Origin of the sequence: Streptomyces sp. NPDC048248 (genome assembly GCF_043201875.1) — a bacterium.
GTDB lineage: Bacteria > Actinomycetota > Actinomycetes > Streptomycetales > Streptomycetaceae > Streptomyces.
The window spans coordinates 1-57,671 of sequence record NZ_JBICZL010000012.1; the positions used below are offsets into that span (position 1 = coordinate 1).

General features: G+C 70.9%; 42 protein-coding genes (1 of these 42 running past the window's edge). 8 read left to right on the top strand and 34 right to left on the bottom strand.

What is annotated here, in order from left to right:
• Positions 1-284: 284 nt before the first annotated feature.
• The 8 genes from ACGFZW_RS25680 to eccB form a co-directional block, all read right to left on the bottom strand.
• The gene (locus tag ACGFZW_RS25680; RefSeq protein ID WP_393895574.1) at positions 285-1,619 is read right to left on the bottom strand and encodes a S8 family serine peptidase; all 1,335 of its coding nucleotides are present in this window, start codon (positions 1,617-1,619) and stop codon (positions 285-287) included.
• A 95-nt stretch (positions 1,620-1,714) separates the two neighbouring features.
• A complete protein-coding gene (locus ACGFZW_RS25685; protein WP_393895575.1) occupies positions 1,715-3,049 on the bottom strand; it encodes a S8 family serine peptidase in 1,335 nt (444 codons plus the stop codon).
• Positions 3,050-3,145: 96 nt separating this feature from the next.
• Positions 3,146-4,762, bottom strand: a complete 1,617-nt coding sequence (locus ACGFZW_RS25690; RefSeq protein WP_393895576.1) for a hypothetical protein — start codon at positions 4,760-4,762, stop codon at positions 3,146-3,148.
• Between the two features lie 63 nt (positions 4,763-4,825).
• On the bottom strand, positions 4,826-5,140 hold the full coding sequence (locus tag ACGFZW_RS25695) for a hypothetical protein (protein ID WP_393895577.1): 315 nt from the start codon (positions 5,138-5,140) through the stop codon (positions 4,826-4,828).
• 2 nt (positions 5,141-5,142) lie between these two features.
• Positions 5,143-6,318 (bottom strand): type VII secretion-associated serine protease mycosin, encoded by a 1,176-nt coding sequence (gene mycP / locus ACGFZW_RS25700; RefSeq protein WP_393895578.1) that lies wholly within the window; start codon positions 6,316-6,318, stop codon positions 5,143-5,145.
• Positions 6,319-6,623: 305 nt separating this feature from the next.
• The gene (locus ACGFZW_RS25705) at positions 6,624-6,917 is read right to left on the bottom strand and encodes a WXG100 family type VII secretion target (protein ID WP_393895579.1); all 294 of its coding nucleotides are present in this window, start codon (positions 6,915-6,917) and stop codon (positions 6,624-6,626) included.
• Positions 6,918-7,036: 119 nt separating this feature from the next.
• Complete coding sequence (locus ACGFZW_RS25710; protein WP_393895580.1) at positions 7,037-7,360, bottom strand: WXG100 family type VII secretion target; 324 nt, start codon at positions 7,358-7,360, stop codon at positions 7,037-7,039.
• A gap of 375 nt (positions 7,361-7,735) precedes the next feature.
• The gene (gene eccB, locus ACGFZW_RS25715; RefSeq protein WP_393895581.1) at positions 7,736-9,412 is read right to left on the bottom strand and encodes a type VII secretion protein EccB; all 1,677 of its coding nucleotides are present in this window, start codon (positions 9,410-9,412) and stop codon (positions 7,736-7,738) included.
• A gap of 310 nt (positions 9,413-9,722) precedes the next feature.
• Here eccB and eccE point away from each other — a divergent pair, with 310 nt between their 5' ends.
• The 3 genes from eccE to ACGFZW_RS25730 all read left to right on the top strand — a co-directional run bounded on the left by eccE (position 9,723) and on the right by ACGFZW_RS25730 (position 14,799).
• The gene (gene eccE, locus ACGFZW_RS25720) at positions 9,723-10,946 is read left to right on the top strand and encodes a type VII secretion protein EccE (RefSeq protein ID WP_393895582.1); all 1,224 of its coding nucleotides are present in this window, start codon (positions 9,723-9,725) and stop codon (positions 10,944-10,946) included.
• Entirely contained in the window at positions 10,946-11,788 is an 843-nt protein-coding gene (locus tag ACGFZW_RS25725; RefSeq protein WP_393895583.1) for a hypothetical protein, read from the top strand. The genes eccE and ACGFZW_RS25725 overlap by 1 nt, the downstream gene beginning before the upstream one ends.
• Positions 11,789-12,117: 329 nt before the next feature.
• Complete coding sequence (locus tag ACGFZW_RS25730) at positions 12,118-14,799, top strand: SCO5717 family growth-regulating ATPase (protein WP_393895584.1); 2,682 nt, start codon at positions 12,118-12,120, stop codon at positions 14,797-14,799.
• A 157-nt stretch (positions 14,800-14,956) separates the two neighbouring features.
• On the opposite strand, the gene ACGFZW_RS25735 is transcribed toward ACGFZW_RS25730, so the two are convergent.
• The 9 genes from ACGFZW_RS25735 to rimP form a co-directional block, all read right to left on the bottom strand.
• Entirely contained in the window at positions 14,957-15,904 is a 948-nt protein-coding gene (locus ACGFZW_RS25735) for a bifunctional riboflavin kinase/FAD synthetase (RefSeq protein WP_393895585.1), read from the bottom strand.
• 267 nt (positions 15,905-16,171) lie between these two features.
• Positions 16,172-21,649 (bottom strand): hypothetical protein, encoded by a 5,478-nt coding sequence (locus ACGFZW_RS25740; RefSeq protein ID WP_393895586.1) that lies wholly within the window; start codon positions 21,647-21,649, stop codon positions 16,172-16,174.
• A gap of 373 nt (positions 21,650-22,022) precedes the next feature.
• Positions 22,023-23,003 carry a tRNA pseudouridine(55) synthase TruB gene (gene truB / locus ACGFZW_RS25745; RefSeq protein WP_393895587.1) on the bottom strand — a complete coding sequence of 327 codons (981 nt, stop codon included), beginning with the start codon at positions 23,001-23,003 and terminating at the stop codon, positions 22,023-22,025.
• On the bottom strand, positions 23,000-23,458 hold the full coding sequence (gene rbfA, locus ACGFZW_RS25750) for a 30S ribosome-binding factor RbfA (protein ID WP_393895588.1): 459 nt from the start codon (positions 23,456-23,458) through the stop codon (positions 23,000-23,002). Before rbfA ends, truB begins: the two co-directional genes overlap by 4 nt.
• Positions 23,459-23,524: 66 nt before the next feature.
• Positions 23,525-23,818: a DUF503 domain-containing protein gene (locus tag ACGFZW_RS25755; protein ID WP_393895589.1), complete on the bottom strand. Its 294-nt coding sequence runs from the start codon at positions 23,816-23,818 to the stop codon at positions 23,525-23,527.
• Positions 23,819-23,991: 173 nt separating this feature from the next.
• Positions 23,992-27,102, bottom strand: a complete 3,111-nt coding sequence (gene infB, locus ACGFZW_RS25760; RefSeq protein WP_393895590.1) for a translation initiation factor IF-2 — start codon at positions 27,100-27,102, stop codon at positions 23,992-23,994.
• 160 nt (positions 27,103-27,262) lie between these two features.
• Positions 27,263-27,553, bottom strand: coding sequence for a YlxR family protein (locus tag ACGFZW_RS25765; protein ID WP_393895591.1), 291 nt, complete (start codon positions 27,551-27,553; stop codon positions 27,263-27,265).
• Between the two features lie 123 nt (positions 27,554-27,676).
• Positions 27,677-28,669: a transcription termination factor NusA gene (nusA, locus tag ACGFZW_RS25770; RefSeq protein ID WP_393895592.1), complete on the bottom strand. Its 993-nt coding sequence runs from the start codon at positions 28,667-28,669 to the stop codon at positions 27,677-27,679.
• A gap of 2 nt (positions 28,670-28,671) precedes the next feature.
• The gene (gene rimP, locus ACGFZW_RS25775) at positions 28,672-29,214 is read right to left on the bottom strand and encodes a ribosome maturation factor RimP (RefSeq protein ID WP_393895593.1); all 543 of its coding nucleotides are present in this window, start codon (positions 29,212-29,214) and stop codon (positions 28,672-28,674) included.
• Between the two features lie 159 nt (positions 29,215-29,373).
• Between rimP and ACGFZW_RS25780 the strand changes: the two genes are divergently transcribed.
• From ACGFZW_RS25780 to ACGFZW_RS25790, 3 genes are all read left to right on the top strand, one after another.
• Positions 29,374-29,919, top strand: a complete 546-nt coding sequence (locus ACGFZW_RS25780) for a hypothetical protein (protein WP_393895594.1) — start codon at positions 29,374-29,376, stop codon at positions 29,917-29,919.
• A gap of 121 nt (positions 29,920-30,040) precedes the next feature.
• Positions 30,041-30,550 carry a ferritin-like domain-containing protein gene (locus ACGFZW_RS25785; RefSeq protein ID WP_393895595.1) on the top strand — a complete coding sequence of 170 codons (510 nt, stop codon included), beginning with the start codon at positions 30,041-30,043 and terminating at the stop codon, positions 30,548-30,550.
• Between the two features lie 44 nt (positions 30,551-30,594).
• On the top strand, positions 30,595-31,506 hold the full coding sequence (locus tag ACGFZW_RS25790) for an aminoglycoside phosphotransferase family protein (RefSeq protein WP_393895596.1): 912 nt from the start codon (positions 30,595-30,597) through the stop codon (positions 31,504-31,506).
• A 71-nt stretch (positions 31,507-31,577) separates the two neighbouring features.
• Here ACGFZW_RS25790 and ACGFZW_RS25795 read toward each other — a convergent pair whose 3' ends face one another.
• The 10 genes from ACGFZW_RS25795 to ACGFZW_RS25840 form a co-directional block, all read right to left on the bottom strand.
• Positions 31,578-33,287, bottom strand: coding sequence for a proline--tRNA ligase (locus ACGFZW_RS25795; RefSeq protein ID WP_393895597.1), 1,710 nt, complete (start codon positions 33,285-33,287; stop codon positions 31,578-31,580).
• Between the two features lie 88 nt (positions 33,288-33,375).
• On the bottom strand, positions 33,376-33,912 hold the full coding sequence (locus tag ACGFZW_RS25800; protein ID WP_393895598.1) for a GNAT family N-acetyltransferase: 537 nt from the start codon (positions 33,910-33,912) through the stop codon (positions 33,376-33,378).
• 25 nt (positions 33,913-33,937) lie between these two features.
• Positions 33,938-34,783 carry a GNAT family N-acetyltransferase gene (locus ACGFZW_RS25805; RefSeq protein ID WP_393895599.1) on the bottom strand — a complete coding sequence of 282 codons (846 nt, stop codon included), beginning with the start codon at positions 34,781-34,783 and terminating at the stop codon, positions 33,938-33,940.
• A gap of 184 nt (positions 34,784-34,967) precedes the next feature.
• Complete coding sequence (gene ispG / locus ACGFZW_RS25810; RefSeq protein ID WP_393895600.1) at positions 34,968-36,146, bottom strand: flavodoxin-dependent (E)-4-hydroxy-3-methylbut-2-enyl-diphosphate synthase; 1,179 nt, start codon at positions 36,144-36,146, stop codon at positions 34,968-34,970.
• 244 nt (positions 36,147-36,390) lie between these two features.
• Positions 36,391-37,692 (bottom strand): M50 family metallopeptidase, encoded by a 1,302-nt coding sequence (locus ACGFZW_RS25815; RefSeq protein WP_393895601.1) that lies wholly within the window; start codon positions 37,690-37,692, stop codon positions 36,391-36,393.
• The gene (gene dxr, locus ACGFZW_RS25820; RefSeq protein ID WP_393895602.1) at positions 37,689-38,963 is read right to left on the bottom strand and encodes a 1-deoxy-D-xylulose-5-phosphate reductoisomerase; all 1,275 of its coding nucleotides are present in this window, start codon (positions 38,961-38,963) and stop codon (positions 37,689-37,691) included. The genes ACGFZW_RS25815 and dxr overlap by 4 nt, the downstream gene beginning before the upstream one ends.
• A 176-nt stretch (positions 38,964-39,139) precedes the next feature.
• The gene (locus tag ACGFZW_RS25825; protein WP_393895603.1) at positions 39,140-41,059 is read right to left on the bottom strand and encodes an acyl-CoA dehydrogenase family protein; all 1,920 of its coding nucleotides are present in this window, start codon (positions 41,057-41,059) and stop codon (positions 39,140-39,142) included.
• Positions 41,060-41,455: 396 nt separating this feature from the next.
• Positions 41,456-42,916, bottom strand: coding sequence for an aldehyde dehydrogenase family protein (locus ACGFZW_RS25830; protein WP_393895604.1), 1,461 nt, complete (start codon positions 42,914-42,916; stop codon positions 41,456-41,458).
• A gap of 261 nt (positions 42,917-43,177) precedes the next feature.
• A complete protein-coding gene (locus ACGFZW_RS25835) occupies positions 43,178-44,827 on the bottom strand; it encodes a PucR family transcriptional regulator (protein ID WP_393895605.1) in 1,650 nt (549 codons plus the stop codon).
• 235 nt (positions 44,828-45,062) lie between these two features.
• Positions 45,063-47,240: an ATP-binding protein gene (locus ACGFZW_RS25840; RefSeq protein ID WP_393895606.1), complete on the bottom strand. Its 2,178-nt coding sequence runs from the start codon at positions 47,238-47,240 to the stop codon at positions 45,063-45,065.
• 262 nt (positions 47,241-47,502) lie between these two features.
• Here ACGFZW_RS25840 and gabT point away from each other — a divergent pair, with 262 nt between their 5' ends.
• Both gabT and ACGFZW_RS25850 read left to right on the top strand, forming a co-directional pair.
• Positions 47,503-48,852 carry a 4-aminobutyrate--2-oxoglutarate transaminase gene (gabT, locus tag ACGFZW_RS25845; RefSeq protein ID WP_393895607.1) on the top strand — a complete coding sequence of 450 codons (1,350 nt, stop codon included), beginning with the start codon at positions 47,503-47,505 and terminating at the stop codon, positions 48,850-48,852.
• A gap of 539 nt (positions 48,853-49,391) precedes the next feature.
• The gene (locus ACGFZW_RS25850; RefSeq protein ID WP_393895608.1) at positions 49,392-50,042 is read left to right on the top strand and encodes a phosphatase PAP2 family protein; all 651 of its coding nucleotides are present in this window, start codon (positions 49,392-49,394) and stop codon (positions 50,040-50,042) included.
• 8 nt (positions 50,043-50,050) lie between these two features.
• Here ACGFZW_RS25850 and ACGFZW_RS25855 read toward each other — a convergent pair whose 3' ends face one another.
• From ACGFZW_RS25855 to ACGFZW_RS25885, 7 genes are all read right to left on the bottom strand, one after another.
• Positions 50,051-50,503, bottom strand: a complete 453-nt coding sequence (locus ACGFZW_RS25855; RefSeq protein WP_393895609.1) for a hypothetical protein — start codon at positions 50,501-50,503, stop codon at positions 50,051-50,053.
• Between the two features lie 133 nt (positions 50,504-50,636).
• Positions 50,637-52,070: an NAD(P)/FAD-dependent oxidoreductase gene (locus ACGFZW_RS25860; protein WP_393895610.1), complete on the bottom strand. Its 1,434-nt coding sequence runs from the start codon at positions 52,068-52,070 to the stop codon at positions 50,637-50,639.
• 5 nt (positions 52,071-52,075) lie between these two features.
• The gene (locus tag ACGFZW_RS25865) at positions 52,076-52,927 is read right to left on the bottom strand and encodes an ABC transporter permease (protein ID WP_393895611.1); all 852 of its coding nucleotides are present in this window, start codon (positions 52,925-52,927) and stop codon (positions 52,076-52,078) included.
• Positions 52,927-53,859, bottom strand: coding sequence for an ABC transporter permease (locus ACGFZW_RS25870; protein WP_393895612.1), 933 nt, complete (start codon positions 53,857-53,859; stop codon positions 52,927-52,929). Before ACGFZW_RS25870 ends, ACGFZW_RS25865 begins: the two co-directional genes overlap by 1 nt.
• Complete coding sequence (locus ACGFZW_RS25875; protein WP_393895613.1) at positions 53,856-55,034, bottom strand: ABC transporter ATP-binding protein; 1,179 nt, start codon at positions 55,032-55,034, stop codon at positions 53,856-53,858. The genes ACGFZW_RS25870 and ACGFZW_RS25875 overlap by 4 nt, the downstream gene beginning before the upstream one ends.
• 53 nt (positions 55,035-55,087) lie before the next feature.
• Entirely contained in the window at positions 55,088-56,335 is a 1,248-nt protein-coding gene (locus ACGFZW_RS25880) for a PotD/PotF family extracellular solute-binding protein (protein ID WP_393895614.1), read from the bottom strand.
• A 219-nt stretch (positions 56,336-56,554) separates the two neighbouring features.
• Positions 56,555-57,671, bottom strand: partial view of a gamma-aminobutyraldehyde dehydrogenase gene (locus tag ACGFZW_RS25885; protein ID WP_393895615.1) — the 3' portion only. 404 nt of this gene lie beyond the right edge of the window; 1,117 of the gene's 1,521 nt are visible here — the last part of the coding sequence; its start codon lies off the right edge, out of view; it ends in the stop codon at positions 56,555-56,557.

Here is a 57,671-nt window from a genome sequence, read left to right on the forward strand (position 1 = left end):
CCACCCGACGAAACAACACCCACAACTCATCCGGAACCAACCGCTCAACCAGATCCGTCATGCACCGCTCAACGAGCCAACGAGCCATAAGAAACAGCTTCTTAAGGGGCATGGCGGTGCTGTGCTCCTTCGAGTCACGAGGGGCAGGCAGAGCACCATCCAGGCGGGTCCAGCCAGACTGCTTTCCGAACTCGCTCTTCTTTCAAATGCTTCGGGGTCCGCAGCCTAGGGGCTGCGGACCCCAAGACAAGTCAGCTACATTCCGCTTGCTCTACTTCACAGCCTTACTGGCCAGAGGGCTGGGCGGGCGGCGCCGGCGGGAAGGACGGGCCTCCGGGCTGCTGCTGATACGGGCCAGGCTGCTGCGCGTACGGACCGGGCTGCTGCGGGAACCCCGGGCCACCAGGACCGCCGAAGCCACCCGGGCCACCGGGGGGCGGGCCGTTGCGGCCGTCCTTCTTCCGGGCCACGACGACGACGATGGCGATGATCACGACCACGACGAGAACACCGGCTGCAATGCCCACAATGGCACCGATACCGAGCCCACTGTCTTCCTTCTCGCTCGCCTGGTCGCCACCCGATGCACCAGGAGCGGCTGCCCCACCGGCCGGGTCCGTCTTAGGAGTCTTCAGCGGACCGTTCTTGGAACCAGCCGGAATCTCCTGCGTCAGCGCACTGTAGGGACGAATGAAACCGTACCCATACTGCGGGTCGGGCAGCTCGATGCTCTCCATGCCCTTGGGGAGAGCAGCCGTCTTGACAAGACGATTGGCGATCTGACCGGCCGTGAGGTCTGGGAACTTCGAACGCAGGAGTGCTGCGGCTGCTGATACATAGGCTGTGGAGTCGGACGTACCATCAGCCCGCCGGTAGGGATAGTCCGACCTCTCCGAAGAAGCAGATGTGATGTATACACCGGGAGCTGTAACCATCAGCTGGCTACCCGAGTTGGACTTCGACCAGATTTCACCAGCCTTGTCCACAGCCCCCACAGCGACGACTCCAGGGAATGAGGCCAAGGGGCCTAGCTCGGTCTTCCCGTCGTTCCCTGAACCCGCTACAACTAGGACATCCTTCTTGATCGCGTAGGCCAGCGCTTCTTTTTCATTCTCGAAGAGGGACGTAGGTTCAATCGACAAGTTGATGATTGATGCACCCTGATCGACTGCGTACCTAATCCAATCACCAAGGTCGGTACTTCCGTCCCCCTGCCCGAAATCCGGCCTCCCAACGGGAAGGATCTTCGCATCCGGCGCTAGGCCCATCACGCCATCGGAGCCGCCTGCACCATGACCATGCCCGGCGATGATGGACGCCATCGCAGTCCCATGATCATTTTTGCTCTCCTGATCACCACGCCCACCGTCAATGAAACTCTTCCCCGGCAGCACATTCCCTTTCAGGTCCGGGTGATTGCCGTAGACGGGTTCATCGATTACCGCGACCGTGACGCCCTTGCCCGTCGATTCCTTCCACACGCTCTCAGCATCAAATGCCTTGAGCGGCCACTGAGCATCCCTGATCTCATCTGCCAAAGCGGTCGGGGCGGCGCCGAAGAGCAGTGCTCCCGCCACCACCGCGCCGCCCACCGCACGCAGCGTTCGCGTGAAGCTCATGCCGTACACCTCTCCTAACAAGCCGAGGCCCGCAGCCCGAAGGCTGCGGACCCCAAAACATTTTCGGTACGTTCCGCTTGCTCTACTTCACAGCCTTACTGACCAGGGGGCTGGGCGGGCGGCGCCGGCGGGAAGGACGGGCCTCCGGGCTGCTGCTGATACGGGCCAGGCTGCTGCGCGTACGGACCGGGCTGCTGCGGGAACCCCGGGCCACCAGGACCGCCGAAGCCACCCGGGCCACCGGGGGGCGGGCCGTTGTGGCCGTCCTTCTTCCGGGCCACGACGATGACAATGGCGATGATCACGACCACGACGAGAACACCGGCTGCAATGCCCACAATGGCACCGATACCGAGCCCACTGTCTTCCTTCTCGCTCGCCTGGTCGCCACCCGATGCACCAGGAGCGGCTGCCCCACCGGCCGGGTCCGTCTTAGGAGTCTTCAGCGGGCCATTCTTGGAACCAGCCGGAATCTCCTGCGTCAGCGCACTGTAGGGACGAATGATGCCATAGCCGTAATGCGGGTCGGGCAGCTGGAGATCTTCCTTGCCCTTGGGGAGAGCAGCCGTCTTGACGAGACGATTGGCGATCTGACCGGCCGTGAGGTCTGGAAACTTCGAACGCAGGAGTGCTGCGGCTGCTGATACATACGCCGTGGAGTCAGAGGTACCGCTCCCCCGCCGATAAGGGTAGTCCGACCTCTCCGAAGAAGCCGAGGTGATCTGTACGCCAGGAGCGGACAGCATCATCTGGCTACCTGAGGTGGATTTCGCCCAGATTTCCCCAGTCTTGTCCACAGCTCCCACGGTGACGACCCCGGGGTACGAAGCCAATTCCCCCAGCTTGGCCGCCCCGTCGTTCCCTGCACCGACTACAACCAGGACATCCTTCTGGCTCGCGTATGCCAGCGCTTCTTTATCGGCATCGGAGAGAGACGCAGGAACAATTGACATGTTGACGACCGACGCATCGTGTTCGACTGCGTACCTAATCCAGTCATCAAGATCCGAATCATCCACCCCGGCACCGAATTCCGGGCTCCCGATGGGCAGAATCTTCGCATCCGGTGCGAGGCCCATCACACCGTCGGCGTCACCAGCACCATGCCCATGTCCGGCGATGATGGATGCCATCGCAGTTCCGTGATCTTTTGTGCTCTCCTGATCACCACGCCCGCCATCGATGAAACTCTTCCCCGGAATCACATTCCCTTTCAGGTCCGGGTGATTGCCGTAGACTGGATCATCGACTACCGCGACCGTGACGCCCTTGCCCGTCGATTCCTTCCACACGCTCTCAGCATCAAATGCCTTGAGCGGCCACTGAGCATCCCTGATCTCATCCGCCAAAGCGGTCGGGGCGGCGCCGAAGAGCAATGCTCCCGCCACCACCGCGCCGCCCACCGCACGCAGCGTTCGCGTGAAGCTCATGCCGTACACCTCTCCCTAACAAGGTGGGGCCCGCAACCCGAAGACTGCGGGCCCCGCTTCGATTCCGCCGATCACTTGATCTTGGCTGACAGGTCCCTACTCAATGACCTTGGGCGCCACATTACGCTGCGGCGTCCAGGTCTCCTCATCCTCTACCAGGTAATCAGGACGCTGCCCATTCTCGGCCTTGTCCTTACCCTTGCCGCCGTGGGCCCCCGGAGCGCCCGCCATCCCCGTCGGACGGCGACCGCCTGCCGCACCCTGCTGTGTGCCACCACGGCTGCGGTGCAGGCCGGAACCTCCCTGCCCGCCGACTCCGGACTTGCCGCCCTTGCCGCCGACGACACCGCCCTTCTGTCGTGCCAGAGGACCGCCTCCAGCACCCTTGGCCCCGGCACCCTTGCCTGCGCCCGCACCAGCACCACCAGCCATACCTGGCATGCCGGCACGGCCGCCGCTCCGTGCACCTGCGCCAGCGCCGGCACCGCCGCGGCCAGCAGCGCCACCGACCATGCCCGGCATGCCACCGCCACCGATGCCACCACCGGTTCCACCGCCAGCACCCGAACCAATGCCGCCGGTACCTACACCGCCACCGGCGCCACCGCTGAGTCCGCCGGCACCGCCACCACTGAGTCCGCCAGCACCTCCACCGGTCCCGAGCTGACCGCCTGAGAGGCCATCAAGTCCCGTCCCAATGTGAGGCGCAGGGCTCTTGGGGACGCTGCCGATCCCGCCGCCGATTCCGTCCACACGCGGCGGTTCCATCGGCTGCGGAGTCGTGTATCCGCCACCCTTCATGCCTGGGATCTTCGGTACCGTCGCACCGCCCTTCGGGCCGGACCCGGACGGGATAAATGGGGGAATTCCCCCAATATCCCCACCGCCATCAGTGTCGTCTGGCCGTTGGATCCGGCCAGCGTCATCAACGCGACTTCTACTTTTCTCCAACGCCGCCGACCCAGCCCGATACGTCGTAGCCAGCTGCTCCATGTAGTGACCAGCCAACAACGCAGCCTGCTTGTCAGGGTCGATGTTGCCGGAGTTCTTGGCAGCGGCGTCCCCGATGGTCATGTTCGGGTTCTTGAGGTCAGCCTTCAGCTGTGTGTCATCGCGCCCGCCGGTGAAGAAGCCCACGGCACCACCGATCAGGGTGCCACCCGGTCCGCCGGCAACGGTTCCGACTGCTGCACCCTTGGCAACAGACTTCCCCGAATCCACGAACTTGTCGCCCAGGTCGTCCAACCAGTCGGGCTCCTCGATTCCTTCGACGGCTGACTTGGCTGCCGAGAGGTTCTCGCTGACCTGCTGCAGGACGTGGCCGGTGAGGTGCGGGTACGACGCAAGGTTCCCGAAGTCATCGCTGATCCCTTGTGCCGCCTTGGCGAACGCCTCGGCAGACGGACCATGCCAGCTTTGCAGGACCTTCGTCACGGCATCGTCGAAGTGCTTCTTGATGCCACTGTGCCAGTCCTCGCCGACCAGGGAGACGCGGACCTTCTTCCAGCCCTCGGCGACGTTACCTACTTCGCCCGGATTGGCCCCCGCCACCATCGCCTTGAGGTCGCCGAGCTCCTTTTCAGTGAACTGCGGACGACTCTTGAGGATCGCGGGGCCCTGTTCTTGCGCCTCACCCGACCCCTTGGCCGGGGTCGTACTTGCCTTCGGCACATGAACTTCGCCCGGCTTGAATTCAGTTTCCTTCGACGCCATCTGCTGTCCCCCACTCCATCATCGAACATGTCCCATCTGTCACCTGCGAACCGCCGCGTGATGTCACTTCAGGTTCATGCTGTTGTCTGCTTCCGCGTCCTGGTACGCGTCCCTGACCTTGGCCGACTTCTTCCCAAACGTGTCAACGAGACCCTCGACCCTTTTGATCATCGAGTTGATGTCACCCTTCACCTTCTTGTGAGCGCCATAGAGCTCGCTCACCTCGGTGAAGTTGTCTCCCAGGGACCCCATCGGCAGGTAGGTGCTGCTCTCTGCCGTGCTCGTCTCGTCCCCCATCCGCTTGAGGACCTTGTTGAGCTCCCTGACGACCTCTTCCAAGGCATCCAGGTCTACGCCGTACTCGCCTTTGCCACCCATGATTAAGCCTCCCCGTTCGAACTGAAACCACTCTTACGTCGCCAGTCGCGCAGCGCGACAGCGGAGCCTACGACCAGGCCTACGGCGAGAAGGCCGCCGCCCATGATGTAGATGGCGATGCGGGCGCGTCGGTCCTCGGTGGTTTCACCGAGGGGGATGACGGACGATTGGATCTTGATGCCTTCGCCCGCGTTGTTGTCCTTGTTCGGCTGCGGCCGGCCCGTGGGCCTGGTGTCGTCGTTGAGTGCTGCTACCGGGTCGACGACGCCCCAACCGATGTAATCGTTGTGTTCCTGGCTGACCCGCTGAGCGGTCTGCTCGAGGTGCCAGATGACCTCTTCCGGCGACCAGTCCTCGGCCTTGTGCTTCTGCATGAGGAGTGCCGCGGTACCCGCGACGTACGGAGCGGAGAAGCTGGTGCCTTGGTCGACGCAGTTACCACCGTCCGGAACGGTGGAGACCATGTCGACGCCTGGCGCGGCGATGTCGACGAAGGGACCGGACTGGGAGAAGGGCGCGCGCTCGTTGTTCCGGTCGGATGCGGCCACTGCCAGAACATTCGTGTACTCCGTGAACGCCGCGGGGAACATGTCCTTTTCACTGCCGTCGGCGCCGCCGTTGCCTGCCGAGGCCACGACCAGAACGCCGGCGTTCTCCGCTTTCTTGATCGCGTGCGCGAGCGTGGGCAGCTGACTCCTCTTGGCGCCGGTGCCCTGGGAGATGTTGATGATGTCGACCCCTGCGGCGAGTGCCGCGTCGATGGCCCGGGCGAGGCTGTCGGCAGTGCCGGGCTTCTCCTCCGTGGTCTGCTGGAAGGGAATGACCTTCGCCCCGGGCGCGATGCCGAAGAAACCGGAGCCGGACTTCGGCCTGGCAGCGATGATGCCGGCGACCTTGGTTCCGTGTCCGACCTTGTCCACGGTCTCCTTGCCCTTGACAAGGCTCTTTCCGCCGGGGCCGATCGCCTTCTCGAGCTGCTGGTTACCCGCGTCGATGCCGGTGTCGATGACGCCGACGCGGATGCCCTCGCCCTTACCGCTCGCCCACATCTGATTGGTCAGGAGGCGCTGCAGCGACCAGGGGGTCTCTTTGATGTCATTGGTGTTGAACTTGCATTCACCACTGTTGAGCGGCACATTCTCGTCCGCGGTGGCCGGCGCTGCGGCGGCCCAGGACATGCCGACTGCGCACGCTGCCGTAACCAGTGCAACCGCCGCTCGTCGACGGTGCCCGGCTCGGTGACCGATGGCGCGAGATACCACGGGTTGTCTGCTCTCCATGTGTGGTGGATTGGACGAGAACGAGAAGTGAGGAAACCGTAGGGAACGGGAAGCTTCTGAGGCATGGGGGGAGCGGCAACCGCGGAGCGCTGGTGGACGGCAGAAGGGCGAGCGCACTGTTGCAGCGCGCCCGCCCTCATTGACCACTGTGCGAGCCGTCGGGCTGCTCAGCCATTTGCCGTCCTCACAGCACTGCCGTGAGGTCAGCCCGCCCAGATACCGGCGTTCTTCGACTCGGTGCTCTGGTAGTTCTGAGCGGCCTGGTCCAGCGCCTTGGCGATGGCCTCGAGTGTCGAGTGCAGAGATGCGGCGCGCTGGTCCCACTCGCGCTGGCGGGCCTGGTAGCCCTCCTGCGCCGAGCCTTCCCAGCTCGCGGCGATCTTCTTGACGCCCGCTTCGAGGTCATCGAGCTGCTGGCGGATGTTGTTGGCCGTCCCGCGCACGTCGGAACTGGCCTGCGAGATCGTCGCAAAATTGACGAGGATCTGGCCGGACATAGTGTCTCCTCGGGGAGTTGATGAGGCCTGGTCGATTCACGTGCCGCAGTCGGCCGACGGGACTGGCCCGCGCGCTGCGGCTGCTTGGCCGTTGCGCCGCGAGGTGCGGCGCGGCCACGTCATCCGAACGGGGAAGCCTGCGCGGAGACCTGCGAGATCGACTGGGCCTGCTCCTCTTCGGAGGCCGAGTAGTTCTTCGTGGTCGAGTCGATCGCTTCCTTGATCTCACCCAGAAGCTGGTTCAGACGGTTGGCGTCCTCGTTCACCTGCGACTGCAGCTGGTTGTACGACGAAGCCGCAGCACCCCTCCACCCGGACGTGATGGTGTCGACGACCGTGTTCAGGCGCGAGATCTCGCCCTGGATCGACTGGTTGACCGAGGAGATCTTGCCGCTGAACGCAACCATCTCCTCCTCGGTGGTTGTGTACTGCTGACCAGCCATAAGTCAACGTCCCCCATGAGACTCGTACGTGTACCGCACGGTGCCGGCCAAGGCACGCACGCGGTTGGCATCTTTGGCTGACGCCTTGGGCCACTTTAACCACTCCGCACGCCTGTCCCCAACAGGGAATGGCCTCTTGTGACGGGATCACAACATTGCCAACTACCCGTTGGGGAAGCATTGTTCGGCGTATCCGGGCAGATGTGGTGCTATCGGTCAGGGCCGAAAGTCGACGGGCAGCAGGATGAAGATCACAGCGCAGTCGAGATCACAAGGGAAATGGTGCGGGTCGACCGCTCAAGGCCCGCGGGCTCGGATATCGCGTAAGGCCGCGCCGACATCCCATTCCTGGGCTGCGGCGCGGCCTCCAACAGCTTACTGAGCCTGCGGCTTCTCCGCGTCGTGGACGTTGAGCTGCGGGCCGGCCGAGAGCAGCTTGGACCAGGCCGAAAGGATCAGCGGCGGATGCGCACCCTTGTAGCCGAGGTGGAGCTGCGCCTGGTCCCTGTCCTCCTTGTCGCTGCCGGCCTTGCCCGCACCGTCGTTACCCCTCGGGACGGAGTAGCGAAGCCCGGTGTCGGTCACGAGGTAGAGGGGGCCTTCCTTCTGCTTCCCCGTGTCGACCTGCTGGTAGAGCAGGCCGCTACCGGGGGTGACGTACGACGACGAACCGGATGCGATCTTGGCCGGGTAGTCCTTGCCGATCCAGGTCTGCATGTTGGGCACGCCGTTCGGGAACCCGAGGTACTTGCCCGCGTCTCCGGAGTACTTGGTGTTGCTACCGGTGTAGACGCTGCAGGACACGCCGCTGTCGGTGCGCGTGGTCAGCCCGCCGGTCTGCGACGGGTTCTTGAAGTCGTTCGCTGCCTCGACAGCCTCGGACGGCCACGGAAGGGGGATATCCGTGTTCGGAATCACGTCCAGGTACTTCTGGGCCCCGCCCTTGTCGTCTTCCAGCGGTTTGATGTCCGTGCTGGGCAGTTTCTTCGGCTCCAGAGCCGATCCGGAGTGCCCCAGGTCGGTCGCGTTCTGTCCCGTGAGCAGAAGCTTGGCGACGAAGTTCGAGACCGTCTTGACGCCGTCCGGCAGGACGACGTACTTCTGCCCTGAAGCGCTGTCCTCGACCACCATGCCGACCTTGTTGTACTCCGCCGGGACGCCGTCGGTGTCACTGCTGGGCCGGCCGGCTTCCGGGAACGTCGGCATGGAGATCGGCATCGGGCTCTTGATGACGGTGTCCATCCACTCCTGCGTGACGTCCTGCGGCTCGGCCTCGCCGAAGATCACTTGGCGCAGCTGGCGGTTGTCCTGCTTACCCTTCGGAGGAATGGTCCCGATGGGGGCGGAGCTGAACTGGAACGCAACGCCGTGCTGGTCGACCAGCCAGAACTGCCCGTCGGGGTCCCGGACGTAGAGCGCCTGGTGCAGATCGAGCTTGCCCCTGCCCTCGACCTTGTCCTTGTCCTTGCCGCCGAGGACGAACACGGCCTGCTGCGGCTTGCTGTTGGTGCCGCTGCCGGGCCGGTTGCACACGGCCCAGGTCTTCGCCTTGCTGGCGTCCTCCGGACCCGGGAGGCGGTCGGGAGCGTACGGAATGCCAACTGCCGGGCCGTGCGAGAGCTTACCGTCGAGCTCGGATTCCTTGACCTTGACGACCTTGAAGTTCTCGTCGAGAAGCAGCTTGGCCGATGCGAGGTTCAGGACGGGGTGGAGCAGTTTTTGGTCTTTGCCGTTGGCGTCCGTGCTGGAAAGGACGACATAACGCGTGGTGGATTCATCCCCGACGATGACGTTCTTCCTCAACTCGTCCCACCCCTTGGGGGCAACGGGCTTGAGAATGCCGCACGCCCCGAATCCCACCAGGATCAGGACCCCCACCAGGACACTCGGCAACACCGCCTTCAGCGGCCTCGGGGCGCTCTCGATCGAGCCGTTCGGTAGCGGCTTCAGAAATGCCGCATTCGTGCGCTTCCGCGCAAACGAATACGCATTCAGCTCGTCCCGACGTGATGCCATTGTTGCTTTCTCTCCCCGTCTGTCGGATCCCACCATCGACCGCCCCCGGCACTCACGCCGTAGCGCCCTCTACTATGCCGTGTGTCGATCGACCCGTACGGTACGGGTGCCACCTTCCAACGCACCAGTCTCAGCGGCGGCCGATACGCCTAGAGGCCACACCACCAGTAGAGGAGCAGGCCGGGGGATGTCCAGCGCCACCAGGGCTCGACGCCGCAATGGGCGGCAACAGCAGCAACAGCCTTCCGCTGCACCGCAATACGCGGGAAACGCTGGCCAAAACGGTACAGCTCCGGGCAATAGAAGAGGCCGCGACAGGGACGCGGAGGCGCGCCCGTCCGGTCCGGTGTCGCCCCGGCTGCGCCAGCAGGCCGGGACCATCGGCGGCGTCCGTGTCCAGCAGCTGGCAATCATCGAACTCGCCGCTGCACTGGTGCTGCTGGGCTGGTCGATCAACGCCGCCGCGCTGACAGCGGCCGTCGTTCTGGCAGCCGTACTGGTCATCTTCGCGATCGGCCGGCGCCGTAAGATTCCGCTGCCGGAGTGGATCACGACCGTGCGCGCCATGAAGCGCCGCGGCAAGAACAGCAGCGAGGCGGTCGCCGCCACGCAGGGAGTCGAACCCGCCTTCGCCCCGGTGGTCGAGTGCGATCCGTCGCTGCGCACGTACGAGTACACCGACGCCGAGCAGCGTCCCATCGGCTTCGTCGGGGACGGCACCTTCCTCACGGCCATCGTGCAGGTGGACGCCAAGGACGAGCCGTTGCGGCCGCATCGCGGCAGCCACATGCTGCCGCTCAACGTGCTGCACACCGCGCTCGACGTCGAGGACATCCACCTCGAGTCGGTCCAGTTCGTGCAGTACACCCAGCCCGCGCCCGCTCCGCATCTGCCCGAACAGGCCGTCGCCGCGCGCTCGTACGCGCCGCTGCAGGCCCAGTCGCAGACGCCCGCCCTGCAACTCACATGGATCGCGCTGAAGCTCGATCCCGAGCTGTGCGCGGAGGCCATCGAGGCCCGCGGCGGCGGGATGGACGGCGCCAAGCGTTCGCTGCTGCGCGCCGCCGACCAGCTCGTCAGCCGGCTGACCGCACACGGTGTACGTGCCCGGGTGCTCGCCGAGCGCGAGGTCGTGGCCGCCATCGGTACCGCGGTCTGTGTCAGCCCGCGGGCCGCGAACGGCGCGATGGGCCGGGACGGTCGCGCCGCCCGCCGCACCCAGGAGACGACCCGTGCCTGGCGCTGCGACGACCGCTGGCACTCCACGTACTGGATCGGCCGGTGGCCCCAACTGGGCGAGGGCGGCGCGCCGTTGGCGGCCGTCACTCAGCTGCTGACCAGCACCAGGGCCATGGCCAGCACCTTCGCACTGACCGCGTCGCACGGCGGTGGCCGCGCTCCGGCGATCACCGGGTACGTCCGCCTGTCGACGCGCAGTGAGAACGAACTCTCCGCGGCGCAGAACGAGTTGGAGCGTCGTGCCGGTTCTGTGAAGGTAGGGCTCGTACGGCTCGACCGCGAACAGTTGCCCGGCCTTCTGGCCACGCTTCCCCTCGGAGGTACCCGCTGATGGCCACGCCCACCTATCAGCCACGCGTCAATGTCAGTGGCAACGGCTGGCGCAACCCCCCGATCGGGGGCGCCGACAGCAACCGCCGTCTCAACCACCAACCGCGCCCGGAAGAAGAGCAGTCCGGACCGACCGGGCCCAAGCCGAAGCCCGGCTTCGGCCTGCGCGGTCCCCGGCGCAGCCCGCACGTCCTGACCGCGGAGTCGCTCGCTTCGCTCACCCTGCCGGTCGGCGACGACGGCGTGGTCATCGGCATAGACCCGCAGAACCAGCCCGCCGTGCTGAGCGTGCTGCGGCCCGCGGCGATGGAGATCGTGCTGGTCGGCAGCATGTGGATGGCCCAGGTCCTCGCGCTGCGTACGGTCGCCATCGGCGCCCGTGTCGCGGTGGAGACCGCGCGCCCGCCGGCCTGGGGCCAGATGGCGCAGGCCGCGGGCGGCGGCCAGCAGTGTGTGTCCATCCATGACGTGCGCCAGATCGCGCCGCAGGGACCGTCGGTTTCCAGCCCGGTGCTGGTCGTACGGGACATGGGTGCGCGTCCGCCGCGCAACCAGCTGGCCCCGAGCCCGTGGCAGTCGGTGCTGACCGTGCTGCCGTTCCTCGGGCCGCGTTCGCCGCAGATGCTGAGCCGGGCCGATCTGGTCGGTTTGCAGCGACTTTCGCCCGAGGAGGCGGAAGTTGTGACGCGAATCATGCGGTTGCCCGAGCAGGTCGGCGCGGTGCTGCCGACGCTCAGCGACAACGCCATGCTGTGGTGCTCGCGGGACGGCCACCAGTTCGTCATGACGCAGCCGACCGAGGCGGAGACCAACCTGCTCGGTGGGCCGCGACGCATGGACTGACCGTGATTGCGGGCCGGTTGCCCGCGGAGCGCCCGACGCGGCGCGTCGGCAACCGGTCCTGGCACGACCTACGGGCGCATCCACGGGTGCGCCCGTAGGTGTGCCCCAAGAGCTTGAAGACGACATGACATCGACTGCCGTTATGGGCCGACTCTTGATTAGGCTGTATGGAGAGCCGCAGGAGCACACCGGCAGCAGTCGATACGGGGATGGAGACAGTTAGTGTTGGCGCAACCCCGGGTGGTGTGTTCCGACTTCCGCTACACCCGATCGATCCGCCTGTATCCGGTCCTGCCGTTCAGGTGCGTTGCAGTACACCAGGAGGCACAGTGAACGAGCAGGAGGCTTTCCGTCCGGACGGGAACGATCCTGACGACGACCAGTCCGAGTTCGACCTGACCGGTGAATTCAAGATCGATTTCTCGGCTCCGGCCTGGTACGCGAGCAACGACACCAGCGGAGGCGGCGCGGGTGCCGCTGCCTCTTCTGCGCCTCCTCCTGCGCCTTCTCCCGCCCCTCCGCCGACCGGCCAGCCCCTGGCGGGTCCGGCTCAGGGCGGCCCTCCCGGGACCCCTGTGCCCGGAGTTCCGCAGCAGGGTGCGCCGGGCCCGGCCGCCCCGGCGCCGATGACCCCGCCGCCCGCGGAGGCCGCGCCGCCGGGGTTCCCGACGCTGCGCCCGAACGGCGAAGGTGACGCACCGGCCGCGGCGACTCCCCCGGCCGAGCCGGTGGCGCCCGTCGCGGCGCAGGACGGTGCTGCCGCGGATGCGGGCGCCGGCTCCGGCAACGTGCGCGCCGGCAGCGGTGTCGACCCGTCCGCCTCCCTCTGGGACGACGACGATGACACGGAGCCCGAGAGCGCGGCGCCCGGGACCGAGGCGGAGAGCGGTGCCCCCGCGGCTCCGCAGACCGACGCGGCCGCGGTGGCCGCTGCGAGCGTTGCGGCCAACTCCCCCGCCGAGGGCAGCACTCCCGCCCCCGCCCCCGAGGCAACCGCTCCGGTCGCCGGCCAGCCCGCTCAGGGCCAGTCGCAGCCGCAGCAGGGCGCGCCCGTGCAGGGTGCGCCGCAGCAGCAGCAGGCCCCGACCACGCCCCCGCAGGGTGTGCCGCAGGCCGCGCCGCAGCAGGGCGTCCCGCAGCAGGGACATCCCCAGCAGGGTGCTCCGTGGGGTGCCGCCGGCGACGCGCAGCAGCAGGGTGTGCCCGGTCAGGGTGCACTGCCCCCTCTGCCGCCGGAGTATCAGCCCGCGGACCCGCGGATGGCGCAGGCCCAGGGCGGTCATCCTCAGCAACAGCCCCAGCAGGGCCAGCCGCAGGCTCCCGCGCCGCAGGCGCAGCAGCCGCCCCAGGCGCAGCAGCAGGCCGGCTACCCGCAGCAGGCGCAGCCCCAGCAGGTGCCCCCGCAGCAGGGTGGCTACCCCCAGCAGGGCGCACCTGCCCAGCAGCCGCAGCAGCCCGCTTACGGTTACCCGCAGCCCGCCTATGGCTACCCGCAGCAGGCGCAGCCCCAGCAGGCGCCCGCTCAGCAGCACCCCAACCCGCAGGCTCAGCAGGCCGGTTACGGCTACCCGCAGACCGGCGCCCAGGGGTACCCCCAGCAGGGGCAGCAGCAGCCCGGCTACGACCAGCAGCAGGCGGCTGCCCAGGCCGCGCAGGCCCAGCAGGCCGCCCAGGCCCAGGCCCAGGCCGCTCAGCAGGCCCAGCAGGCGCCGCACCAGCCCCTCCCGGGGCAGCAGGTCGGCGACCCGAACGCCGCGGCGAACTACGCCTCGTACTCCCAGCCGGGTCAGCAGCAGCCGCAGCAGAGGGCCGCCCCCGGGGCGCCGCTCGGCTACAGCGCGGCAGTAGAGCTGACCTCGGACCGACTGCTGCGCAACCAGCCCAAGAAGCGCAAGCCGGGTGCGAACGCCCAGCCCTCGAAGTTCAAGCTGGGTGCGAAGAAGGAGGAGGCCGAGCGCCAGCAGAAGCTCGCGCTCATCCGGACTCCCGTGATGTCCTGCTACCGCATCGCGGTGATCAGCCTCAAGGGCGGCGTCGGCAAGACCACGACGACCACCGCGCTGGGCTCCACCCTCGCCTCCGAGCGCCAGGACAAGATCCTGGCCATCGACGCGAACCCGGACGCCGGCACGCTCGGCCGACGGGTCCGCCGCGAGACCGGCGCGACGATCCGTGACCTGGTGCACGCGATCCCGCATCTGCACAGCTACATGGACATCCGCCGGTTCACCTCGCAGGCCCCTTCCGGTCTGGAGATCCTCGCCAACGACGTCGACCCGGCCGTCTCGACGACGTTCAACGACGACGACTACCGGCGCGCGATCGACATCCTCGGCAAGCAGTACCCGATCATCCTCACCGACTCGGGTACGGGTCTGCTCTACAGCGCGATGCGTGGAGTCCTCGACCTCGCCGACCAGTTGATCATTATCTCCACCCCGTCGGTGGACGGCGCGAGCAGCGCCAGCACCACGCTGGACTGGCTCTCCGCGCACGGCTACGCCGACCTGGTGCAGCGCGGTATCACGGTCATCTCCGGTGTCCGCGAGACCGGCAAAATGATCAAGATCGACGACATCGTGTCGCACTTCGAGACGCGGTGCCGCGGAGTGGTGGTCGTCCCCTTCGACGAGCATCTCGCCGCCGGTGCCGAGGTCGACCTCGACATGATGCGGCCCAAGACCCGCGAGGCGTACTTCAACCTCTCCGCCCTGGTGGCCGAGGACTTCGCGCGGGCCCAGCAGGCCCAGGGGATGTATCCCCAGCAGCAGATGGGCGGCGACCCGTACGCCCAGCAGCAGTACCCGCAGCAGGGGCAGCCGCCGCAGGGCCAGCCCGCCCAGCAGCCGCAGCAACAGCCGCAGCAGCCCCCGGCCGGTTACCCGCCGCAGCAGGGTGGGTGGACCCAGCAGCCCGCCCAGCCGCCTGCCCACTGGCAGCAGCAACAGCCTGCTCCGGACGCCCCGCTGCCGGATCAGCCTGGCTGGCAGCAGCAGCCGCCTCCGCAGTAGGGGCGTGCGGGAAGCGCGCAGCAGAAAGGGGCAGGGCCCGGCATGTGAGTGCCGGGCCCTGCCCATTTTGCGACGGTCCTTCGTACGGGTGAACTCCTCTTCGAGCAACGGGAGTTGGCAACTCGGAGTTGCCGTACCCGCCTCGTCGGGGGGCGCCTCAGGTCGACGCGGCGATCAGCCCTCGCGCCTGCTTCACGTCGATCGCCATCCGCTCCAGCAGGGCGTCGAGCGTGTCGAACTTCTCCTGGCCCCGGATGTAGGCGAGGAAGTCCACGCCGACATGCAGGCCGTACAGGTCCAGGCCGACCCGGTCGATGGCGTACGCCTCGACCGTGCGGATCTTGCCGTCGAACTGCGGGTTGGTGCCCACCGAGACGGCCGCCGGCATCGCCTCGCCCTCGACGTGCAGCAGGCCCGCGTAGACGCCGTCCGCGGGGATGGCGGTGTGCGGCAGGGTCTCGACGTTGGCCGTCGGGAAGCCCAGTTCGCGGCCGCGCTGCGCACCCCGTACGACGATGCCCTCGACCCGGTGCGGCCGCCCAAGGACCTCCATCGCGCCCGTCACGTCGCCGTCGGCGACCAGGCGTCGGGTGAGCGTGGAGGAGAACGGCTCGCCGCCGCCCGCCTCGCCGCGCTCGAAGAGGTCGATGACCTCGACGGTGTAGTCGTAAGTGGTGCCGAGTTCGGCGAGCGTCTCGACATTGCCGGTGGCCTTGTGACCGAAGCGGAAGTTGGGGCCTTCCACGACGACCTGCGCATGCAGCTTGTCGACCAGGACCTTCACCACGAAGTCGGCCGGGGCGAGCTTCGAGAATTCCTTGGTGAACGGCAGGATCAGCACCGCGTCCACGCCGAGCTCGGCCATCAGCTCGGCCCGCCGGTGGTGCGGGGCGAGCAGCGGCGGGTGGGTACCGGGGCGCACGACCTCGCTCGGGTGCGGGTCGAAGGTGACGACCACCGTGGGGATGCCCAGCTCGCGGGCGCGTGCCACCGCCTGGCCGATGATCAATTGGTGACCGCGGTGCACACCGTCGTATGAGCCGATGGTGACGACGCTGCGTCCCCAGCCCTCGGGGATGTCCTCCAAGCCACGCCAGCGCTGCACTGTGCCCGCTCCTCGCCCGAACTCTTGTCCGTCCACTGCGCCAATGTGCATGGCGCAGGTCTAAGACTGCCATGCCGGAGGCGGAGCTTCGCGCGAAGGGTGGCCTCGCTTCCGTCGCATCGGACATCTGGGACCGGCCGGGCACGCGGGAAGGCGGAGTGCCGCGCGGGAGGACGGGAACCGGTTCCGGCGACAGGACTGCGGGTGCGCGTGACCACCGCCTGCGTGGCCCGCATACGCCCCGCCAGGTGGGCTTGCCTGCGACGGTCAGCTCCGGCAGCCGGCGAGCGTGACGCGCGCGCTGGGGCCCACCACGGCGGCCCAGTCTTCCGGCGCCGAGGCAACCCACTCCTGCACCCGCCGAGCGAAACCGGGCACCTGCCGGCCCAGCTCCACCAGCCGCCTGTCGAAGCAGGCCGCGCCCTCGGGCGTGCGTACCAGCAGCATGCCTGTGCGGTGCACCAACTCTCGGGTATGGTCCGCCGGCCGCCGCTGCGCGCCCTCCGCGGCGGCCCGCAACAGGGCTTCCAGAACCCGCGTGTCGTGTCCGGCCACGCCGGTAGGGCCGCCTCCTCGCGGTGCATACGGGCCCCCGTGGCCCGGAGGCGGTGCGTCGTATGCCTCGCTCGCCAGCAGCACGTCGAGGAGTTCGCGGCGCAGCCGGGCCGAGGGGGAAGCGCCCGGCCGTGCCAGGACGGGGGCGAGCGCGCACCGGACCGTGACGACCTGCCCGGTCAGCAGCTCCACGATGAGGGGCCGCAGGGCGGCGCGCGCGTCCGGCCCGTCTTCGAGCCGCCGGTCGACGAACCGGGCGAGGTGCCGCGCGGCGTGCTCGGGGCGGCGCCGGGCGTACGCCCGGATCAGATCGGCGGCACGACGGGCGAGGTCGGCGGACGGCGGGGCGGAGACGGTGGGCGGCGAGAGTACGGGCGCCGTGCCGGCCGGTCCTCCGGGGGCCGGGGCGGTGGCCGTCGGGCTGCAGGCGTCGGCGAGGACGTGCAGGACGGCCTTGGCCGAGCAGGAGCCGCGGTCCGCGCCGGCACCACGGCAGTCGCAATCGCGGTCGCGGTCGCGGTCGCCCAAGCCGTCACCGCTATCGCCCCTACTGGCGTGTCCGCCGTCGTCGAGCAGTCGGGACAGGAAGGCGTCCAGCACCGGCTCCGGATGGGTACGGAGAGCGCCCGTGAACGCCTCGGCCGGTACCTGTGGCGCACCGGGGCGTGCGGCACCGGCCACGAAACAGGCCAGGGCACGGTCGATGAATTGCGAGCGGGTGGACGGGTCGCGCACCAGCAGGGTGAGCGCGGTGCCGTGCCGGGAGGCGTCGGCGGGCCTGGCGAGGGAGGCGAGGGCCGCGTAGCGCAGCAGGGCCTTGTCGGTATCGGTGACGGCGTACGGGGCGACGCGCAGCGCCAGGGCGGCCGCGGTGGCTCGGCGCTCGGACCGCTCGTCGTACGCCCAGCGGTCCACGGCCCGGCAGACCGCGGAGGGCTCGTCCTCGGCCAGGGCTTCCAGCAGCTCCTGCGCCCCGGGATGCGCGGCGTCGGCCAATGTGTCGGCCAGTGCGTCCAGGGCCTGCCGGCGGTGGGTGTGCAGCAGGGCTTGGGCGGCGGCCGCGACGGTGATCCGCCGGGGCGTGGGGCGTACGCGGGCGGGCACGGCCGCCGGCTGCTGCGGCACGCGCCCTTCGACTCCTCGGGAAGCACTTCCGGACTGCGAGGCGGAGGGCGCGCGGGTCGCGCCTCCCCGGCCCGGTGTTTGCAGGGGACGCCGGTCGTCGAACCAGGCGCAGAGCAGCGGCTGCGTCCGCTCGGGGTTCGCGCGCAGCAGTTCGGCGACGAGATCGAGAAACCGAACCGGGTCCGGACGATCAGTCGCTTCCGGAGCCGGGGCGGTTCGGGCCGCCGGGGCTGGTGCGGGCGCCTCTACCGGGGCAGGCGAGACGGGCGACCCGGCCGGGGTGGGCGACCCGGCCGATCCCTCGGCAGTGGCTGGTCCCGCTGCTCCCGCTACTCCGGCCGCTCCGGCCGCTTCGGTCACTGCCGTCGGTCCGGTTTCCGGTGTCGGTGCTGTAGCCGGTGTCGGTCCGGTTCCCGCGGTCGGTCCGGTTGTCGGGGCGGGGCCGGCAGCCGGAACCGCTTCCGGGAGGCGGGTCTCGGGGGCGGGCGGCGGAGGCGTGAGACGAGGCCGAGGCGCCTCAACTCCCTTTCGTGAAACCGAGGTTGGTGAGGCGTCACGCGTCCCCTCCAGCCCACGCGCCCCCTCCGACCCGCGCGGCCTCACATCGGCCGACTGCCGTTCGTCCGTCTCCCGTGCGGCGGTCTGCGGTGTCGTCTCGGCACCCGCCCCACTGCCCGGCCTGGCCGAGTGGTCGGACGGGGACTCGCGCGGCCACTCGCGCGGTCGCTCCCAGGGCGGCTCGGCCGGGCGTGGCACGGAATCTGCCGTGTGCACACGGACGCGCGGCGGTCGTGCGAACGGCCTGGCCGGGCGCCCGCGTACCGGTTCCGAGGGCTCGTCGGCCCCTCCACCGATGCCGGAGGAAGCCCAGGCGTCGGCCGTCCCCTCACCCCTTCCGGTCGCGCCGCTCGGGGTGGGCGTGGGGCCCGCCGGTAGGGCTTCGGGGGACGTACGGGGCGGACGGACCCGGTGCGTTCGCCCGGGTGCTCCCTCGGCCTCCCCCAGCCCCGCCGAAGACCTCCCCTGTTGCCCTCTCGCACTCCCGTTGCCCGGGCGCCCTCCCCCGGCACGTCGCCCGTCCGCGTCCACCACCCCGGCACGCCGCGCCGCTGCCTCGTCCATCACTCCGGCACGGGACCCGTCCGCGACCACCGTTCCTGCGCGGGGCCCGTTCGCCTCCCTCGCCCCGGTGCGCCGCCCCTCCTCTGCCCATGCCTCGGTGTACAGCTCCGCCACGGAGCACCTCTCGGCCCCGACCCCCTCCGCGGTATGCCCCTCCCCCTCAGGACACTCCACCGCCCCACCGACCGGCGACTTCGCTGTGCGCCCGTCGCCCCGCCCGGTGGAGGCCGACCGTGACCCGCCCGCGGCCTGCCGCTCCGGCGTCCCCTCCCCCGGCCCGATCGACCCCGCCTCTTCCCTACGCCCGACCGTCCTGGCAGTCCGCGACCCCACCGCGATCGCCGGCGGGCCATCGGCAGGCAGCAGCCTGCGCAGGAGATCCATCCGGTCCGCCTCGGACAGCGGCAGACGCCGCCAGAACCAAGGCCCGAACGCCTCCAGTCCGGTGTGGGCGAAGCCTCCCGCCGAGACGGCCCGTTCCGTGATGCGGTCGGCCAGCAGCCGCAGGACACCGGCGTACGGTGTCGCATCGGGCACCCGCAGCAACACCCCGCTCAGAAGGCGCGTCGCCCACCATTGCGCGTCCGCATACCGTCCGCCCCACCCTGCGCCCACTTCCCTTCCGTCCCACGGACCGGCGGCGGGCGCGGTCACCACCGGCACCAACTCCGCCAGCCGCCGCGTCAGTTGCCCCGTCCCCTCACGGCGGGCGAGGAGCAGCAGCGCCTGGACCACGGGCCCGATGCGATGGCCCGGTACAGGAACGGCGGCCCCCCAGACCCCGGCCGCCCCGGCACCGTGCGACGAGAGCCGCGCGAACGGCCCTTCGTGTGACGCTCCCCCGCCCTCCACCCGGCCCGCGTCCTCCCCCCGCTCCCGCCCCACTCGGTGCACCAGGACCGACAGGGCGGCATCGATGTCGAGGTGGGCGCCCTGAAGCCACTCCCCGAGCTCCTCGTGTGTGAAGCGGTAGCCGCTGCCCGCCGGGGCCAGCAGCCCTTCCGCACGCACCGCGCCGCCCCAGCCCGTCCCCGCCGGGAAAAGCGCGCCGAAGGACGCCTCGTCCAGCTCACCTTGCCCGGGGCCGAGGCAGCGGCGCGCAGCCTCGTGCACCCGCCCCGCGACCCGGGCGGCGAGGCGGCGGACGGATGCGCCCCGGAGCGGGGGCTGTTGTGCGGCCGCGAGCCGTACGGCGATGCGCAGACACAGCAGATCGAGGTAGGCGTCGAAGATCTCGTGCCGATCGGGTGCAGTCCCACCGTCCGCTCCTCCGCGTCTCATGGGACCCGCTTGCCTCCCGGCACCTTCCGTATCCTCCGCACCTTCCGTCCTGCGGACGTCCCCCTTCGGCAGCGCGATCCGGACCTCCGCGAGCAGGCGCAGCGCCAGCGGGTGCCCGGCGTCCGGCGCCGCCTGCGCACCGCTCGGCAGTCCGTAGCGGGCGCGGGCGCGCTCGGCCTGCGGTCCGGCGAGGTCGCCGAGCCGTACACAGGGAGGCAGCGCCCTGGGCGGTGTTGCGGACGAGGCGGCGTGCGGCCGGCTCGGACGGTGGAGGAGGGCGGGCGGGAAGAGTGCACCGGCCCGCTCCCAATATTCGGGGCGGCAGGCGAGGACCAGCCGCACGTCCGCCGAGCGCAGCCAGTCGGTGGTCGCACCGGTCCACTCGCGCAGGTCGCGTGCGAGGGATGTCGGCATCTCCTCGGGTCCGTCGAGCAGCACCAGCAGCGGCCGCCCGGCTGCGGAAGCCTGCCGTGTCACGGCCTCCGTGGTGGTGCCCGCCGCGTCACCCACGGTCCCCCCGGACGTCGCCACGGTCCGGCCCGCGGAACACAGGGCCCGGTCCACCGCCGCGCGAAGTCCCTCGTCACCGGCCCGCAGATCGGCGCCGCGGAGCCGGAGCGTCGGGCCCGGCGATCCGCTCCGCGCGCGTCGCTCCGCGAGAGCGGTCAGCTCGGTGGTCCGCCCCGTCCCCGGTTCGCCGACCAGCCCCAGCACCAACGGCCCGCGCCCGCCCCGCCCCACGGGCACCGTGGCCTCCCCCTTGGCCCGTGCCTCCGCTTCCCCTTCCTCACTCGCCCCGGGCCGCTCCCCCGGCACCACCCCGAAGAAGGCGAACTCCCTCAGGACTTCCGGCCGTTCGACCGGATCGCGCCACCCGCGGGGCTGCCCGGCGGAGCCCGAGGAAACCCCGGACAGATGCAGGGCACCCGCGAGATTCAGCTCGCTGCCGTAGGCCGGGACGGTCTCCGCGTTGCGCTTCAACAGCGCCGTCAGCGCATTCCGCGGCGTCGTCTCCGCCGCCGCGCGCAAGGGGATCGCGAATCCGTCCGCACGGCTCCCGGAGTGCAGCGCGGTCCCGAGCAGGCCCAGCACCGCCCCCGTCCGCGCGTCCAGCACCGGGCCGCCGGCCGCCACCCCGCCCAACCGCAGCGCCTCCCGCCCCCGCGCGCAGAGCGCCAGTTCCAGCGTCTCGTCGAGGAGATGGAAGAGCTCAGTCGCCGTGTACGTGACCCCCGGGCCGGCACCGACGATCGTGCCCTCCAGCCAGCTGCCGGCCCAGAGCCGCACCCGGGTACCCGCAGCGGGGCGGGCCGCCGCGACCGGCAGCGGCGACAACCGGGGAAAGCCGAAACCGTCGCTCCGCACGAGAGCCAGGTCGGACTCCGGGAGCGGTGTGACGGCGTCGGCCGACACCAGCCGGGCCGGCTCCGCACCGCCGACGACCGCCTCCGCGACCGACCCTCCGAACGTGCCCCCGGACGCGCCCCCCGATGCGCTGTGCGCCAGGGGCTGCAGCACCATCCGCGTCAACCCGTCCACCGCTTCATGGCTGGTAACGACCGTGCCGCGGTGATCCGCGAGGAACCCCGTCCCACGCGCCCTACCTGCCAGATCACGGATACGCACCAATGCTTTTTCCGCGTCGGCATCCAGCCACGTCATCGCCGATCCTCCCCGCCGTTCCCGTGCTCCCGACGGTAAGCAGGCGATGATCTTCTGGACAGGGCCACCGGCAAACGCGCCCCCTTCCACGCCGTGATTCACTCCGGGCGCCTGCCCGAATGAGTGAACGGCCAGGACGGGATGGATACACACAGGGGGAGGGAGATGGTGGAACGCGAACCGGCATCGCGGCCGTCCGGGCGACTCGCGTTCCACCACCTTCCGCCGGGCACGCGCCCCCACGGAAGAGGGCCGGGCCCGAGCGATCTCTCGCCCGGCCCCGGCCCTCTTCGTCAACGATCCGCTTCAGGACCTCTGCCCTCGGCACCGACTGTCGGCCACCGGCCGGCCGCCATCCGCCGCAGGCAGGTCCTCAGGCGAACACCGCCATGCTCTTGGCCTTGCCACCCTGGTTCTCCACCAGGGCGAGGAAGGTGCCGTCCGGCGCGAAAGCCGCGACCGGCCCCTCCCCGTCGAACAGCGGCATCGGGATCCGTGCGCCGTTGAGCAGCGGCTTGACCTGCTGCTCGGCCACGTCCCAGCGGGTGAACGCGGCAGCCGCCGCCTCTCCGATCGGCATGACCGGCAGCCCGGCGCCCTCGGGGTCGTCGATCGCCGTCTGCAGCTGTTCCAGGGTGCGCGCCCGGTCCAGCTTGTACGGGCCGACGCGGGTGCGCCGCAGAGCCGTCAGATGACCGCCGACGCCGAGCCCGGCGCCGAGGTCACGGGCCAGTGCCCGGATGTACGTGCCGGACGAGCACTCGACGGAGACCAGCAGGTCGGTCACCGGGGTGCCGTCCTCCGCCTCGGCCTCGTGCGCGGAGTGGACCACGAAGGAGGAGATGGTGACCGGCCGGGCCGGGATCTCCACCTCCTCGCCGTCGCGTACCCGCGAGTACGACCGCTTGCCGTCGATCTTGATGGCGCTGACCTTCGACGGGACCTGCATGATCGCACCGGACAGCTCGGCGACACCGGCGTCGATGTCCGCACGGCCGATGCCGTGGGCCGCCTTCGACGCGGTGATCTCACCCTCCGCGTCGTCGGTGATCGTCGTCTGCCCCAGCCGGATCGTGCCGACGTACTCCTTCTCCGTCAGCGCGAGATGGCCGAGCAGCTTGGTGGCCCGCTCGATACCGAGCACGAGCACGCCCGTCGCCATCGGATCGAGGGTGCCGGCGTGCCCGACGCGGCGGGTGCGGGCCATTCCCCGCATCTTCGCCACGACGTCGTGCGAAGTGAAGCCGGCCGGCTTGTCGACGATGACCAGGCCCGCCTGCCGCCCGCCACCGCCCTTGCCGGAGCGCTCCGCACGCTCGCCGCTCCCGGTCGGCTTGGTGCTCTCAGGCTTCATTCTGTTGCTGCGCCCTCGTCGTTCTCGTCGTCCTCGCCCGGCTTGCGGTACGGGTCGGCCTCACCGGCGTACGCGGCGCCCGAGGACACCTCGCGCACCTTGGCGTCCGAGGCGCGCGCCTTGTCGAGCAGATCGTCGATCGTCTTGGCGTTCTCCGGCAGGGCGTCCGGCACGAAGGCCAGGGTCGGCGTGAACTTCGTGCCCGCCGCGGCGCCGACCGCGGAGCGCAGGATGCCCTTGGCGCTCTCCAGCCCGGCGGCCGCGCTGGCCCGCTCCTCGTCGTCGCCGTAGACCGTGTAGAAGACCGTGGCCTCCCGCAGGTCGCCGGTGACCCGGGTGTCCGTGATGGTCACGTGCGTACCGAGTCGCGGGTCCTTGATTCCGCGCTGCAGCTTCTGGGCGACCACCTCCCGGATGAGGTCCGCCAGCTTCTTCGCCCGCGCATTGTCGGCCACTGGTCCGTCTCCTTCTTGTCTTCCACAATTGTGCTTCCACCGGCGACGTACCGCCCGGTTTCCTGGTCAGTCGTCGTCGCCGTGCAGCCGCCGCCGTACCGACAGCAGCTCCACTTCGGGCCGTGCGGCGACCATGCGCTCGCAGCGGTCCATGACATCGATGAGATGTCCCGTGTCCCCGGAGACGACCGCCAGGCCGATCGTGGCCCTGCGGTGCAGATCCTGGTCCCCGACCTCGGCGACGCTCACCGCGAATTTGCGATGCAGTTCGGCGACGATCGGGCGGACGACGGAACGCTTCTCCTTCAGCGACCGTACGTCGCCGAGAAGCAGGTCAAAGGACAGTGTCCCTACGTACATGCAAGACGGGTCAAGCCACCCGCGGGGCCTTAGGCGTTCGGGTCTTTTCGAACCGTACACGGAACGGCCGGGGCCGATCGACGGAATAACCTCCGCCGACCGGCCCCGTCCCGCCCGTCGCCCGACCACCACCCCTGGTGGTCTGCGACGCACGCAGGCTGCTGTTCGCGTGATCAGCCGCGCGGCTTCTCGCGCATCTCGTACGTCGCGATGACGTCGTCGATCTTGATGTCGTTGAAGTTTCCGAGGTTGATACCGCCCTCGAAGCCTTCGCGGATCTCGGTGACGTCGTCCTTGAAGCGGCGCAGACCCTGGATGTTGAGGTCCTCCGCGATGACCTTGCCATCGCGGACCAGACGGGCCTTGGTGTTGCGCTTGACCTCGCCGGAGCGGATGAGCACACCCGCGATGTTGCCGAGCTTGGACGAGCGGAAGATCTCGCGGATCTCCGCGGTACCGAGCTCGACCTCCTCGTACTCCGGCTTGAGCATGCCCTTGAGGGCCGCCTCGATCTCCTCGATCGCCTGGTAGATGACCGAGTAGTACCGGACGTCGACGCCCTCGCGGTCGGCCATCTGCGTGGCACGGCCTTCGGCGCGCACGTTGAAGCCGATGACGATCGCGTCGGAGCCGGACGCCAGGTTGATGTCGGACTCCGTGACCGCACCGACGCCGCGGTGCAGCACGCGGATGTCGACCTCTTCACCGACGTCGAGCTGGAGCAGCGAGGACTCGAGAGCCTCCACCGAACCGGACGCGTCGCCCTTGATGATGAGGTTGAGCTGCTGCACCTCGCCGGCCTTGAGCACCTTGTCGAGGTCCTCGAGGGACACCCGGCGGGTGCGCTTGGCGAAGGCGGCGTTGCGCTCGCGCGCCGCGCGCTTCTCGGCGATCTGACGGGCCGTACGGTCCTCGTCGACGACCAGGAAGTTGTCGCCGGCACCCGGGACGTTGGTCAGACCCAGGACCAGGACGGGGGTCGAAGGACCCGCTTCCTCGACGTTGTTGCCCTTGTCGTCGAGCATCGCCCGGACACGGCCGTACGCATCGCCGACGACCATCGTCTCGCCGACGCGCAGCGTGCCGCGCTGGACCAGGACGGTCGCCACGGCGCCGCGGCCACGGTCGAGGTGCGCCTCGATCGCGATGCCCTGCGCGTCCTGCTCCGCGTTGGCGCGCAGGTCGAGCGAGGCGTCCGCGGTCAGGACCACGGCTTCGAGCAGCTGCTCGATGTTCAGGCCCTCACGAGCGGAGATGTCGACGAACATGGTGTCGCCGCCGTACTCCTCGGCCACCAGACCGAACTCGGTGAGCTGACCGCGCACCTTGGTCGGGTCGGCGCCCTCGACGTCGATCTTGTTGACCGCGACCACGATCGGCACGTCGGCCGCCTTGGCGTGGTTCAGGGCCTCGATCGTCTGCGGCATGACACCGTCGTTGGCCGCCACCACGAGGATCGCGATGTCGGTCGACTTGGCACCACGGGCACGCATGGCGGTGAACGCCTCGTGACCCGGGGTGTCGATGAAGGTGATCCGACGCTCTTCGTCGTTGACCTCGGTCGCGACCTGGTAGGCACCGATGTGCTGGGTGATGCCGCCGGCCTCGCCCGCGATGACGTTCGTCTTGCGGATCGCGTCGAGCAGTCGCGTCTTACCGTGGTCGACGTGACCCATGACGGTCACCACCGGCGGACGCGCGACGAGCATCTCCTCGCCGCCCTCGTTCTCACCGAAGTCGATGTCGAAGGACTCGAGAAGCTCGCGGTCCTCCTCCTCCGGGCTGACGATCTCGACGACGTAGTTCATCTCGTCGGCGAGCAGCTGCAGCGTCTCGTCGGAGACCGACTGGGTCGCGGTGACCATCTCACCCAGGTTCAGCATGACCTGGACGAGCGACGCCGGGTTGGCGTTGATCTTCTCGGCGAAGTCCGTCAGCGAGGCACCGCGCGACAGGCGAACCGTCGCACCGTTGCCACGGGGCAGCATGATGCCGCCCACCGACGGGGCCTGCATGGCCTCGTACTCCTGACGCCTCTGCCGCTTCGACTTACGGCCACGACGCGCCGGACCGCCGGGACGGCCGAACGCACCCTGCGTGCCACCACGGCCACCGGGACCGCCGGGACGACCGGCGAAGCCGGGACGACCGCCGAAGCCGCCGCCACCGCCGGGACCACCGGGACGACCGGCGAAACCGCCGCCGCCACCGGGACGGCCACCGCCGCCACCGCCACCGGGACGACCGGCGAAGCCGCCGCCGCCACCGGGACGACCGCCGCCACCGCCGGGACGACCGGCACCGCCGGGACCGCGACCGCCGCCGCCACCGGGGCCCGGACGCGGGCCGGCAGCGGGACGCTGCGGCATCATGCCCGGGTTGGGACGGTTACCGCCGCCGCCACCGGGACGCGGCGCGCCACCGGGAGCCGCACCCTGCGGACGGGGCATGCCGCCCGGAGTGGGACGGGCGCCGCCCTGACCACCCTGGGGACGCGGGGCACCCTGGCCGCCGCCCTGCGGACGCGGGCCGCCGGGACCACCCTGGCCGCCGGGACGCGGAGCGCCACCGGGACGGGGGGCCTGCGGACGGGCCATGCCGGTGGAGCCACCGGACGTGAACGGGTTGTTGCCCGGACGGGGGCCGGACGGACGCGCACCGCCGGGACGGCCGCCCTGGCGGTCGCCACCGGGACGCGGAGCGTTACCGCGCTGACCACCCTGACCCTGTGCCGGCGCCGGACGGGCCGGACGCGGGCCGGGGGTGGCACCGGGACGGGGTGCGGACTGACCGGCGGCGGGAGCTGCCGGCGGAGCCTGGAACTCGGGCTGCGCGGGGGCAGCGGGAGCAGGCTTGGGCGCCGGGGCCTTCGGAGCCGGCGCGGGGCGCGGACCCGGGGTGGGCCCGGCGGAGGGGGTGCTGCTCTTGGGGGCTGCCGGAGCCTCGGGCGCCTGCGGCGCCTCGGGGGCGGCCGGGGCCGGAGCCGCGGGGCCCGGCTTGGGCGCGCCCGGCTTCGGGGCAGCGGGACGTGCCGCCTGCGCCGGCGAGGGCGCCGACGGGGACGGCTTTGCGGGGGCCGACTTGCGCGGCGCCGCGGGCTTGCCGGCGGCGCGGCCGTTGCCGCTGCCTGCCTGGAAAGCGTCGGTCAGCTTGCGCACTACCGGCGCCTCGATCGTCGAGGACGCCGAACGGACGAATTCCCCAAGTTCTTGGAGCTTGGCCATGACGACCTTGCTCTCGACGCCGAACTCCTTGGCGAGTTCGTATACCCGGACCTTAGCCACTTCGCTCCTTCTAGGTCCGGGTTGTCCACCGGACCGTCGCTACTTCATGGGCGTACTCATCGCGTACTCATCGAGTGCTCATCGCAATCTCGACCTACTTCCGACTCGCGAGGTACCTGACCGCACGGTTTTCCGTGCGCTGTGCGTTTCTTGCCGTGCGTTAGTGCAGGGGCGGCTGCTCGGCTCGCTCGACGTGGTGGCGCAAGGCCGTCGTGTCGAACGGTCCCCGGCCCCGAAAAGCCCGGGGAAAAGCCCGGCGGCGAACCGCCAGGTCGAGGCAGACCAGTGTCGGGTGCACATAAGCACCCCGGCCGGGCAGCGTACCGCGAGGATCGGGGGCACACTCACCCTCCATCGCCACGATGCGCAGCAAATCGCCCTTGGCCGCTCGCTCCCGGCATCCCAGACAGGTTCGCTCAGGGCATGCGCGGGCATGCGTCCGGCCAGACACTGCTTAAGTCTACCTCCCCGCGGCGGCCTCACCCCGATGGGGTAAGGCCGGAACGGCTGCTGAGAATTCCCGGCAGCACGCCGCGACCCCTCCTTTCGGGCGGGACGCGGCGGCGCCGCTTGATCAGTCCTGCGGTGCCTGCTGCTCGGTGTCGGGGCGGATGTCGATCCGCCAGCCCGTGAGACGGGCGGCGAGCCGGGCATTCTGCCCTTCCTTGCCGATGGCCAGGGAGAGCTGGTAGTCGGGGACGGTGACCCGGGCGGACCGTGCCGCCAGGTCCACGACCTCGACCTTGCTGACCCGGGCCGGCGACAGCGCGTTCGCCACCAGGTCGGCCGGGTCGTCCGACCAGTCCACGATGTCGATCTTCTCGCCGTGCAGCTCGGCCATGACGGCGCGCACCCGGCCGCCCATCGGGCCGATGCAGGCGCCCTTGGCGTTGAGGCCGGAACGGGTGGACCGTACGGCGATCTTGGTGCGGTGGCCGGCCTCGCGGGCGATGGCGGAGATCTCCACCGAGCCGTCCGCGATCTCCGGTACCTCCATGGCGAAGAGCTTCTTCACCAGATTGGGGTGGGTGCGCGAGAGCGTCACCGACGGTCCGCGGACGCCCTTGGCCACCCGGACGACGTAACTGCGGATGCGGGTGCCGTGCGCGTAGTCCTCGCCGGGTACCTGCTCCTGCACCGGCAGCATGGCCTCCATCGGGCCGATGTCCACCAGGACGTTCTTGGGGTCCTTGCCCTGCTGGACGACGCCGGTGATGACATCGCCCTCACGCCCGGCGAACTCGCCGAAGGTGATCTCCTCCTCGGCGTCCCGCAGCCTCTGCAGGATGACCTGCTTGGCGGTGGTCGCCGCGATCCGTCCGAAACCGGAAGGGGTGTCGTCGAAGGCGCGGGGCTCGGCGCCCTCCTCCACGTCCGCCGGGTCCTCCTTCGCCCACACCGTGACGTGCCCGGTGTTGCGGTCCAGCTCCACCCGCGCCTGCCGACGGCTGCCGTCGGTGCGGTGGTAGGCGATGAGGAGGGCCGACTCGATCGCCTCGACCAGCAGGTCGAACGAGATCTCCTTCTCCCGCACCAGACCCCGCAGGGCACTCATGTCGATATCCACGGCTACGCCTCCTCCTTGTTCTCGTCGATCTTCTCGTCCTGCTGCGCGTCGTGCTTGTCCGTCTTTTCGGACTTACGGCTGAATTCCAGCTCGACCCGCGCCTTGGCGATCTCCGCGAAGGCGACCCGTCGGGCGGTCGGCTTACGGCCCTTGACGCCCGGAACCTCGAGGTCCAGGCCCTCGTCATCGACCGCGATGATGCGCGCCACCAGCTCGCCGCCCTCATGGAGTTGGGCCTTGACGAGGCGGCCGACGGCGCGGCGGTAGTGCCGCAGCTCGGTCAGTGGCCGGTCGGCGCCGGGTGAGGTCACCTCGAGGGTGTAGGGGGCGCCGCCCATCACATCGGTGTCGTCCAGGACCTGGGAGGCCTCGCGGCTCAGCTCGGCACACTCGTCCAGCTGGACGCCCTCGTCGGAATCGACCACGATCCTCAGCACCCGCCGCTTGCCTGCGGGGGTCACCTCGATCTCTTCCAGATCCAGGTCTCGCGCGGCGACGAGCGGTTCAAGCAATCCGCGCAGCCTCTCGCTCTGGGTGGTGCTCATCCGGGTGACTCCTCGGCCGCGTGTGCTGTTGTGGGTAGGTCGCGTGTCGGGTCAAAGCCTATCTGTTCCGGCGGGGTACTGACGATTCGGTGGCCGGTCACGGATACCCTCGCCTGCGGTGATCACTACGGAAGACCCGGGAAGTGGAACGTGCCGAACGTGAAGCTCACGCGCAGAAGGACCCTGCTGGCCGGTGCCGCCCTCGGGGGCGCGGCCCTGCTCGTGGGCTGCTCCGAGGATCCGGACCCCTCGCTGGCCGAGCACTCCTCCGCCGCCGAGCGGCTCCGCGAGCGCTCCGCCCGGGACAGCAGGCAGTTGCTGGCGCGCTACGACGCGACGCTGGCGGCACATCCGGACCTGGAGACACGGCTGCGGCCGCTGCGCGACGAAGTCGCCCGCCACGCAAGGGCGTTCAGGGACGACGCCGCCACCCCGTCCCCGACCGCGACCCCGTCCGACGCTCCGGCCCGCAACGCCGGCGCCCTCTCCTCCGGCGCTTCGCCGAGCGCCTCCCCTTCCTCGGGCGCCGACGTTCCCAAGGACGGGAAGGCTGCCCGCACCGCCCTGGCCGACGCGGAACGCGAATTGTCCGACACCCGCGCCAAGGCCCTCAAGGGCGCGCCACCGGAGCTGGCACGGCTGCTCGCCTCGGTAGCGGCGTCGGGCGCGGCCCACGCCTACCTGCTGACGGAGTCCGGGGCGTGACAGCCCCGCAGGCGCGCGGCGAGGGCGGCGAATCGCCGCCCGGCCGGCGATCACGTCAAAGGGGCACCCACGCACCACGCGGGGATCGCCGTAACCACAGGACCGGACAAAGGGCAGGCACATGAGGGTCGGGACAGCGCGCACCGAGGACGACGACAGCGGCAACGACGAGCTGACGGCCGTGCAGGCCGCCCTGGCCGCCGAACACGCGGCGGTGTACGGCTACGGCGTCGTCGGCGGCCGTATCGGCGGCGAGCGGCGCAAGGAGGCGCAGGCGGCGTACGACGGGCACCGTGCCCGCCGCGATGCCCTGCACCGCGCCGTCCGGGATCTGGGCGGCAAGCCGAAGGCCTCGGCCGCGGCGTACGAACTGCCGTTCCCGGTGCCGGACGCGGCCGCCGCGGCCCGGCTCGCCGCTGAGCTGGAGGACCGGCTGGCCGCCGTCTACGCGGACCTGGTGCGGGCCGGTGACACGGCACGCCGGGCGGAGGCGGCCGCCGCACTGCGCGAGGCGGCAGTGCGGTCGGTGCGCTGGCGCGGCAGCGGCGTAGCCTTCCCTGGGCTCGGCGAACGGGCCCAGGCCGGCCTCCCGACCGGCTCCGCGAGCGCTTCCTCCAACAACGCGCTCTGAACGGCCGCCCGCGGTCACCGCACCAGGAAAGGGACAGCTCAAGCATGGCAACGGCACCCATCGAACCGCCGCAACGGTTGGTGAGCTCGCTCAGCGGCGAGCAGGACGACGTTGCCCGGGGCTGGCTCGCGGCGCTGCCGACGATGGTTCAGGAGCGGCTGGCGGCATGGGAGCTGACGCTGGAGCGGGTGCACGCCCCCGGGGGCCGGAGCAGTCTGCTGGCGCTCGTACGGCAGCAGGACGGGACGCCCGCGGCGTTGAAGTTCCCGGTGCCAGGGCGGGTGTCCGCGCACGAGGCCGCGGCGCTGACGGCGTGGGACGGCTGGGGTGCGGTGCGGCTACTGCGGTCGGACGAGGAGAGCGGCGCGCTGCTGCTGGAGCGGCTGCAGGGCTCGGTGTCCCTGCGTTCGCTGCCGGAGGCCAAGGCGCTGCTGGAGGCGGCGGGTACGGCGCAGCGGCTGTGGGTGCCGCCGGGCGAGAAGCATCCCTTCGAGACTCTGGCCGGGCGTACGGAGGAGGCGGCGGAGGCACTGCGGGCGGCGGCTGAGGCCGTCCCGGCCGCCGCGCCTTTGGTGGAGGAGGCGCTGGAGCTGCGCCGCGCGCTGCCGGCCGGCTCCGACGAGGCGTATCTGCTGCACGGCGCGTTCCGGCAGGGCAAGGTCCTGGCGGGCGAGCGGGTGCCGTGGCTGGCGGTCGGGCCGGCGCCGGTCGTCGGCGAGCGGGCGTACGACCTGGCCGCACTGGTGTTGGACCGCTTCGAGGATCTGGCGGCCGGCTCAGGCGCGGCCGCCGCGGCCCGCCGCAGGGTGGCCAAGCTGGCCGACTCCCTGGAGGTCGAGAGGGACCGGCTGCGGGACTGGACGCTGTACCGCGCGGTCGGCGCCGGCGTGCGGGAGTCGGCCTCGGGCGACCGGCAACGGGGCGAATTGCTCCTGGAGTTCGCGGCCTGGCTGTAGCCGGCGACGTGACGGAGCGAAGAACGGGCCGGCCGGGTGGCGATCCACCCGGTCGGCCCGTCCGCTGACTGCTACGCGCCGAGGCGGGCGACCGCTTCCTCGACGGTCAGCTCCTCGCGCTCGCCGGTGCGGCGGTCCTTGACCTCGACGACGCCCTCGGCGGCGCGGCGGCCGGCGACCACGATGGTCGGGACGCCGAGCAGTTCCGCGTCGGTGAACTTCACACCGGGCGAGACGCCGGCCCGGTCGTCGACCAGGACCCGCAGCCCCGCGGCGCCGAGCTGCTCGCCGACCTCCAGGGCGAGCTCGGTCTGCTTGGCCTTGCCCGCGGCGACGACGTGCACATCGGCCGGCGCGATCTCGCGGGGCCAGCACAGGCCGGACTCGTCGTGGGTCTGCTCGGCGAGGGCGGCCACCGCACGGGAGACGCCGATGCCGTAGGAGCCCATGGTGACGCGGCTGGGCTTGCCGTTCTGGCCGAGCACGTCCAGCTCGAAGGCGTCCGCGTACTTGCGGCCGAGCTGGAAGATGTGGCCGATCTCGATGGCGCGGTCGATGCGCAGGCCGGCGCCGCACTTCGGGCAGGGGTCGCCCGGCTCGACGACGACCACGTCGAGGTACTCGTCGACCTCGAAGTCACGGCCGACGACGACGTTCTTGGCGTGCATGCCGGGCTTGTTGGCGCCGGTGATCCAGGCGGTGCCCTGGGCGATGCGCGGGTCGGCGAGGAAGCGGAAGGACTTGCCCGCCAGACCCTGCGGGCCGACGTAGCCGCGCACCAGGTCGGGGCGGTCGGTGAAGTCCTCCGCGGTGACCAGTTCGACGGTGGCCGGCGCGAGGTGCTCGCCGAGCTTGCCGAGGTCCACCTCCCGGTCGCCTGGCACGCCGACGCCGACGATCTCCCCGTCGACCTTGACCAGGAGGTTCTTCAGGGTGGCGCCGGCCGGTACACCGAGGTGCGCGGCGAGCGTCTCGATGGTGGGGGTGTCGGGGGTGTCCAGCTCCTCGAGGGGCCCGTGGGCGCTGCCGTCGACCGGCTCGACCTTGGTGGTGACGGCCTCGGTGTTGGCGGCGTAGTCGCAGGCCGGGCAGTCCACGAAGGTGTCCTCACCGGCCGCGGCGGGGGCGAGGAACTCCTCGGAGGCGGAGCCGCCCATCGCGCCGGAGACGGCGGAGACCACGCGGTAGTCCAGGCCGAGGCGCTCGAAGATCCTCCGGTACGCCGCACGGTGCAGGGCGTAGGACTCGGCCAGGCCCTCGTCCGTGGTGTCGAAGCTGTAGGAGTCCTTCATCTGGAACTCGCGGCCGCGCAGCACGCCCGAGCGGGGGCGCGCCTCGTCGCGGTACTTCGTCTGGATCTGGTAGAGGATGACCGGCAGGTCCTTGTAGGACGTGCACTGGTCCTTGACCGTGAGGGTGAAGATCTCCTCGTGGGTGGGGCCGAGGAGGTAGTCGGCGCCCTTGCGGTCCTTGAGGCGGAAGAGCAGGTCGCCGTACTCCTCCCAGCGGCCACTGGCCTCGTACGGCTCCTTCGGCAGGAGTGCGGGCAGCAGGACCTCCTGGCCGCCGATGGCGTCCATCTCCTCGCGCACCACGCGCGAGACGTTCTCCAGCACCTTCTTGCCCAGCGGCAGCCAGGTCCAGATGCCGGCGGAGGTGCGGCGGACGTACCCGGCGCGTACGAGCAGCTTGTGGCTGGCGGTCTCGGCGTCGGCCGGGTCGTCACGCAGCGTCTTGATCATCAAGCGGGACATGCGCTGGACCTGTGCGGCGTTGGCCATGGGAGTTTCTCCTGCGTAAGAAAGATGACTCCCTGGAGGTTAGCCGCACCGATGTGGCGCATGGAAATGCGTTCCGCCCCGGAGAGGGTCAGCGGCGCAGCAGCGGCAGTGGCGCGCCCATCACGGCGTAGGGCGTCGGGGCGCTGGGGAAGAGCACGCGGCGGGCGAGATCGCGGTATCCCAGGGAGCGGTAGAGGGCGCGGGCGGGGCTCTCGGTGTCGATGGCGGAGAGGATGCTGCGGGGCTCGCGGGCCTCGTCGGTGATGCGGGTGATGAGCGTCCGGCCGATGCCGCGGTTCTGGTAGGCGGGGTGCACATGCAACTCGGTGATGACGAAGGAGTCGTCGAGCCAGTGGTCGAGGCTTTCGCCGCGCAGGTAGGGCTCGACGACGGTGGACCACCAGTGGCCGCGGTCGTTGGGCATGCCGTAGACGAAGGCGATGAGCCGGCCGGCGGCGGTGGTGGCGCCGAGGGCGTGGGCGCCGCGGCAGCCGAGGTGGCGCAGCACGATGTGCCGCCGGACGGTGATCTCGTCGTCGGTCAGACCGAACGCCAGGGCCTGCACGGCGAGTGCGTCGTCCACCCGGGCAGCGAGATCGAGGGGGCCGACCGCGACGTCATCCATGGTCGGGAGCGTACAAGGCGGCGGGTCAGAACAGTACGCTCATGAACGCGCCGACTTCCTCGAAGCCCACCCGGCGGTAGGAGGCGCGGGCGGCGGCGTTGAAGTCGTTGACGTAGAGGCTGACGACGGGGGCGACGTCGCTGAGGGCGTAGCGCAGTACGGCGGCCATGCCGGTCTCGGAGAGTCCTTTGCCGCGGTGGTCGGGGTCGACCCAGACGCCTTGGATCTGGCATGCCTTGGGGGTCGCGGCGCCGATCTCGGCCTTGAAGACGACCTTGCCGTCCTCGATGCGGGCGAACGACCGGCCGGCGCCGACGAGTTCGGCGACCCGGGCCTGGTAGAGCAGGCCGCCGTCGCCGGCCATCGGGGAGATGCCGACCTCCTCGGTGAACATGGCCACGCACGCGGGCATGATCACGTCCATCTCGTTCTTGCGGATGCGCCGTACGAGGGGGTCGGGTGTGACCTCGGCGGCGGGTGCGCTGGTGACCATGAGGGGCTGGTGACGGCGTACCTCACGGGCTGCGCCCCAGTGGGGCTCCAGGAGGGACCACAGCTCCGCGGTCGGGCCTGCCGGGCCGACGATGGAGGAGCAGCGCCGGCCTTGGCGGCGGGCGCGTTCGGCGAAGCCGCGGATGGCTTCCGGGGTGGCGCAGACGGGGACGAGATTGGCGCCGGCGTAGCAGAGGGACTCCAGCCGGCCGTCGACGTACCAGCCCCACATCTCTCCGCCGAGCCGCCAGGGGTCGAGCCCCGCGACCTGCACGCGGGCGGCGACGAAGGCGTTGGCGACCGGGTCGCGGTCCAGGACCACGAGGGCGTCGTCGAGCTCCCCGGGCTCAAGCACCTTGATGGTGGTGGTCGTCAGCACGTGTCGGAATGCCTCACCGTTACGGGCCTGGGAGGACAGGCAGGAGCAGGTCTTGGCACTTTACCTCTCCGTGCGCGAGCGCACCCGGCTCGTGGGCGGGCCCGCGGCGGGGGCGCGCTGTGCGTGAGCCCCGCGGCCCGGAGGGCGGCGGGGCTCGGACGCGGTGCGGCGCGGGCGCGAGGCGTCAGCCGACGGCGCCGGCGGGCTCGCCGGCGGCGGTGACGACGGGGGCACCTGAGGCGACGCCGTCCTTCTCCATCTGCTCGGCGATCTTCAAAGCCTCTTCGATGAGCGTCTCGACGATCTTCGACTCGGGGACGGTCTTGATGACCTCGCCCTTGACGAAGATCTGGCCCTTGCCGTTGCCGGAGGCGACGCCGAGGTCGGCCTCGCGGGCCTCACCGGGGCCGTTGACGACGCAGCCCATGACGGCGACGCGCAGCGGCACCTCCATGCCCTCCAGGCCGGCCGTGACCTCGTCGGCGAGCTTGTAGACGTCGACCTGGGCGCGGCCGCAGGACGGGCAGGAGACGATCTCCAGGCGGCGGGGCTTGAGGTTGAGGGATTCCAGGATCTGCAGGCCGACCTTGACCTCTTCGGCGGGCGGCGCGGACAGCGAGACGCGGATGGTGTCGCCGATGCCCTCGGAGAGCAGTGCGCCGAAGGCGACCGCGGACTTGATGGTGCCCTGGAAGGCGGGGCCGGCCTCGGTGACGCCGAGGTGCAGCGGGTAGTCGCTCTGGGCGGCGAGCTGGCGGTAGGCGTTGACCATCACGACCGGGTCGTTGTGCTTGACCGAGATCTTGATGTCGCGGAAGCCGTGCTCCTCGAAGAGGGACGCCTCCCACAGGGCGGACTCGACGAGCGCCTCGGGGGTGGCCTTGCCGTACTTGGCGAGCAGCCGGGCGTCCAGCGATCCGGCGTTGACGCCGATGCGGATGGGGGTGCCCGCGTCGGAGGCCGCCTTGGCGATCTCCTTGACCTTGTCGTCGAACTGCTTGATGTTGCCGGGGTTGACGCGGACCGCGGCGCAGCCGGCGTCGATGGCGGCGAAGACGTACTTGGGCTGGAAGTGGATGTCCGCGATGACCGGGATCTGGGACTTCCGGGCGATGACGGACAGCGCGTCGGCGTCGTCCTGCGTCGGGCAGGCGACGCGGACGATCTGGCAGCCGGAGGCCGTCAGCTCGGCGATCTGCTGCAGAGTGGCGCCGATGTCGGACGTCCGGGTGGTCGTCATCGACTGCACCGAGACCGGTGCGTCTCCGCCCACGGCGACCGTACCGACCTGGATCTTGCGGCTGACCCGGCGGTCGGCGAGCTTGGTCGGTACGTCCGGCATTCCGAGTGAAATGGCAGTCATCTGGCGAGCAACCCCAAGGTGTGGATCTAGGTCCCGAATTCGGCGGGCTCCGGTAATCGAGATTACGGCACCAGGGTTACGGGAGGCACATCGCTACCCCTGAGAAACCCCCGAAAGAGGGCCGCCGCGCACACCCATCTGTCATGGGAGCACCGATCCACCGTACCGCCCGGCAGTGGCCGGGCGGCCTCCGCCCGGCACCTCCCGCCCGCGTCGGGCGGGAGGTGCCGGGCAGGGCCCCGGCTCAGGTCAGCTTCACCGGATTGACCACGTCGGCGACGAGCACCAGCAGGGTGAAGCAGACGAAGACACCGGCGACGACGTAGGCGACCGGCATCAGCTTGGCGACGTCGAAGGGACCGGGGTCGGGGCGCCGGAAGACCTTGGCGAAGGCCCGCCGGACGGACTCCCACAGGGCGCCGGCGATGTGCCCGCCGTCCAGCGGCAGCAGCGGCAGCATGTTGAACAGGAAAAGCGAGAGGTTGAAGCCGGCGACCAGGAAGAGCATGGTCGCCACCCGCTGCTCCGGCGGGATGTCGAGGGAGAAGACCTCGCCGCCGACCCGGGCCGCGCCGACCACGCCCATCGGGGAGTCCTGCTTGCGCTCACCCCCGTTGAAGGCGGCGTCCCACAGGTCGGGGACCTTGGTGGGCAGGTGGACCAGCGAGTCGACGCCCTGCTGGACCATGTTGCCCATGCGGTCCACGGACTGGCCGAAGGACTGCTGGACGACGCCGCTGGCCGGGGTGAAGCCGAGGAAGCCGGCGGTGACGAATTCGCCGGCGACGTACCCGCCGTGTCCGTCGGTCTTGGCGACCTTGTTCTCGATCAGGTCGGCGTGCAGGGTCCGCTGCGCGCCGCCGCGCTCCACGACGAGCGTCGCGGGCCCGGTGGTGTCGCGGATCTGCTCCTGGAGGGCGCCCCAGTCCGGGACGGAGCTGCCGTTGAACGAGACGATCTTGTCGCCGGCGCGCAGGCCGGCGGCCTTGGCCGGGGAGTCCTTGGCGCCTGCGGGGCACTTGTCGGTCTTGGCGGAGGCCGAGATGACGCAGTCCGAGACGGAGCCGACCTGGGTGGTCTGGGTGTTGATGCCGAAGCCCATCAGCACGCTCATGAAGATCACGACCGCGAGGATCAGGTTCATGAACGGCCCGGCGAACATCACGATGACGCGCTTCCACGGCTTGCGCGTGTAGAACAGCCGCTTGTCGTCACCGGGCTGCAGCTCCTCGAAGGCCGCCGAGCGGGCGTCCTCGATCATGCCGCGCCACGGTGAGGTGGAGCGGGCCTGGAGCTTTCCGTCATCGCCGGGCGGGAACATGCCGATCATGCGGATGTAGCCGCCGAGCGGGATGGCCTTGATGCCGTACTCGGTGTCGCCCCTCCTGCGGGAGAAGAGCGTCGGGCCGAAACCCACCATGTACTGCGGCACCCGGATGCCGAACATCTTGGCCGTGGAGAGGTGGCCGAGTTCGTGCCAGGCGATGGAGAACAGCAGACCGACGACGAAGACGACTATGCCGAGGATGGTCATCCAGGTCGTCATGCGCGAGCCTCCGAAGGTGTGCGTGCCGCGCGTGCGGCGAGTTCGCGGGCGCGGGCGCGCGCCCAGGTCTCCGCCTCCAGGACGTCCGCGACGGTCAGGGAAGTTCCCCGCGCGGGCGTGCCGTGCTCGGCGACCACTTCGGCGACCGTATCCACAATCCCTGTGAACGGCAGCCCGCCGTGGAGGAACGCGTCCACGCATTCCTCGTTCGCCGCGTTGAAAACGGCGGGTGCCGTGCCGCCCAGACCGCCGACGTGGCAGGCCAGCGGGACGGAGGGGAAGGCGGCCTCGTCGAGCGGGAAGAACTCCCAGTTCTGCGCCTTCGTCCAGTCCACGCCGGGCGCGGCGTCCGGGACCCGCTGCGGCCAGCCCAGGCCCAGCGCGATCGGCATGCGCATGTCGGGCGGGCTGGCCTGGGCGAGAGTGGAGCCGTCCGTGAACTCCACCATCGAGTGGATGTAGGACTGCGGATGGACGACGACCTCGATGCGGTCGAAGGGGACGTCGAAGAGCAGATGCGCCTCGATGACCTCCAGACCCTTGTTGACCAGGGTCGCGGAGTTGATCGTGACGACCGGGCCCATCGACCAGGTGGGGTGGGCGAGCGCCTGCTCGGGGGTGACGCCGGCCAGCTCCTGCCGGGTGCGACCGCGGAACGGGCCGCCGGACGCGGTGACGACGAGCTTGCGGACCTCGGCGCGAGCGCCGCCGGCCAGCGCCTGGAACAGCGCGGAGTGCTCGGAGTCGACGGGGATGATCTGGCCCGCCCGGGCGGCGGCCTTGACCAGCGGGCCGCCGACGATCAGCGACTCCTTGTTGGCCAGGGCGAGGGCCCGGCCTGCGGTGAGCGCGGCCAGGGTGGGGGCGAGACCGATGGAACCGGTGATGCCGTTGAGAACGGTGTGGCACGGCGAGGCGGCGAGTTCGGTGGCCGCGTCGGGGCCCGCAAGCACCTCCGGGAGCGGCTCGCCCGCCCCGTAGCGCGCCGAGAGCGCCTCCCGCAGCGCGGGCACCGCGTCCTCACGGGCGACCGCGACGGTGCCGGCCCGCAGCCGGTGCGCCTGCTCGGCGAGCAGCTCCACCCGGCCGCCGGCCGCGGAGAGCGCGGTGACGCGGAAGCGGTCGGGGTTGCGCAGCACGATGTCGATCGCCTGGGTGCCGATCGAACCGGTCGACCCGAGAATGACGAGCGAGCGGGGGCCCTGCGGGCCTCCCGGATCGGTGGGAGCCGGCTCGAAACGCAGGTGCGGGTGGGCGAGGGAGTCCGTCATGCGGTCCATTGTGGCCGGTCGGTGCGGCGCCGCGGGCACCGAGTCGGCGAGCTGGTGATCAAGGGGTACCGCCGGGGGCGCCCCGAGCGGCTCCGGGCGCCTCGTACGGGCGACCCGTGGGCCGTCCGTACGAGGCGTCGCGGTGCCGCTCGGGGCGCGCTACCGGTGTCGTGCGGTCAGCGGATCGGCCGGTGCACGTTGTCCTTCGTGCTCGGGCCGGGTGTGGCGTCGGCGATCCAGGGGCCGTCACCGCTGGGGTCGATGACGCCGTCCTCCAGCCAGGTGTACCGGCCGTCGAGTACCCCGGAGACGACCTTGCGGTCGAGGTCGTCGGTGTTGTGCCAGAGCCTGGCGAAGAGCTCCTCGACGCGGATCCGGGACTGCCGGCAGAAGACGTCGGCCAGCTGGTGGGCCTCGCGGCCGCGCTCGCCCGTGAGGCGCAGGTGCTCCGCCCGTACGCAGGCCGCGCTCATCGCGAAGAGCTCGGCGCCGATGTCGACGATCCGGCCGAGGAAGCCCTGTTTGGTCTCCATCCGGCCCTGCCAGCGGGACATCGCGTAGAAGGTGGCGCGGGCGAGCTTGCGGGCGGCCCGCTCGACGTACCGCAGATGGACCGCGAGTTCGCCGAACTCCTGGTAGGTGCGCGGGAGTTGACCCGGTCCGGCGACGAGCTTGGGCAGCCAGCGGGCGTAGAAGCCGCCGGCCTTGGCGGCGGCCCTGCCCTTGTCGGCGAGGGACTTGTCGGGGTCGATGAGGTCGCCGGCGACCGACAGGTGGGCGTCCACCGCCTCCCGGGCGATCAGCAGGTGCATGATCTCCGTCGAGCCCTCGAAGATGCGGTTGATCCGCATGTCGCGGAGCATCTGCTCCGCGGGGACGGCCCGTTCGCCGCGGGCGGCGAGCGAGGCGGCGGTCTCGAAGCCGCGGCCACCGCGGATCTGGACCAGTTCGTCGGCCATCAGCCAGCCCATCTCGGAGCCGTAGAGCTTGGCCAGGGCCGCCTCGATGCGGATGTCGTTGCGGTTCTCGTCGGCCATCTGCGAGGAGAGGTCGACGACCGCTTCCAGGGCGAAGGTGGTGGCGGCGATGAAGGAGATCTTTGCGCCGACCGCCTCGTGCCGGGCGACCGGCTTGCCCCACTGCTCACGGGCCGCCGACCACTCACGCGCGATCTTCAGACACCACTTGCCGGCGCCGACGCACATCGCGGGCAGCGAGAGCCGGCCGGTGTTGAGCGTGGTCAGCGCGATCTTCAGGCCGGCGCCCTCGGGGCCGATGCGGTGCTTGGCGGGGACTCGCACCTGGTGGAAGCGGGTCACGCCGTTCTCCAGGCCGCGCAGGCCCATGAAGGCGTTGCGGTTCTCGACGGTGATGCCCGGCGAGTCCGCCTCGACGACGAAGGCGGTGATCCCGCCCTTGTGACCGGTGGAGGCGGGCACCCGTGCCATCACCACGAGCAGGTCGGCGACCACACCGTTGGTGGTCCACAGCTTCACGCCGTCCAGCACGTAGTCGTCGCCGTCCGGCACCGCGGTGGTCGCCAGGCGGGCGGGGTCGGAGCCGACGTCCGGCTCGGTCAGCAGGAACGCCGAGATGTCCGTACGGGCGCAGCGCGGCAGGAAGGTGTCCTTCTGCTCCTGCGTGCCGAAGGTCTTCAGCGGCTGGGGGACGCCGATCGACTGGTGTGCGGAGAGCAGCGCGCCGATGGCCGGGCTCGCCGAGCCGACCAGGGAGAGGGCCCTGTTGTAGTAGACCTGGGTGAGGCCGAGGCCGCCGTACTTGGTATCGATCTTCATGCCGAGCGCGCCGAGCTCCTTGAGCTCTCTGACGGTCTCGTCCGGGATCCGGCCCTCGCGTTCGATGCGGGCGCTGTCGATCTTCGTCTCGCAGAACTCGCGCAGGGTGGCGAGGAACTTCTCACCGCGCCGTACGTCGTCCGCGGCCGGGGTGGGGTGCGGATGGATGAGGTCGAGCCGGAAGCGCCCCAGGAACAGTTCCTTGGCGAAGCTGGGCTTACGCCAGTCCTGTTCACGGGCCGCCTCGGCGACCTGGCGTGCTTCGCGCTCGGAAACGTTGCGGATGGACGGAGCGGTCATCAGGAGCTCACCTCGCCGCGGATCGGGAGTTTGCACCGGCGCGCCGGTCGGCTACCGGTCCGTGCTACTTGTGAGCGTTCCCGATTCGCGGGGGTTGCACCACTGCTGGCGCGGGATGTACCGGCCCGGCCGGGCGGAAATCCGCCAACGGTGGTATGCGGCGGACGCCCTCCTGCCCGGCGCGGCGGCCTCCGGTGACCGACCGTCGGACGGGAGCTCGGGGCCCACCTGCGCGTTCCGCGGGTGAAACGGGGCCGCGGCGCGCTCCGGACGTGATGTCGGAGCGCGCCGCGGAGGGGCCGGCGCCGGGGGGCGAGCCGGCCGGGCCTGGACGGCGGGTGGCCTCGGGGAAGGCCGCCGCTGTCCACCGGTCCAGGCCGGTCGGGTGCTTTTCTGCTAGAGGTCCAGGCCGGTGAGGACCATGACCCGCTCGTAGGTGTAGTCGTCCATGGCGAAGCGCACGCCCTCGCGGCCGACACCGGACTGCTTGACGCCGCCGTAGGGCATCTGGTCCGCGCGGTAGGACGGCACATCGCCGACGATCACGCCACCGACCTCCAGCGCGCGGTGGGCGCGGAAGGCGGTCTGCACGTCGTGGGTGAACACGCCCGCCTGCAGGCCGTACTTGGAGTCGTTGACGGCGTCGAACGCCTCGGCCTCGCCGTCGACCTTCTTGAGGGTGAGGACCGGGCCGAAGACCTCTTCGCAGGCGAGCGTCGCCCCGGCCGGCACGTCCGCGAGCACGGTCGGCGCGTAGGAGGCACCGTCCCGCTTGCCGCCGGCCAGCAGCTTCGCGCCGCCCTGCACGGCCTCGTCCACCCAGGCCTCGACGCGCTTGGCGGCGTCCTCGCTCACCAGCGGGCCGACCTCGGTGGCGTCGTCCGACGGGTCGCCGGTGACCTGCGCCTCGACGGCCGCCACGATCTTGGGCACCAGGCGGTCGTAGACGGTGGCGTCGGCGATCACCCGCTGCACCGAGATGCAGGACTGGCCGCCCTGGTAGTTGGAGAAGGTGGCGATGCGCTGCGCCGCCCAGTCCAGGTCCGCCTCGGAGGAGAAGTCCGGCAGGACGACGGCCGCGCCGTTGCCGCCGAGCTCCAGGGTGCAGTGCTTGCGCGGCACCGAGTCCAGGATCGCGTAGCCGACCTTCTCCGAGCCGGTGAAGGAGACGACGGGCAGCCGCTCGTCCTGGACCAGCGCCTCCATCCGCTCGTTGGGCACCGGCAGGATCGACCAGGAACCGGCCGGCAGCTCGGTCTCGGCCAGCAGCTCACCGAGGATCAGACCGGAGAGCGGGGTGGCGGGAGCCGGCTTGAGGAGGATCGGGGCGCCGGCCGCGATGGCCGGGGCGATCTTGTGGGCGCAGAGGTTCAGCGGGAAGTTGAACGGCGCGATGCCCAGGACGGTGCCGCGCGGGAACCGGCGGGTCAGCGCCAGGCGGCCGGCGCCGCCCGCGTCGGTGTCCAGGCGCTGCGCCTCGCCGCCGTTGAAGCGGCGGGCCTCCTCGGCCGCGAAGCGGAACACCGAGATCGCCCGGCCGACCTCGCCGCGCGCCCACTTCATGGGCTTGCCGTTCTCGGCGGAGATCAGCCGGGCGATCTCCTCCGTACGCTCCACCAGGCGGCGCTGTACGTGGTCGAGGGCGGCGGCCCGCACATGCGCGGGGGTCGCGGCGAACTCGGCCTGGACGTCGACGGAGGCGGCGATGGCCTCCTCGACCTGGGCCTCGGTGGGGACGCTCACCGTACCGACGAGACGTCCGTCCCAGGGGGAGGTGACATCGAAGGTGGCCTCGCCGGTGGCCTGGCGGCCGGCGAGCCAAAAGGCGGTGGGGGCTGCATCAGTGTGGATCGGCACAGTGGTTCCCGGCCCTTCCGAAGTGGTGGGTGGTGCGCATGGCTCTGGGAGCGGCTCTGCGTATCGGCGTTTTCAGCGTGTTCGGCTCTGCCCCCACCGTAGGGGCGCGGCGCCGTCGTGGCGTTTGTCCGAAGCGGCGTAATCCGTCCGCGGGTCTCTCCGCGGTGGAAGAGGCGCAAAGGGGGTCGGCGGGCGTCGCCCCGGGGCGAGCGGGAGCCCGTCGCTCCGCGCTCCGGTCGCCCCCGCGGACCCGCCCCGCCCTCACTCCCCCGGAGGCGTCGACGTCGCCTTGAGGGCCAGCCACAGCTCCATCCGGACGTCCGCGTCGTCGAGGGAGCGGCCCAGGATCTCCTCCACCCGCCGCATGCGGTAGCGCAGGGTGTGCCGGTGGACGCCCAGGTCGGCGGCCGCGGCGTCCCACTGGCCGTGCCGGGACAGCCAGGCGCGCAGCGATTCCACCAGGTCACCGCGGCCCGTCGCGTCGTGGTCGCGCAGGGCGCGCAGCAGTCCGTCGGCGAAGGCGCGCACGGCGTCGTCGGCGAGCAGCGGCAGCACGGACCCGGCGGCGACGTCCTCGTGCTCGACCAGTGCGCGACCGCGGCGGCGGGCGACGGACAGCGCCTGTTGGGCCTGGCGGTGGGCGTGTGCGGCCGCCGCGGGGCCGGTGGGCGCGGACAGGCCGACGGCCAGCCCCTCGGCACCGGCCGCGGCCTCGGTCCGCGCGGACCGTCCGCGGCCGCGCGGCTGCGTCCCCGAGCGGGCCTCGACCACCGCGGCGTACGCGGAGCAGGCGTCCTCGGCGGCGCCGCCGGCCGCGACCAGCACCGACAGCCGGCCGGTGTCGGGGACGGCGAGCACCGCCTCGCCGGTCCTTGCGGCGGCGGAGTCCATGGCGTCGGCGAGTGCGTCCAGCACGGCCGGGGCCTCCGCGGCCGTACGCGGCGCGGGGGCGTCGTCGTCGGGGGCGACGGGCTCGGCGATGACCACCCGGAACGGGGCGTCGAGCAGCCCGCCGTAGAGCCGGCCGGCCACCGCGCGGGCGTGCTCCGGCTCGCCCGCCAGCAGCATCTTCAGCACCGCAGCACCCAGCCGCTGCTCGGCGTCCTGGAGGGCACGGGAGCGTTCGGTGGTGAGGGTGAGCAGCGCGACGGCGGAGTGCACGGCGTAGCGCTCGGCCGTGCCGAGCGGGGCGCCGGTGCCGACCGCGAGGACGCCGCGGGCCCTGCGGCCGGTGCCCAGCGACTGCAGTTCGACGCGGTCGTCGCCGTCGGTGTCGCTGACGACGGAGCTGGCCGGTGCGGGCCGTTCGCGCAGCCGGCCGACGTCATCGGAGAGCCGGGCGGCGCGGCGGGCGGCCCAGTCGGGGGCGGCGGCGACGACCGCGCCCGAGGCGTCGTAGAGGGCGGCCCAGCCGTCGAGGTGGGCGGCGAGCCTGGCGAGCAGCTCGGCCGGACCGTCGGGTCCGAGGGCGGCGCGGGTCAGTTCCCGCTGGGCCTCGAAGCCGGCGGTCACCGCGCGGTACTGGTCGGCGGCGACGGCGGCCGAGACGGCCTTGCTGATCGCGATGAAGGGGGTCTTGCGGGGCACTCCGAGCAGCGGGAGGTTCTCCTGCCGGGCCGCTTCGACGAGCGCGTCGGGCACGCCTTCGTAGTTGACGCCGACCGCGAAGCCCAGGCCGACGACCCCGGCCCCGGCCACCCGACGGACGTACGTGCGGGTCGCCTCGGCGTCCTCGGCGTCCAGCTTCAGGGCGGTGACGAGCAGCAGCTCACCGCCCTCCATGTAGGGCACCGGGTCGATCAGCTCGCTGGCGTGAGCCCAGCGCACCGGGACGTCCAGCCGCTCCTCGCCCGCGAGCACGGTCAGCTTGAGCGCGGAGTGGTTGACCAGGGAAGCCAGGGTGTGCGGCATGGGACCTTCGATGACGACGTGGACTCGGCGGCCGCCGCCGGTGGGGGCGGGGCGACACCGCCCGGTTGTTTGCGCCGTCCCGTATGAACGGCTGGTGTCGATTCTGCCTCAGCGGAAGGATCGAGGGGCGCCGAAGGGGCGGACCGGCCGGTGCCGCCCCGGGCGGTACGCCTCACCTGCCCCGTCGCCCACCGGGCGCCGGGCCGTCCGTGGAGCCCCGGCCTGCGGGTCTCCCTCAGATCCGCAGATCCACCAGCACCGGCGGTGCGTGCTCCCCCTGGACCGAGGTGACCGACAGCACCGCGTGCCCGGCCGGCACCGAGTTGGCGAGGTCGGACGCGGACCAGCGCTCGCGCTCGACGGTGCGGACGGTGACGGCCTTGGCGGTGGCCGCCTTGCCGGTGATGAGGTGGCGGAAGACATGGAACGCCTTCATCGCCGCACCCTCCGCGATGATTTGACGGTCCGTCACATCACGGGTCTCCACCCACTCCTTGCCCCAGACCTCGGCGAACCGCGCCCCGTCCCAGGTCGTCACGCCCGCGAACGCCATCCGGCAGCCGACCGCCCCGAGCAGGCCGCTGCGCAGCGCGTCGGGCACATCGTCCAGCGAGCGCAGCGTGAGCACCGCGCCGGCGTTCGCGGACCGCAGCCGCTGCAATCCGCGCAGCGCCTCCGCGGTGATCGTCTGCGCGGCCTCGTCGAGCACCAGGCACGCGAACAGCGAACGGTCGCTGCGCGCCACCGCACAGGCGGTGAACTGGGCCAGGACCAGCCGCGCGAGGATCCGTGAGGCCTCCGCGTGGCCGCGCTCGGGCAGCTCGATGCGGACCCGCAGCGGGTGATCCAGGGCGCGCAGCGAGACCTGCCGGGTGCCCCCCATGGGGTCGAAGAAGCCGGCGAAGACGGGCCGGTCGAGGAGGGCGATGCGGTCGGCGAGCAGGACGCCGACATCACCGGCCCGCTGCGCCTGGCGGGCGCGGGCGTCCAGTTCACGCAGCAGGGTGTGCTTGCCGGCGTCCTCCAGCGCGGCGCGCAGGGCGGCCACCGCCGACGGCGCGCCGTCCAGCAGCTCGCGCAGCTCCGGCACGGTGGGGAAGCGGTCGCGGGCCGCCCGGAAGGGGCCCAGCAGCTGGGCGAGGGCGGTCGCGGCGCGCCGGCTGTCGCCGCCCGGCAGCTGCTCACTGAGGTCGCCGACCAGCGCCTCGGCGAGGATCCCGGCCGCCTCGTCCGGGTCGGTGGTGCCGCCGTAGAGGTCCAGGTCGCACTCCGCGTCCGGACGGCCGATCTTGACCACGACGTCGAACGCCTCGTCCGGCCCGAGGTCGGAGCCGGCCGGCCCGACGGCGATGACGGCGCTGTGCCCGGCGAGCGCCTGCAGGCACATCGACTCCACCACCGGCCCGACCAGCCGGGTGGTCTTGCCGCTCCCGGAAGGGCCGACGGCGAGCAGCGAGGTGCCCAGGACGCCCGGCTCCAGGGCGCATCCGGCCCCACGGTGCTGGTACGGGTTGCGCGGGTGGTCGGCGGCGGTGCCGATCCTGACCTGGTGGGCGAGCAGATCGTGGTGGGCGGTCCTGCGGGGCAGGTCGCGCCGCCCCGAGGGGTGGGCACAGGCCGCGGCGCCGTGCCGCAGCACGGTGTCGGTGAAGGAGGCGAGGGAGTTCTTGCCGGACCGCACCGAACGCCAGGCGCGTTCGATCCGAGCCGCGTCCACGTCGTTCATCCGGCCGGCGCGAGCCTCCGCGGCCAGCTTCTCGGCTGCGTCCGGGGCACCCTGGGCGCGCAGCTCGGGCCATTGCGCGCGGTCCGCCGCGGGCGCGGGGGCCGCGGCCGGCGCCGGGCGGCGAAGGCGCCGGAGCACGGGAGCCAGGAAGCGGCGGGCGAGTTCGGGCCAGCGCCCCAGGCGGCCGAAGACGACGGCCAGCAGAACGAGGAACAGGCCGTAGTAGAAGTAGGTCGCCCAGACGTAGACCATCTTGTCGCCGCCGGCCTCGCGCCAGGAGTCCGGGGTGAGGAGCAGCAGCGGCCACAGCCAGTAGCTGCCCAGATAGCCGTTCCACAGCAGCGACCACAGCAGCCAGCCGCACAGGAAGGAGATCACCGCTCCGCTGACCAGCTGACGCAGCGGCACCCGGTCGGGTTCCTCGGCGGGCCGGGGCTCGTGGCCGTACGTCCAGATGCCTGGCGCGGCGGCCGGTCGCGGGGTGCGCAGCCAGCCGAGCACCGGCGGCTCCGCCGCGGCTGCCTTGGCGGCCTGTGCCGGCATGACGGGGGGTGCGGCGGGCGGTGGCGGGGTGGTCGGCGCGGCGGGCGGGGCCGCGGGGCGCGGCACGGTGGGGTCGGTTCGGTGCGTCCCGCCCGGTGGCGGGGCGGCGGTGTGCGGTGCGTCCTGCGTGCCCTCGGTGTCCATCCGGTGCCCTTGTCCCCCTTGAGCCGTGGCCTGTTGCGTGGTGGTGCCGGCTGCGCGTTGCCATTGTCATGCCCGCGCTGGCGTGCCCGTCGCTGCCGGCCGCGCCGCCGTTCAATCTACTGGCCGTACCCCGTCGCTATGTCCGGCGCGGACAACGCAACACGCGCACTTCTCCCGAACGGAACATGCCAGACCCGGCCGCCCGCCCCTAGCCTGCGAGAACAACCTTCTGCACGTCCTCGTTCCATCCCAGGAGACTGCCATGACCGAACTGTCCGGAGGCCCTTCCCTCCCCCAGGAGCGTCGCGTCGTCACCGCGATCCCCGGCCCGAAGTCCCAGGAGCTGTGGGCGCGTAAGCAGGCCACGGTCGCCGCGGGTGTCGGGGCCGTGCTGCCGATCTTCGCCAAGCGGGCCGGCGGCGGTGTCCTGGAGGACGTGGACGGCAACTCCCTGATCGACTTCGGCTCCGGCATCGCGGTGACGTCGGTGGGCAACAGCGCCGAGGCCGTGGTGCGGCGCGCCACCGCGCAGCTCAACGACTTCACCCACACCTGTGCGATGGTCACGCCCTACGAGCCGTACGTCGAGGTCTGTGAGCAGCTCGCCGAGCTGACCCCGGGCGAGCACGCCAAGAAGTCCGCGCTGTTCAACTCCGGCGCGGAGGCCGTGGAGAACGCCGTCAAGGTGGCCCGCGCCTACACCAAGCGCCAGGCGGTCGTCGTCTTCGACCACGGCTACCACGGCCGCACGAACCTGACGATGGCGCTCACGTCGAAGAACATGCCGTACAAGAACGGCTTCGGCCCGTTCGCGCCGGAGGTCTACCGCGTACCGGTCGCCTACCCCTACCGCTGGCTGACGGGCCCGGAGAACTGCGCGCAGGAGGCCGCCGACCAGGCCATCTCGCAGATCACCAAGCAGATCGGCGCGGACAACGTCGCGGCCATCATCATCGAGCCGGTGCTCGGTGAGGGCGGCTTCATCGAGCCGGCCAAGGGCTTCCTGCCCGCCATCGCGAACTTCGCGAAGGAGAACGGCATCGTCTTCGTCGCGGACGAGATCCAGTCCGGCTTCTGCCGCACCGGCCAGTGGTTCGCCTGCGAGGACGAGAACATCGTCCCGGACCTGATCACCACCGCCAAGGGCATCGCCGGCGGTCTGCCGCTGGCCGCCGTCACCGGCCGCGCCGAGATCATGGACGCCGCGCACGCGGGCGGCCTGGGCGGCACCTACGGCGGTAACCCGGTGGCCTGCGCCGCGGCGCTGGGCTCGATCGAGACCATGCGCGAGCAGGACCTCAACGCCAAGGCCCGCCGGATCGGCGAGGTCATGAAGCCGCGCCTGGAGGCGATGGCGGAGAAGTTCGACATCGTCGGCGAGGTCCGCGGCCGTGGCGCGATGATCGCGATCGAGCTGGTCCGGTCCGGTTCCAAGGAGCCGAACCCGGAGGCCACCGCCGCGCTCGCCAAGGCCTGCCACCAGGAGGGCCTGCTCGTGCTGACCACCGGCACGTACGGCAACGTGCTGCGCTTCCTGCCCCCGCTGGTCATCGGTGAGGACCTGCTCAACGAGGGCCTGGACATCATCGAGGCGGCGTTCGCCACGCTCTGAGCGGCGATCCGCAGACATCCCGGGTGCGGCCCGGGGCACGGCGCGCAGCCGTGTCCCGGGCCGCGGCCTTTTCCGGCGGACCCCGCGACCGCGCGGCCGACCGGATCGCGAAAGCCCTTACGGAGCGGGCGAGTTCGGGACGCGCGTAGCTTGTGGCACGGAGTGAAGAAGATGTGGGGGGCCCATGGTGGCCGGGTGATCCCGCTGTCGGGTGAGCCCCCGGTGCCGTACGGTTTTCCCAGATGAGAGAAACACCCCGCCCGCAGGGGACTGCGGGCGACGCCCGGTCGGCGCTTCCCCGGCTTCGACCAGGCTGTGCCCTCGCGCACACCACCGGAACCCCTGGAAACACGGGCTCCGGGAATCCTCACCGATCGGATGTCCGCCCGCCCCATACCCCCCGGGGCGCGCGGAACACCGGTCAGCGCGGCCGCCTCGGAACCACCCCCCCTGTTCCGAGGCGGCCGACTTCTCTTTCCGGCCGCGGCCCGCTCGGGCCCGCCGCCCTGGCCGGTCTCCTCAGCGCACTGCTCTTCGCCGTGATCACCTGGCAGGTGGCCGGCCACGGTCCGCTGCGCGCCCTCGACGAGCGGATCGGCCGTGGCGTCGCCGCGAGCCGCGTCCCCGCCCCGCTCGCGGAGTTCCTCGCCGATCTCGGCAATACCACTGTCGCGCTGCCCGTGTTGCTCGTGGTCGTCGTGGGGACGCTGTGGGCTTCCCGGCGGCGTCAGGTGGAGCGGGAGGACGCACCCGGCGGGACCGCGTCAGGCCGCGGCGGGCCGGTGGAGCGCTGGTGGCTGCCGCCGCTCGGCGCGCTGGTCGTACTGGCCGCGGTGCCCGCGCTGGTCGTCCCCTTCAAGCTGTGGCTCGCGCGGCCGGGCCCGTCGCAGATGGCGGGCGGCGCGCACGACGGCTTCTACCCGTCGGGCCATGGCGCCACGGCCGCGGTCGCGTACGGCGTGGCCGCGCTGCTGTTGACGCGCTGCCACCGGCAGGCCGGCCGTGGGGCCGGTGCCGGGTGGGCGCTCGGAGCGGGTGTCGTGCTGCTCAACGCCGGCGTCGGCACCGGCCTGGTGCGTCAGGGCTACCACTGGCCGCTGGACGTGCTGGGCAGCTGGTGTCTGGCCGGGGTGCTGCTGGCGGCATGGTGCGTGGTGTGCGGCCGGTGGTCGGGCGGGCGGCCCGGGTAGCCCGGCGCTCAGCCCCCTCCGGCCAGGGGGGCCGCCGCCTCGTGCATCGCCAGTTCCAGTACGCCGGGATCGGTGAGCGTGCCCGTACCGTCCGGCGGGACCAGCCAGCGCACGCCGCCGGTGACCCGGCCCGGGTAGGGCACCACTATCCAGGTGCCGTGCCCGGCGGCCCGGACGCCGGTGCCCAGCCAGCGGTTGGCCGTACCGGGAGGCACGAAGAATCCCATCCGTGCCTCCCCGAAGTCGGCCAGGACCGGGCCGGGCCGGCGGACCACGCGGGTGAGGACGTCCAGCGTCGGGTAGCCGAGCATGCGGTCGACGATCAGGACGTCCCACAGCAGGCCGGCGGGCAGGAGCGCGACCCCGAGCGGGTTGCGCTCCCATTCCCAGCGGCAGGCGTCCGGGTCCGGTGCCGCCGACACCAGCCAGTCCACTGCGTTCTTGGCTCCCGCGGCGCTCATCTCGCTCCTCGCTCTCCCGGCCCGGTCGGGCCGCGGTTCCCCAGGGAGAGAGCGCGCAGGCGGCATCCTTACACGGGTTGGCGAGGGTTTTTTCGCGGGAGGCGAGGGCGGGCGGCAGGGCCGCCCGCTCCGCTCAGCTGTCGAAGCCCAGGCCCGCCTTGTCCATGGCCTTCAGCCACAGGTTGCGGCGCCCACCGTGCCTGTCGGCGCGGGTCATCGACCACTGCGTGATGCCGATCCCCGCCCAGCGCAGCGGCTCCGGCGGGAACGGAAGCGGCTTGCTGCGCACCATCTTCAGCGCGGTGCGTTCGGTGCGCTCACCGCTGAGCAGGTCGAGCATCACCTCGGCGCCGAAGCGCGTCGCGCCGACTCCGAGGCCGGTGTAGCCCGTGGCGTAGGCGACCCGCCCGGCGTGCGCGGTGCCGAAGAACGCCGAGAAGCGTGCGCAGGTGTCGATGGCGCCGCCCCAGGTGTGGCTGAACCGCAGGCCCTCCAGCTGCGGGAAGCAGCGGAAGAAGTGCCGGGCGAGCTTCTCGTAGGTGGCGGGGTGGTGGTCGTACTCGGAGCGGATCCCGCCGCCGTAGCGGTAGACGATGTCGTAGCCGCCCCACAGGATGCGGTGGTCGGCGGTGATGCGGAAGTAGTGGAAGTGGTTGTTGCTGTCGGACAGGCCCTGGCGGTTCTTCCAGCCGATGGCGGCGAGCTGTTCGTCGGAGAGCGGCTCGGTCATCAGGGCGTGGTCGTAGACCGGGACGACGTACGGGCGCACTCGCTTGACGAGCGAGGGGAAGGCGTTGGTGCCGAGCGCGACATGGCGGGCGAAGACCCGGCCGTAGGGGGTGCGGACGGCCATCCCCATGCCTTCGGAGGCGAGGGCGGTGGCGCGGGTGCGCTCGTAGATGCGGACGCCGAGGTCGAGGCAGGCCCGCTTCAGGCCCCAGGCGAGGCGTGCCGGGTGGAGCATGGCGACGCCGTCGCGGTCCCAGAGCCCGGCCCTGAAGGTCGGTGAGTCGACCTCTGCGCGCAGTTCGTCCTGGTCGAGGAAGCGGTGCCGGTCCAGGCCCAGCCGGGCGGCGTCCTCGGCGGCCTCCTCCAGCTCGGCGACCTGGTGGGGCTCGGTGGCGATGTCGATCTCGCCGGTGCGCTCGAAGTCGCAGTCGATGGCGTAGCGGGTGACCGCGTCCTCGATGGCGTCGAGGTTGCGGATGCCCAGCTCTTCGAGCCGGGCGAGCTCGTTCGGCCAGCGGGCCAGTCCGTTGCCGAGGCCGTGGGTGAGGGAGGCGGCGCAGAAGCCGCCGTTGCGCCCGGAGGCGGCCCAGCCGATCTCGGCGCCCTCGACGAGGACGACGTCGCGCTGCGGGTCGCGTTCCTTGGCCAGGAGCGCGGTCCACAGTCCGGAGTACCCGCCCCCGACGACCAGCAGATCGCAGGTCTCGTCGCCGACGAGGGCGGGCAGGGCGTCCGGGCGTGCCGGGTCGTCCAGCCAGAAGGGGGTGGGGGTGGCGTCCGCGAGCGCCTGGACGGCGCTCGACGGGTGCGCCTTGGACGTCATGGCATCTCGTGCCATGTTTCTCAGCTCCTCTTGCTCCTCTTGCGACGGCTCCCGGCCAGTTGGCCGACGAGTACGCACACCACGGCGACCAGGAACATCGCCGTCCCGATGACGTTGATCTGCACGGGGGTACCCCGCTGCGCCGAGCCCCAGACGAACATGGGGAAGGTCACGGTGGAGCCCGCGTTGAAGTTGGTGATGATGAAGTCGTCGAAGGACAGCGCGAAGGAGAGCAGTGCGCCGGCCGCGATGCCGGGTGCGGCGATCGGCAGCGTCACCCGCAGGAAGGTCTGCAGGGGTGAGGCGTAGAGGTCCTGGGCGGCCTGTTCCAGTCGCGGGTCCATGCTCATCACGCGTGCCTTGACGGCGGTGACGACGAAGCTCAGGCAGAACATGATGTGCGCGATGAGGATCGTCCAGAAGCCGAACTGGATGCCCATGTTGAGGAAGAGGGTCGCCAGGGAGGCGGCCATGACGACCTCGGGCATCGCCATCGGCAGGAAGATCAGGGTGTTGACGGAGGACCGGGCGCGGAAGCGGTAGCGGGCCAGCGCGAACGCGATCATGGTGCCGAGGGCGGTCGCGCCGATGGTCGCCCAGAGGGCGATCTGCAGGCTCAGGCCCAGCGATCCGCACAGGTCCGCGACGCCGCACGGATCGGTCCAGCCGTCCGTGGAGAAGCGCTGCCACTGGTAGTTGAAGCGCCCGTTGGGCTTGTTGAAGGAGAACAGCATCACGACGACGTTGGGCAGGATGAGGTAGCCCAGCGTGCACAGGCCCGCTATCGCGATGATGTTGCGGCGCAGCCAGCGCAGCCCCCGGTTCCGGGCGCGCTGGGGCGTGGGGCGTGCTGTGGTCTCGCGTACGGCCATCAGACCAGATCCTCCGTCCCGGACTTGCGGATGTAGATCGTGACCATGGCGAGGATGGCCGCCATGAGGATGAAGGAGAGGGCTGCCGCGGTCGGGTAGTCCAGGACCCGCAGGAACTGCGACTGGATGACGTTGCCGATCATCTTCTGGTCGGTGGACCCCAGCAGTTCGGCGTTGATGTAGTCACCGGCGGCGGGGATGAAGGTGAGCAGGGTGCCGGCGACGACGCCCGGCATGGACAGCGGGAAGGTCACCCGGCGGAAGGTGGTGGCCGGGCGGGCGTAGAGGTCGCCCGCCGCCTCGTGCAGCCGGGGGTCTATGCGCTCCAGGGAGGTGTAGAGCGGCAGGACCATGAAAGGCAGGAAGTTGTACGTCAGACCGCAGACCACCGCGAGCGGCGTGGCCAGCACCCGCTCGCCTTCGGTGAGGCCCAGCCAGCTGGTGACGTCCAGGACGTGCAGCGAGTTGAGCAGGCCGACGACCGGTCCGCCGTCCGCGAGGATCGTCTTCCAGGCGAGGGTGCGGATGAGGAAGCTGGTGAAGAACGGGGCGATGACCAGGATCATCACGACGTTGCGCCAGCGGCCCGCCTTGAAGGCGATGAGGTAGGCCAGGGGGTAGCCCAGGAGCAGACAGAGCGCGGTGGCGGTGGCAGCGAACAGCACCGACCGCAGGAACTGCGGCCAGTACTCGCCCAGCGCGTCCCAGTAGGTGGCGAGGTGCCAGGTGACCTTGAAGCCCTCTTCGAGGGAGCCGGTCTGGAGGGACGTCGACGCCTGGTAGACGAGCGGGGCGGCGAAGAAGACGACCAGCCACAGGATGCCGGGGAGCAGCAGCCAGTAGGGGACGAGTCGCTTGCGGGTGGGGGGCTTGCGTATCGGCAGCGGCGTCTCGGGGTCGGTCTGCGGGGCGGGCGCCTCGACGGTGCTCACGCGGCCTCCCCGTCGAGCTCCGCGCCGGGGGCCGCCGTGGTCCCGGCGAGCACCGACTGGGCCGCGTCGAGTCCGAAGGTGTGCGCGGGGCTCCAGTGCAGGACGACGTCGGCGCCGGGCACGAGTCGGCCGTCGCGCTCGATGTTCTGCTCGTAGACGGCGAGTTCGCCGACGCCGGGGGCGTCGATGACGTACTGGGTGGAGACGCCGATGAAGCTGGCGTCCTTGATGCGGCCGGGCAGCCGGTTGCGGCTGTCGGACAGGGTTCCGGCGTCGTCGGCGTGCGCCAGGGTCACCTTCTCCGGCCGTACGCCCGCCAGTACCTTCTCGCCGGTTCGGGCCGTGGTGCTGCACCGGGAGGCGGGCAGCCGCAGGGTGGCGTCACCGGCCTTGAGGAGCAGCTGTTCGCCGCCGGCTTCGACGACCTCGGCCTCGATGAGGTTGGAGGTGCCGAGGAAGTTGGCGACGAAGGTGGAGGCGGGGTTCTCGTAGAGGTCGGCGGGGGCGCCGAGCTGTTCGACCCGGCCGCCGTTCATCACGGCCACGGTGTCGGCCATCGTCATGGCCTCCTCCTGGTCGTGGGTGACGTGCACGAAGGTGATGCCGACCTCGGTCTGGATGCGCTTGAGTTCCAGCTGCATCTGCCGGCGCAGCTTGAGGTCGAGGGCGCCCAGCGGCTCGTCGAGCAGCAGCACCTGGGGGTGGTTGATCAGCGCGCGGGCGACGGCGACGCGCTGCTGCTGGCCGCCGGAGAGCTGCTGCGGCTTGCGGTGCGCCATCGGGCCGAGCTGGACGAGGTCGAGCATCTCCTCGACCTGCTTCTTGACGGACTTGATGCCGCGGCGGCGCAGCCCGAAGGCGACGTTCTCGTAGATGTCGAGGTGGGGGAAGAGCGCGTAGTTCTGGAAGACGGTGTTGACCTGGCGCTTGTAGGGCGGCAGTGCGGTGACGTCCTCGCCGGAGAGTTCGACGGTCCCGGTGGTGGGGTCCTCCAGTCCGGCGATCATGCGCAGGGTGGTGGTCTTGCCGCAGCCGGAGGCGCCCAGGAGAGCGAAGAAGGAGCCCGCGGGGATGGTCAGGTCGAGGGGCCGGACGGCGGTGAAGGTGCCGTAGGTCTTGCTGATACCGGTGAGGCGGACGTCGCCGCCGCTGCTGCTGTGGGCGTTGTTGGTCATGTCGGTCGTCCCGTGGGTCGGAGGTCGGAACAGCTCATGCGGGCCTGGCAGGGTCAGGCACCGGTGAGGTCGGAGAACTTCTGCGCGAACTCCTTGCTCTCCTTGGCGCTCAGGGCGCGGAAGGAGTGGGACCTTGCGGCCATCTCCTCGTCCGGCAGGATCAGCGGGTTGTCCGCGGCCGCCTTGTCGATCTTGGCAAGCTCCTTGCGTACGCCGTCGACGGGGCAGACGTAGTTGATGTACGCCGCGACGCGCGCCGCCACCTTCGGCTCGTAGAAGTAGTCGATGAGCCGCTCGGCGTTCTGCTTGTGGCGTGCCTTGTTCGGCACCATGAAGTTGTCGGTGGACGTCATGTAGCCGGCCTCGGGGACGGCGAAGGCGATGTCGGGGTTGTCGTTCTGCAGCTGGACGACGTCGCCGGCCCACGCCACGCAGGCGGCGAGGTCGCCCTTGTCGAGGTCGGTGGTGTAGTCGTTGCCGGTGAAGCGGCGGATCTGCTTGGAGTCGACGCCCTTCTGGATCCGGGCGATGGCGGCGTCGAAGTCGTCCGCGGTGCACTTCTCCGGCTGCTTGCCCATGTCCAGGAGTGTCAGGCCGACGCTGTCGCGCATCTCGGAGAGGAAGCCGACCCGGCCCTTGAGCTCGGGGTCCTCCAGCAGCTGGCTGATGGAGTCGACCTTCCGGCCGCCGGTCGCCTTCTTGTTGTACGCGATGATCGCCGGGATGCCCTGCCAGGGGTAGGAGTGGGCGCGGCCCGGGTCCCAGGCGACGTCGCGGAACTCCGGTACGAGGTTGGTGTAGGCGTGCGGGAGGTTGGCCGGGTCCAGGGACTGGATCCAGCCGAGGGAGATCATCCGCGCGCACATCCAGTCGGTGAGCACGATCAGATCGCGGCCGGTGTCCTGTCCCGCCGCCAGCTGCGCCTGGATCTTGCCGAAGAATTCGTCGTTGTCGTTGATGTCCTCGGTGTACTTGACGGCGAGCCCGGTGCGCTTGGTGAAGTCCTCCAGTGTCGGCCGGTGCTTGCCGTCGTCGCTGACGTCCATGTACTCGGTCCAGTTGGAGAAGTTGATGCGCTTCTCCTTCGAGGAGTGGTCCTCGGAATTGCCTGCGTCGGTACGGCCGGCCGGCGGGATGCCGCAGCCGGCGAGGGCGCCCAGGCCGCCGATCGCGACCGCCGCGGCACCGGAGGCACGCAGCAGTGAGCGCCTGGTCATGGCGAGCCGGCCATGGGTCAGGCTGTGACGCATCGCGGATATCTCTGCCAGGGACAGGGGTTCGGGCTGCTCGTGATGCTCCATGCGCGGTGCCCTTTCAGGGAGTGAGCCCGGCGCTCGGCCGGAGGTGACGATGCCGCGCGGCACTGGCCGCTGAGGGGGGCGATGCACGCCGCTGTGGTGGAACTGCCGTGTCGTGGACGCTCCCGGGGTGGGCGTCCGCGGACCGTGGACCCCGTTCCGGGCGGGCACCCTGCTCGGTGGGCGCCCGCCCGCGGCAGGTCCGCTGCCGGTGGGCCTCCCTTACGGGCGGTCCCCGAAGACCGTGCGGTGCCAGTCCTTCCTCGCGACCGCCGTGTTGTCGTACATCACGTGCTTGACCTGGGTGTACTCCTCGAAGGAGTACGCCGACATGTCCTTGCCGAAGCCGGACGCCTTGGCGCCGCCGTGCGGCATCTCGCTGAGGATCGGGATGTGGTCGTTGACCCACACGCAGCCCGCCTTGATCTCGCGGGTGGCGCGGCCGGTGCGGTAGACGTCCCGGCTCCAGGCGGAGGCGGCCAGTCCATAGGGGGTGTCGTTGGCGAGGGCGATGCCCTCGTCGTCGGTGTCGAAGGGCAGCACGACCAGCACAGGACCGAAGATCTCGGACTGCACGATCTCGCTGTTCTGGGCGGCGCCCGCGATCAGCGTGGGCCGGTAGTACGCGCCCTCGGCCAGCGTCCCCTGGGGGGCCTCGCCGCCCGTGACGACGGTGGCGTAGCCCCGCGCGCGGTCGACGAACCCGGCGACCCGGTCGCGCTGTGCGTGCGAGATCAGCGGACCGAGGTCGGTGGACGGGTCGAAGGGGTCGCCCAGCCGTACGGTCGCCATCAGGTCGGCGACACCGCTGACGAAGGCGTCGTAGAGCGGGCGCTGGACGTAGGCGCGGGTGGCGGCGGTGCAGTCCTGGCCGGTGTTGATCAGCGAGCCGGCCACCGCTCCGTGCACGGCGGCCTCCAGGTCCGCGTCGTCGAAGACGACGAACGGGGCCTTCCCGCCGAGTTCGAGGTGCAGCCGCTTGACGGTGCCGGTGGCGATCTCGGCGACCCGCTTGCCGACGCCGGTCGAGCCGGTGAAGGAGGTCATCGCGACGCCGGGGTGGCCCACGAGGTGCTCGCCCGCGTCCCGGCCCGCCCCGGAGACGATGTTGATCACACCGTCGGGGAGACCGGCGCGCTGTGCGGCCTGCGCGAAGAGCAGCGAGGTCAGCGGGGTGATCTCGGCGGGCTTGAGGACGATGGTGTTGCCCGCGGCGATGGCCGGCAGCACCTTCCACGCGGCCATCTGCAGCGGATAGTTCCAGGGTGCGATGGAGCCGACGACGCCGATGGGCTCGCGGCGGATGTGGGAGGTGTGATCGGGGCTGTATTCACCGGTC

Excerpts from the sequence above, each read along its gene's own strand:
- ACGFZW_RS25825 (WP_393895603.1), bottom strand. The coding sequence starts at position 41,059 with ATGACCGCTCCGTCCATCCGCAACGTTTCCGAGCGCGAAGCACGCCAG.
- gabT (WP_393895607.1), top strand. The coding sequence starts at position 47,503 with ATGACCGAACTGTCCGGAGGCCCTTCCCTCCCCCAGGAGCGTCGCGTC.
- dxr (WP_393895602.1), bottom strand. The coding sequence starts at position 38,963 with ATGACGGACTCCCTCGCCCACCCGCACCTGCGTTTCGAGCCGGCTCCC.
- ACGFZW_RS25795 (WP_393895597.1), bottom strand. The coding sequence starts at position 33,287 with ATGGCCAACGCCGCACAGGTCCAGCGCATGTCCCGCTTGATGATCAAG.
- ACGFZW_RS25790 (WP_393895596.1), top strand. The coding sequence starts at position 30,595 with ATGGCAACGGCACCCATCGAACCGCCGCAACGGTTGGTGAGCTCGCTC.
- ACGFZW_RS25755 (WP_393895589.1), bottom strand. The coding sequence starts at position 23,818 with ATGTACGTAGGGACACTGTCCTTTGACCTGCTTCTCGGCGACGTACGG.
- ACGFZW_RS25710 (WP_393895580.1), bottom strand. The coding sequence starts at position 7,360 with ATGGCTGGTCAGCAGTACACAACCACCGAGGAGGAGATGGTTGCGTTC.
- ACGFZW_RS25685 (WP_393895575.1), bottom strand. The coding sequence starts at position 3,049 with ATGAGCTTCACGCGAACGCTGCGTGCGGTGGGCGGCGCGGTGGTGGCG.
- rimP (WP_393895593.1), bottom strand. The coding sequence starts at position 29,214 with ATGAGCACCACCCAGAGCGAGAGGCTGCGCGGATTGCTTGAACCGCTC.
- ACGFZW_RS25855 (WP_393895609.1), bottom strand. The coding sequence starts at position 50,503 with ATGAGCGCCGCGGGAGCCAAGAACGCAGTGGACTGGCTGGTGTCGGCG.
- ACGFZW_RS25860 (WP_393895610.1), bottom strand. The coding sequence starts at position 52,070 with ATGGCACGAGATGCCATGACGTCCAAGGCGCACCCGTCGAGCGCCGTC.
- ACGFZW_RS25865 (WP_393895611.1), bottom strand. The coding sequence starts at position 52,927 with ATGGCCGTACGCGAGACCACAGCACGCCCCACGCCCCAGCGCGCCCGG.
- eccB (WP_393895581.1), bottom strand. The coding sequence starts at position 9,412 with ATGGTGGGATCCGACAGACGGGGAGAGAAAGCAACAATGGCATCACGT.
- mycP (WP_393895578.1), bottom strand. The coding sequence starts at position 6,318 with ATGTCCTGGGCCGCCGCAGCGCCGGCCACCGCGGACGAGAATGTGCCG.
- ACGFZW_RS25835 (WP_393895605.1), bottom strand. The coding sequence starts at position 44,827 with ATGCCGCACACCCTGGCTTCCCTGGTCAACCACTCCGCGCTCAAGCTG.
- ACGFZW_RS25815 (WP_393895601.1), bottom strand. The coding sequence starts at position 37,692 with ATGACGACCTGGATGACCATCCTCGGCATAGTCGTCTTCGTCGTCGGT.
- truB (WP_393895587.1), bottom strand. The coding sequence starts at position 23,003 with ATGAAGCCTGAGAGCACCAAGCCGACCGGGAGCGGCGAGCGTGCGGAG.
- ACGFZW_RS25800 (WP_393895598.1), bottom strand. The coding sequence starts at position 33,912 with ATGGATGACGTCGCGGTCGGCCCCCTCGATCTCGCTGCCCGGGTGGAC.
- ACGFZW_RS25725 (WP_393895583.1), top strand. The coding sequence starts at position 10,946 with ATGGCCACGCCCACCTATCAGCCACGCGTCAATGTCAGTGGCAACGGC.
- ACGFZW_RS25880 (WP_393895614.1), bottom strand. The coding sequence starts at position 56,335 with ATGGAGCATCACGAGCAGCCCGAACCCCTGTCCCTGGCAGAGATATCC.
- ispG (WP_393895600.1), bottom strand. The coding sequence starts at position 36,146 with ATGACTGCCATTTCACTCGGAATGCCGGACGTACCGACCAAGCTCGCC.
- ACGFZW_RS25840 (WP_393895606.1), bottom strand. The coding sequence starts at position 47,240 with ATGGACACCGAGGGCACGCAGGACGCACCGCACACCGCCGCCCCGCCA.
- ACGFZW_RS25705 (WP_393895579.1), bottom strand. The coding sequence starts at position 6,917 with ATGTCCGGCCAGATCCTCGTCAATTTTGCGACGATCTCGCAGGCCAGT.
- ACGFZW_RS25695 (WP_393895577.1), bottom strand. The coding sequence starts at position 5,140 with ATGGGTGGCAAAGGCGAGTACGGCGTAGACCTGGATGCCTTGGAAGAG.
- ACGFZW_RS25680 (WP_393895574.1), bottom strand. The coding sequence starts at position 1,619 with ATGAGCTTCACGCGAACGCTGCGTGCGGTGGGCGGCGCGGTGGTGGCG.
- ACGFZW_RS25740 (WP_393895586.1), bottom strand. The coding sequence starts at position 21,649 with ATGACGTGGCTGGATGCCGACGCGGAAAAAGCATTGGTGCGTATCCGT.
- ACGFZW_RS25875 (WP_393895613.1), bottom strand. The coding sequence starts at position 55,034 with ATGACCAACAACGCCCACAGCAGCAGCGGCGGCGACGTCCGCCTCACC.
- ACGFZW_RS25785 (WP_393895595.1), top strand. The coding sequence starts at position 30,041 with ATGAGGGTCGGGACAGCGCGCACCGAGGACGACGACAGCGGCAACGAC.
- ACGFZW_RS25690 (WP_393895576.1), bottom strand. The coding sequence starts at position 4,762 with ATGGCGTCGAAGGAAACTGAATTCAAGCCGGGCGAAGTTCATGTGCCG.